Source organism: Streptomyces pseudoechinosporeus, assembly GCF_054783935.1.
Map to the genome: position 1 here is coordinate 52654 of NZ_BAAGPS010000003.1, position 57671 is coordinate 110324.

Sequence of the window (57671 nt, forward strand, 5' to 3'; positions counted from 1 at the left end):
CGGCAATTTCAAGCCCGTCGTGGGGGTCCCCCCGCTCGAGCGAAGCCGAGAGTGGGGGAGTTTGAGGACGAGGCCGCTAGGCCGATACGGGGGTCTGGGGGCGGAGCCCTCAGGTGGCGGACATCCTCACACGAGGTTGACCGACCGAGCCGACGTCGCGCCGATTTCCTCGGCCAGCTCATTGAGCACGTTCTGCGGAACCGTGTCGTCCACCGTCAGGATCGCCAGCGCCTCGCCGCCCAGGTCCGTACGCGCGACCTGCATGCCCGCGATGTTGATGGCGGCCTCGCCGAGGATGCGGCCGAGGGTGCCGACGACGCCCGGGCGGTCGACGTACTTGAAGACCACCATGTGGTCCGCGAGGGCGAGATCCACGTCGTACTCACCCACCGCGACGATCTTCTGGTGGTGCTTCGGCCCGGCCAGCGTGCCGGAGACCGACACCTCCTCGCCGTCGCCGAGCGTGCCGCGCACGGTCACCACATTGCGGTGGTCCGGCGACTCCGAGCTGGTGGTCAGCCGCACCTCGACGCCCCGCTCCTGCGCGAACAGCGGAGCGTTGACGTACGACACGGTCTCGTCGACGACGTCCTCGAACACGCCCTTCAGAGCGGAGAGTTCGAGCACCTTGACGTCGTGCTGGGTGATCTCGCCGTACACCTCGACGTCGAGGCGGGCCGCGACCTCGCCCGCGAGCGCGGTGAAAATGCGGCCGAGGTTCTCGGCGAGCGGCAGACCCGGCTTGACGTCCTCGGCGATGACGCCGCCCTGGACGTTCACCGCGTCCGGGACGAGCTCACCGGCGAGCGCGAGCCGCACCGACCTGGCGACGGCGATACCGGCCTTCTCCTGCGCCTCGTCCGTGGACGCCCCGAGGTGCGGGGTGCAGACGACCTGGTCGAACTGGAAGAGCGGGGAGTCCGTGCAGGGCTCCTTCGCGTACACGTCGAGGCCCGCGCCCGCGACGCGGCCCTCCTTGAGCGCGGAGTGCAGCGCCTCCTCGTCGACGATCCCGCCACGCGCGGCGTTCACGATCCGCACCGACGGCTTGACCTTGTGCAGCGCGTCGTGGCCGATGAGGCCGAGGGTCTCGGGGGTCTTGGGCAGGTGCACCGTGATGAAGTCCGAGACCTCGAGCAGCTCGTCGAGGGAGAGGACCTTCACACCCATCTGCGCGGCCCGCGCGGGCTGCACATACGGGTCGTACGCCACGACCTTCATGCCGAAGGCCGACATACGCTGCGCGACGAGCGCGCCGATGCGGCCGAGGCCGACGACACCGAGGGTCTTCTCGGCGAGCTCGACGCCCGTGTACTTGGAGCGCTTCCACTCGCCGTTCTTGAGCGCCGTGTTGGCCTGCGGAATGTGGCGCGCGGTGGCCAGGAGCAGGCCGCAGGCGAGTTCGGCGGCCGTGACGATGTTGGAGGTCGGTGCGTTGACGACCATCACGCCGGCCTTGGTGGCGGACGAGACGTCGACGTTGTCCAGGCCGACGCCGGCTCGTGCGACGACCTTGAGCTTGCCGGCGGCCGCGATGGCCTCGGCGTCGACCTTGGTGGCGGAGCGGATCAGGATCGCGTCGACCTCGGCGATGGCGGGGAGCAGTTCGGCTCGGTCCGCTCCGTTGCAGTGCCGGATCTCGAAGTCCGGGCCCAAGGCGTCGACGGTCGCGGGCGACAGCTCTTCAGCGATGAGTACGACCGGTTTGCCGTTGGCAGCAGTGCTCACGTGAGTCCTCACAAGTCCAATGCGGACGGCCGTCCCGACGGCCGCATGCGGTGGAGGGATTGCCGCGTGGAAGACGCACGACGCTGTGGGCCCGACGCGTATGTAGTGCAGCAGTCTAGTGCCGCGCGGGAGGACGTCCTGCGCCTCCGCGGAAGGATCACCCGTCCGTGGCTGCATGCCGTGGACGAGCGGTTACCGGAGGTTCGGCGAAGGGGCCGCAGCAAGTCGCTGCGGCCCCCGTGCCTACGGCTTACGCCTCGTCGTCATTGACCCAGCTCATCAGCTTGCGCAGCTCTTTGCCAGTGGTCTCCAGGAGGTGGTTCTGGTCCTGGGTCTTGTACTCGTTGTACTTCTTCAGACCGCCGTGGTACTCGGCCATCCACTCGCGGGCGAAGGAGCCGTCCTGGATCTCGGCGAGGACCTTCTTCATCTCGGCCTTGGTGGCGTCCGTGATGATCCGCGGACCGGTGACGTAGTCGCCCCACTCGGCGGTCTCGGAGATCGACCAGCGCATCTTCTCCAGGCCGCCCTCGTACATGAGGTCCACGATCAGCTTCAGCTCGTGCAAGCACTCGAAGTACGCGATCTCCGGCTGGTAACCGGCCTCGGTCAGCGTCTCGAAGCCCGCCTTGACCAGCGCGGCCGTACCACCGCAGAGGACGACCTGCTCACCGAACAGGTCGGTCTCGGTCTCCTCGGTGAAGGTCGTCTTGATGACGCCGGCGCGGGTGCCGCCGATGCCCTTGGCGTACGAGAGGGCCAGCGCGAAGGCGCTGCCCGTCGCGTCCTGCTCGACGGCCGCGATACACGGAACGCCGCGGCCCTCCTCGTACTGACGGCGCACGAGGTGGCCCGGGCCCTTGGGGGCGACCATGCAGACGTCGATGTTCGCCGGGGGCTTGATGAAGTCGAAGCGGATGTTCAGGCCGTGTCCGAAGAACAGCGCGTCGCCGTCCTTGAGGTTGTCCTTGATGGACTCCTCGTAGACCTGCGCCTGGATCGGGTCCGGCACCAAAATCATGATGACGTCGGCCTCGGCGGCGGCCTCCGACGGGGTCACCACGCGCAGCCCCTGCTCCTCGGCCTTCGCCTTGGACTTGGAGCCCTCGTGCAGACCGACGCGGACGTCGACACCCGAGTCGCGCAGCGACAGCGCATGGGCGTGGCCCTGGCTGCCGTAGCCGATGACCGCGACCTTGCGGCCCTGGATGATGGACAGGTCGGCGTCAGCGTCGTAGAACAGCTCGGCCACTTTGGGTTCTCTCCTCGGGAGTGCAGGTGTTGCGTCCCACCGTATGACGGGGGGCGGAAGGGAAGTTTCGGGGTCTCGGAATACGGGCGGCCGACGCCCCCTTTTTGGGGCTCGGTTCGCCTCCGGGGCGCGTCGGTGTCGAGAGTACGACCGTGCTCGGCCCTCCTTCGTCGGGCACTCCGCGCGCTCGCACTCTCGACACCGACGCGCCCCTTCGGCTCACTCGCCAGGTCGGCTTTCCGTATCAAGACTTACGCGGAACGGTCCAGCGCGCGCAGCGACCGGTCCGTGATCGAACGCGCGCCGCGGCCGATCGCGATGGTGCCGGACTGGACGAGTTCCTTGATGCCGAAGGGTTCCAGCATCTTGAGCATGGCCTCCAGCTTGTCGCTGGAGCCGGTGGCCTCGATGGTGACGGCCTCCGGGGAGACGTCCACGGTCTTGGCGCGGAACAGCTGGACGATCTCGACGATCTGGGAGCGGGTCTCGTTGTCGGCGCGCACCTTCACCAGAACGAGTTCCCGCTGAACGGCCGAGCCCTGCTCGAGTTCGACGATCTTCAGGACGTTGACGAGCTTGTTGAGCTGCTTGGTGACCTGTTCGAGCGGCAGGTCCTCGACATTCACCACGATGGTGATGCGGGAGATGTCGGGGTGCTCGGTGACACCGACGGCGAGGGAGTCGATGTTGAAGCCGCGGCGGGAGAACAGGGCGGTGATCCGGGCGAGGACACCTGGCTTGTTCTCGACCAGGACGGAGAGCGTGTGCTTGGACATTTCTGTGTGGTCTCTCTCGCTCAGTCGTCTTCGTTGTCGCCGAAGTCGGGGCGGACATCCCGGGCGGCCATGATCGTGTCGTTCGAGGTGCCGGCGGCGACCATCGGCCAGACCATCGCGTCCTCGTGGACGATGAAGTCGACGACGACCGGGCGGTCGTTGATGGAGTTCGCCTCTTCGATGACCTTGTCCAGGTCGTCCAGGGACTCGCAGCGGATGGCGTGGCAGCCCATGGCCTCCGACAGCTTCACGAAGTCGGGGACGCGGGTGCCTGCGCTCGGCGCCGCAGGGGAGCCGCTGTTGGATCCCACACTGTCCGCCTCGGGGCCGGAGTGCAGCACGGTGTTGGAGTAGCGCTGGTTGTAGAAGAGGGTCTGCCACTGGCGGACCATCCCGAGGGCGCCGTTGTTGATGATGGCGACCTTGATCGGGATGTTGTTCAGGGCGCAGGTGGTGAGCTCCTGATTGGTCATCTGGAAGCAGCCGTCACCGTCGACCGCCCAGACCGTACGGTCCGGCTGCCCCGCCTTGGCTCCCATGGCGGCCGGGACCGCGTAGCCCATGGTTCCGGCGCCGCCGGAGTTGAGCCAGGTCGCGGGCTTCTCGTACTGGATGAAGTGCGCGGCCCACATCTGGTGCTGGCCGACGCCCGCCGCGAAGATCGTGCCCTCCGGGGCGAGTTGACCGATGCGCTCGATGACCTGCTGCGGCGAGAGCGAGCCGTCGTCGGGCTGGTCGTAGCCGAGCGGGTAGTTGTCCCGCCAGCGGCTCAGATCCTTCCACCAGGCGCTGTAGTCGCCGGTGTTGCCCTCGCTGTGCTCTTTCTGCACGGCCTGGATCAGGTCGGCGATGACCTCGCGGGCATCCCCGACGATCGGCACGTCGGCGGCGCGGTTCTTGCCGATCTCGGCCGGGTCGATATCGGCGTGGACGATCTTGGCGTACGGGGCGAAGCTGTCCAGCTTGCCGGTGACGCGGTCGTCGAAGCGGGCTCCGAGGGCGACGATCAGGTCGGCCTTCTGCAGCGCGGTGACGGCGGTGACCGAACCGTGCATGCCCGGCATTCCCACGTGCAGCGGGTGGCTGTCGGGGAATGCGCCGAGCGCCATCAGGGTGGTGGTGACGGGCGCTTCGGTGAGTTCTGCGAGGACCCTCAGCTCGGCGGTCGCGCCGGCCTTGATGACGCCGCCGCCGACATACAGCACGGGCCGCTTGGCGGCGGTGATCAGCTTGGCGGCCTCGCGGATCTGCTTGGCGTGCGGCTTGGTGACGGGCCGGTAGCCGGGCAGGTCCATGGTGGGCGGCCAGGAGAAGGTGGTCTTCGCCTGGAGAATGTCCTTGGGGATGTCGACCAGGACTGGTCCCGGGCGGCCGGTGGCGGCGATGTGGAACGCCTGCGCGATCGCCTGGGGGATGTCCTCCGCCTTGGTGACCAGGAAGCTGTGCTTGGTGATCGGCATGGTGATGCCGACGATGTCCGCCTCCTGGAAGGCGTCCGTACCGATCGCCTTCGACACGACCTGCCCGGTGATCGCGACCAGCGGCACGGAGTCCATGTGCGCGTCCGCGATGGGGGTGACCAGGTTGGTGGCACCCGGCCCGGACGTCGCCATGCACACTCCGACCTTGCCGGTGGCCTGCGCGTAACCGGTGGCCGCATGGCCGGCGCCCTGCTCGTGACGGACCAGGACGTGACGGACCTTCTTGGAGTCCATCATCGGGTCGTACGCGGGAAGGATGGTGCCGCCGGGAATGCCGAATACCGTCTCGGCCCCGACCTCCTCGAGAGAACGGATGAGGGACTGCGCACCCGTGACGTGCTCGGGCGCGGACGGCTGCCCTGAGGAACGGGGCCGCGGCTGCGGATGGTGGGCCCCGGTGGCCTGCTCGGTCATCGGCATTCTCTTCTCGATGCTGAGGGTTTTTGCGAAGTTTGTACGAAGTTCGACTGGTGTTGGTGCAACAAAAAACCCCTCGTGCCGTGAGGCAAGCGAGGGGAGCGCGTCGGGTGCGGTCGCTGGGAGTTCCGGTTCATCGATCCGGTCGTTCCCAGCTCAGCCGACGCGCTTTCCAAGTACGAGAATTCGGGTGCGCATGGCACAGACCCTCTCCCCGGCATACTGTGCCTGTCAAGTGGGTGGGACGGGAGTCTCATTATGTGAGCGCAGAGCCGTCCCTCTGACGTACGCCCCCGAAGAGCCGCCGACCGTATACGCACCGGAGCCTCCACCTGCGTAAACCCCGGCCACCGAGCCGCTGACGAGGACCGGCTCGGCCGGGCGGCCGGGCACGGGGTAGCGACCGGAGGCCAGCGCGCGGCGCAGCCGGACCTCGTCGAGCGGTTCGGAGAACGCCATGCCCTGGCCATGGGTGCAGCCCATGTCGCGCAGCGCGGCGACCTGCTCGGGCCTGTCCACGCCGTCGGCCACCGACTGCAGCCCGAGATCATGGGCGATACGGAGCAGCCCACTGGTGATCTTGTGCAGCCGGGCCGACTCGACGACGCCCTCGACCAGAGAGCGGTCGAGCTTCAGTACGTCGACGGGGAGGCGCCGTAGCGCGGTGATCGCCGCGTAGCCGCTGCCGAAGCCGTCCAGGGCGATCCGGACGCCGAGGCGCCTGAGCGCGCTCAGGCGGCGCTCCAACTCGTCGAAGGAGACCCGGGGATCCGTTTCGGTCAGTTCGATGACCAAGGCGCCGGAGGCCACGCCGTGCCGGGTCAGCAGGGCCTCGACGGAGCTGAGGGGCATCGACCGGTCGAGGAGCCGGCTGGCGCTCATCCTGACGGCGACGGGCACACCGAGCCCCGTGGCACCGCGCTCGGCGGCCTGCTCGATGGCCTCCTCCAGCATCCAGCGGCCGAGCTCGGCGGTGCGGTCGCTGTCCTCGGAGACGCGCAGGAAGTCGGCGGGCGTGAGCAGCGCGCCCTGGGCCGAGCGCCAGCGCGCCTGCGCGACGACCGTCGCGATCCGGCCGGTGTCGAGACAGACCACGGGCTGGTGCAGCAGCGCGAACTCGCCGTCGTGCAGGGCGGCCCGCAGCCGGGTCGCGAGCTCTGCCTTGCGTACGACGTCCTGCTGCATCTGTGGCGCGTACAGCTCGACGCGGCCCTTGCCCGCCGCCTTGGCGCGGTACATCGCCAGGTCGGCGTTGCGCAGCAACTCGCCTGCGCCCAGGCCCGGTTCGGCGAAGGCGACGCCGATGGAGGCGGCCACCCGGACGTCGTTGCCGTCGATGGAGTACGGCTGGGAGAGGGTGACGCGGAGCCGGTCGGCGAGCTCGACGATATGGCGCTCGCGCGCGGTGCGGTCGCGGGTGCCGTCGCCGACGATGAGGGCCGCGAACTCGTCGCCGCCGAGCCGGGCGGCGGTGTCCCCCTGCCGTACCGCGTCCTGGAGTCTGCGGGCGGCCTGGACGAGCAGCTCATCGCCGGCCTGGTGCCCGATCGTGTCGTTCACGGCCTTGAAGCCGTCGAGGTCGATGAAGAGTACGGCGGTGCCGCGGTCGGAGGAGCGGCGGCCGGAGAGCGCCTGCTGGACGCGCTGGGTGAACAGGGCGCGGTTGGGCAGGTCGGTGAGCGGGTCGTGCTCGGCGTTGTGCTGCAACTGGGCCTGCAGGCGCACCCGTTCGGTCACGTCACGGCTGTTGAGGATGAGGCCGCCGTGGTGACGGTTGACGGTCGACTCGACGTTGAGCCAGCCGCCGTCGCCGGACCTGAAGCGGCACTCGATGCGGGTGGTGGGTTCTTCGCCGGGGCCGGCGGCGAGGAAGCGGCGCACTTCGTGCACCACGCAGCCCAGGTCCTCCGGGTGGATGAGCGAGGCGAGTTCGGTCCCGACGAGCTCCTCCGCGGGCCGGCCGTAGACTCCGGCGGCGGCCGGGCTGACGTACCGGAGGATGCCGTTCGGCGCGGCGATCATGATGACGTCGCTGGAGCCCTGGACCAGGGAGCGGAAGTGGTTCTCCTTCTGGGCCAGTTCCTGGGCGAGGGTGATGTTGTCGAGCAGCATGATGCCCTGGCGTACGACGAGGGCGAGTACGACCGTGCCGCCGGTGATGAGCACCACACGGTCGACGCTGCGGCCGTTGAGCACGTTGTAGAGAATGCCCAACGTGCAGACGGCCGCGGCCAGATAGGGCGTGAGTGCCGCGAGCGAACCGGCGGTGGGCCGGCCTGCCGGATGCCGACTGGGACCTCCTTCCTGGAGGGGCACCTGGGCCGGTTGTTCCGGCAGGGGTGCCGCTTGTCCCGGTCGGGGCCCGGGCACATAGCCGACCACCACGCGCGTGTGCCCCTCTTCTTCCGTTTCCGCCTGGCCGTTTCGGTGCCCCACCCAGGGGGCGTAGGCGAGCAGCAGCGAACCGGCGAACCAGCCGGCGTCGAGCAACTGGCCCGAGCGGTAGTCGTTGTGCAGCAGTGGCGAGGTGAACAGCGCGTCGCACATCACCGTCAGGGCGAGGGCGCCGATCGCGGTGTTCACCGCCGACCTGTGTACGGGCGATCGCCTGAAGTGCAGCACCAGCACCATGCTGATCATGGCGATGTCCAGCAGGGGGTACCCCAGCGACAGTGCGGTGTGCGCGACACTCGGTCCCCCGGCCTTGGCCGCCTGGGCGAGCGCGAGGCTCCAGGAGAGCGTCAGCAGCGAGCCGCCTATGAGCCAGGCGTCCAGGGCCAGGCAGATCCAGCCGGACTTGGTCACGGGCCGTTTGGCGAACACGAGCAGTCCCACGATGGCCGACGGTGCGAAGCACAGGAAGAAAAGGTCGGCGTAGCTGGGGCTGGGTATCGGGCGGGCCAGGACGACCTCGTACCAGCCCCAGACGAAGTTGCCCGCCGCCGTCATCGCGGAGGAGAGGGCGAACAGCAGCCAGGCGGGTCGAAAGCGGCTGCGGCCGGGCCGGGCGCCGAGGAAGCAGGAGACGGCCGCGGCGGCGGCTGCCGCGCTCAGCCCGAAGTCACCCATGATCAACGCGAGCGTCTGCGAGCCCCAGCCGAACGCGCAGCCGATGGTGTATGCCGCGCACGCCAGGGCCAGCACCACTTGCGGGACCAGGCTTGTGCCGACGCCGGTGAGCGGGCGGCGGGCCAGCAGCGCCCCCTGGGAACTCACTGTGTCCCTCCGGTCCGTGCCGCCCCCGAGTCCCTCTGGTCCCGGCTTGCCGAAGGGGGTCCTCCCGCCCGAGCCGTGCGAAGCCGGTTCGAGGGTGGGGGCGCGTGCCGCCTGCGACCGCTGGGCCTGTGGTGGTGAAGGTGGCCGTGGCCGCTTTTGCGTGGTGCGTGCGGGGTTCGCCGCCGGCGGCCCCGCCGCGTCGGATCGTTGGTCCATAGGCCGTACATCGCCCGTCGCCCCCCTCACAGTCCACGTCTCGTCCCCGGCGCCGTCCGGTGTGCGGCGCATCCCCTGTCCGGACGATACACCAGTCTCGTCACTCAGGGACATAGTCCCTCTACTCTCCGTGACGACCAGCGGTGATACGTGAACCCACCGCAGTCGGGGGACTGCGGAGGGTGGCCGCAGAGGCTACGCGCCCGTCGTAAGGACCACGTTTCGCATCGGCTCCCGGTTCACAAATCGATGGAACTGGTCCACCAGGAGCCGCTTGGCGCGCGGAAGGAACGCGGATGTCGGGCCCCCCACATGCGGACTGATGAGCACGCCCGGCGCATGCCACAACGGGTGCCCCTTGGGCAGCGGTTCGGGATCGGTGACGTCAAGAGCCGCTCGGATCCGGCCACTTTCCAGCTCGGCGAGCAGCGCCTTCGTGTCGACGACACCGCCGCGGGCGACGTTCACCAGCAGTGCGCCGTCCTTCATCCGCGCCAGGAAGCCGGCGCCCGCCAGGCCCTTCGTCTGCTCGGTGAGGGGCGTGATGAGCACCACGACATCGGCGTCCGGGAGGAGTTCGGGCAGTGCGGTGATCGGATGCACGGGACCGCGCTCCGTCTCACGTGCGGAGCGCGCGACGCGCGCCACCCGCGCGACCTCGAAGGGCGCGAGCCGGTCCTCGATCGCGGCGCCGACCGAGCCGTATCCGACGATCAGAACGGCCTTGTCGGCAAGCGCCGGCCGGAACCCGGACCGCCACTCCTCGCGCTCCTGTCCGCGTACGAAGTCGGGGATGCCCCGCAGCGAGGAAAGGATCAGCGTCAGCGTGAGCTCGGCCGTACTGGCGTCGTGCACCCCACGCGCGTTGCACAACTGCACGCCCTTGGGGAGCAGTCCGAGGCCCGGCTGGACGTGGTCGATTCCGGCCGACATCGTCTGCACGACCCGTACGGACGTCATTTCGGCCATCGGGCGCACCGAGACCTCGCTGCTCTTCATGTAGGGCACGACATACAACGCGCAGTTGGCGGGATCGGCGGGAAAGTCCTGCTCACCGTCCCAGAAGCGGTAGTCGAGGCCTTCGGGGAGGCCATCGATGTCGGCTGGGTCGAAGGGGAGCCACACTTCGGAAGTCATGCTCAGGAGGCTAGGCGAAGCGTTGTCAGACCCAGAGGTTAGTTTGGGGGTCGCGAAAGGGAGGGCACGGCCAGGTGGAGCGCAGGACGATCGGGGTTGCGGCGCTCGAAGTGGGTGCTGTCGGGCTCGGGTGCATGCCGATGAGCTGGGCGTACTCGGCTTCGCGGCAGCGGGGCGATGAATCGCTGCGGACCCTGCACACAGCCCTCGACCGGGGCTCGAGCCTCCTCGACACCGCCGACATGTACGGGCCGTTCACCAATGAGCTGCTGGTGGGCCGGGTGCTGAAGGAGCGGCGCCCGGAGGCCTTCGTCTCCACCAAGTGCGGGCTGCTGGTGGGTGAGCAGCACATCGTGGCCAACGGCCGTCCCGGCTATGTGAAGCGGGCCTGCGACGCCTCGCTGCGGCGGCTCCAGACGGACGTCATCGACTTGTACCAGCTGCATCGCGCCGACCCCGAGGTGCCGGTCGAGGAGACCTGGGGCGCGATGGCGGACCTGGTGACGGCGGGGAAGGTACGGGCGCTCGGGCTGTGCGCGGTGGGCGCCCGCTCCGGCCGCCGCTCCGGGGCACATCTGCACGACGGAACGATCCGGCAGCTGGAGCGGGTGCAGCAGGTCTTCCCGGTGAGCGCGGTGGAGGCCGAGCTGTCGGTCTGGTCGCCGGAGGCGCTGGACGGGCTGCTGCCGTGGTGCGAGGCGCGCGGCGTCGGTTTCCTGGCCGCGATGCCGCTCGGCAACGGCTTCCTGACCGGCACGCTCACGCCCGGCGAGGGCTTCGAACCCGATGACGTACGCGCCCGGCATCCCCGCTTCACCGCCGAGATGATGGCCGCGAACCAGCCGATCGTGGCCGGTCTGCGCCGTATCGCGCGGCGGCACGGGGAGGAGAGCGGCGAGGAGGTCACTCCGGCGCAGGTGGCGCTCGCGTGGGTGCTCGCGCAGGGGCGGCATGTGGTGCCGGTGCCGGGGGCCAAGCGGGAGCGGTGGGCGGCCGAGAACGCGGGGGCGGCCGGGCTGCGCCTGTCGGCGCGGGATCTCGCGGAGGTGGCGGAGCTGCCTCCGGCTCAGGGGTCGTGGGAGTGAGCGGGATGCAGCAGGGGCTCAGACGCACCACCGGCTCAAATGTGCCACAGGCTCACAGCTCGATGAGCGAGGGTGGTTCGAGGGCCGCGTAAGGGTCTCGCCGTAACGCGCGTCCGGATCTCGTCGCACTTCGCTAGCGGAGATCGGGAACCTGTGAGGCGGTTGCGGTGTATGAACAGTAGAACCTGCCGCGTCGAAGGGATCCAGATCGTGCAACGTCGAGCTGTGACGGCCGTGTTGGCCGCTGCCGCGCTCCTGCTGACGGCCGGCTGTTCTTCCGGCGACGAGGAGGGGTCGGACGGCGGAGCGAACGCCTCCCCGAGCCGTACGGAATCGGGGTCCTCGCCCGGGGGGCAGGCGACCGAGTCGGCGCCGCCCGCGAAGGGCTCCGTGGAGGTCGTGCGGACCGTCGCCGAGGGTCTGAACACGCCGTGGGGCCTCGCGCCGCTGCCCGAAGGCGGCCTGCTGGTGTCCTCGCGGGACGAGGGGACGATCACCCGGGTCGACACGGAGAGCGGCAAGAAGACCGAGGTGGGCACGGTGCCGGGCGTCGCCGCCGCAGGCGAGGGCGGCCTGATGGGCCTCGCGCTCTCACCGGAGTACGCCTCGGACCACATGGTCTACGCGTACTTCACCTCGGCGTCGGACAACCGCATCGTGCGCATGCTGTACGACGCGGAGAAGCCGGCGGGTGAGCAACTGGGCGCGCCCGACACGGTGTTCAGGGGCATCCCGAAGGGCACGAATCACAACGGCGGGCGGATCGCCTTCGGCCCCGACAAGATGCTCTACGCCGGCACGGGCGAGCGGTACGAGGCCGAGCTGGCCCAGGACAAGAACTCCACGGGCGGCAAGATCCTCCGGCTGACCCCGGACGGCGAGCCGGCTCCGGGCAACCCCTTCGACTCCGCCGTCTACTCCTACGGCCACCGCAATGTGCAGGGCCTGGCCTGGGACTCCGAAAAGCGCCTGTGGGCCGCTGAGTTCGGCCAGAACACCTGGGACGAGCTGAACCACATCGAGGCGGGCGACAACTACGGCTGGCCGGACGCCGAAGGCAAGTCCGACGACTCCCAGTACCACGACCCAGTGGCCCAGTGGGGCGTGGCCGAGGCCTCCCCCAGCGGGATCGCCTACGCGGAGGGCTCCATCTGGATGGCGGGCCTGCGGGGCCAGCGCCTGTGGCGCATCCCCCTGAGCGGCACGGAGACGGCGGCCGACCCCCAGGCCTTCCTGGAGGGCGAGCACGGCCGCCTGCGCACGGTGGTCTCGGCGGGCGACAACAAGCTGTGGCTGGTCACCAGCGAGACGGACGGCCGGGGGTCCCCGGAGGACGGGGACGACAAGATTCTTGAGCTGGAGGTGACGTAGCGGGGGTGAAGTAGCCGGGGCGTCGCCCAGGCGATGAACCCGAGCAGAGCGACCCGACGGCGGGCTTTCAGTCCTCGTCGGGGCCTGGTTCCCCAGGCGTCTGGGCAGGCAGCCGTACGACGACCTTCCCGGACGTGAGATCTATCGGGCCTCGCCCCGGGTCGCTGTCCCCAGCGTCCTCACGGGTCATCTCCAGACGGTTGCGCTCGTCCTGGGTGTGCTTGCGGCCGGGTGCGAACAGTTCCTCGAACATGTTGAACACGGCGCCTCCCTCGGCCCGGGGTCCTTTACAGCGTAAGCCTCACCCTGCCGCTTCAGCAGCGGGTGTCTCGGACGGGAAGAGCCGTAGCCGGTGGGCCAGTGCCGCTGCCTCGCCGCGGCCGGAGACGTTCAGCTTGGCGAGGATGTTGGAGACGTGGACGCTGGCGGTCTTCGGGGAGATGAAGAGTTCCTCGGCTATCCGGCGGTTGCTGCGGCCGGCGGCGACCAGGCGCAGGACGTCGCGCTCGCGGCTGGTGAGGCCGAGCGCCTCGGCCGGGTCGGCGGGGGTGAGGGCCGGCCGCTCCGGGGTCTGCGGGGTGCGCGTCAGGGTGAGGCGGGCGCGTTGGGCGAGCAGGGCTATGGACTCGGTGAGCGGGCGGGCGCGGAGGTGGTCGGCGACGGCTCCGGCCAGGCGCAGGAGTTCGGTGGCGCGGTCGCGGGCGTCGTCGTCGCCAGGGCCGGAGGCCAGCAGGGACTCGGCGAGGCGGTGGCGGACGCGGGCCAGGTCGTAGGGACGCTCCAGCGGCTCGAAGGCGGTCACGGCGGCGGACCAGTCGTCCGGGGTGTCCCGGTTCTCGGCGCGCAGCAGTTCGGCGCGCACCCAGCGCTCGTACGCCTGCCAGAGGGGCACGTTCGTGGCGAGCGGCTTGGCGTTCTCGCGGATGCGCTCGACGTACTCGGTGCGGCCCCGCTCGGCGGCGGGCAGACCGCGGGCGTCGGCCTCCGCGGTGGCGGCGGCGAGCAGCAGCGGCCAGCCGTAGCGGTGGGTGCCGGGTGGGAGGCCGGCCTCCAGGGCGCGGTCGAGTTCGGCGCGGGCGTCGGGGAGGCGGCCCTCGGCCGCGGCGAGACTGAGGGTGAGCCGGGCCAGCGGCAGGGAGTTCTGCGGCATGGGGTCGTGGGTGCCGTACGCGTCGCGGGCGGCGGCCAGGTGGCGGCCCGCCCCGGCGAGATTTCCCCGGGCGAGCGCGATGTCGACGAAGCGCAGGAAGGCGCCGCCGCGCGGCTTGGCGCTCGGGACGGCGTGCTGAGCGTTCGTCGCGGCCTGGCCGGCCTCCTCCCACTGGCCCAGGGAGTAGAGCGACTCGGCGAGGCTGTCCCACACCCAGGACTCCGACTCCAACAGGCCCATTCTCCGGGTGAGTTCAAGGCCCTCCCGCAGAATGCCGACGGCCTCCTTGGAGCGGCCGATGCCCTCCAGAACGGATGGCAGGTTCACATAACTGCGGCCCACTTCCCGAGCGGCCCCGAGGTCGACCGACTGGCCCCGGACCTCGTACATCTCGGCGAGACCCGCCTCGATGTCCCCCGCTTCGACCATGAGTCCGCCGAGGGTGAGCCGCGCGTTCAGCTCGATCTCGCGGGCGCCCACCATGCGCGCGTACTCCACGGCGCGCTCGGCGTCCGTCAGGGCCTCGGGCCCTGGTGTGTGGAGCATGGACCAGCTGGCGACCGTCGCCAGGACCTCGGCGTGCACCTCCGAGGGCGGCAGTCCCCGCACCAGTTCCTCGGCGGTGCCGAGTTCCTTCCAGCCGTCGCCGCGGCCCAGGGCCTGCACCAGTCGGGAGCGCTGGGTCCAGAACCAGGCGGCGCGCAGGGGCTCGTCATCGCCCTCCAGGAGATGAAGGGCCCGCTTCGTGATCTTCACGGCGCGCTCGCGCTCCCCGCAGTACCGGCCCGCGACGGCCGCCTCGGCCATCAGGTCGAGATAGGTCAGCGGCTTGGTGGCCGGATCGCAGCCACGGGGAGGGTAAGCCTCGGTGTAGTCGACAGGGCGCAGCTCGGCCCGTACGGCGTCGGGGGCGCTGTCCCACAGCTCCATCGCCCGCTCCAGGAGCCGTAGTTGCTCCGAGTAGGCGTGCCGGCGGCGGGCCTCCACGGAGGCGTCGAGGACGGCGGGCAGGGCCTTGGCCGCGTCGTGCGCGTGATACCAGTAGCTGGCCAGGCGCGCGGCGCGCTCATCGGCCCGTACGAGCGTCGGGTCGGCCTCCAGCGCTTCGGCGTACCGCCGGTTGAGGCGGGAGCGCTCGCCCGGCAGCAGGTCGTCGGCCACGGCCTCGCGCACCAGGGAGTGCCGGAAGCGGTAGCCGTCCCCGTCGGGTGTCGCGAGCAGAATGTTGGCGCCCACGGCGGCCCGCAGCGCCTCGATGAGATCGTCCTCGGAGAGCCGCGCCACGGCGGCGAGCAGTGCGTACTCGACGGTGGAGCCGCCCTCCGCGACGATCCGGGCGACCCGCTGGGAACTCTCGGGCAGGCTCTCGACCCGCACCAGGAGCAGGTCACGGAGGGAGTCGGTGAGGCCGGTGCGGCAGCCCTCGTTCGCCGCCACGGCGAGCTCCTCGACGAAGAACGCGTTCCCGTCGGAGCGTTCGAAGATGTCGTCGACCTGGGCCGGGTCGGGCTCGGAGGCGAGGATTCCGGCGATCTGGCGGCCGACTTCCGCGCGGCTGAAGCGGCCGAGTTCGATACGGCGGACCGTGCGCAACCGGTCCAGCTCGGCCAGCAGCGGGCGCAGCGGATGGCGGCGGTGGACGTCGTCGGCGCGATAGGTGGCGACGACGACGAGGCGGCCGCTGCGCAGCGTACGGAAGAGGTAGGCGAGGAGGTGGCGGGTCGAGGCGTCGGCCCAGTGCAGGTCCTCCAGGAGGACGACCACCGTGCGCTCGGCGGCGACGCGCTCCAGGAGGCGCACGGTGAGCTCGAAGAGGCGGGCCATGCCCTCCTCGTCGTGCCGCCCCCGCGAGGTGTCGCCCAGCTCGGGCAGCAGCCGGGCCAGCTCCTCCTCCTGCCCGGCCGCCGCGGCGGCCAGCTCGTCGGGCAGTTGGCGGCGCAGGGCGCGCAGGGCGGTGGAGAAGGGGGCGAACGGCAGCCCGTCGGCGCCGATCTCGACACAGCCGCCGAGCGCCACGACAGCGCCCGCACGGCCGGCCGCGGTGGCGAACTCCTCGATGAGCCGCGTCTTCCCGACGCCCGCCTCACCGCCGACCAGCAACGCCTGTGGCCCTCCCCCAGCGCTGACCACCTGGGAGGTACCCCCAGCGGCAGCGCGGGCGAGCGCGTCGTTCAGCACGTCCAGCTCGTCGGCGCGGCCGACGAAAACCGGACTCACAGACCTGGTCTCCACAACGCCGAGCATCGCACAGGGGTCTGACAAGGCGGCAGCGATTATCGGCGCCCCGCCCATCCCGGGGAGCCCTGCACGGCGCGGCGCCGGGGATGCCGGGAATCCCCCCGGACCCCCGGCACCCCCGGTGCTCGGGGCACTCCCGGCGCTCTCTCCGCCGGGCATCACGCCGCGCGTGCGAAGCGATGGCGGCGCGGATGCGGGCGGCGATTCACCCGCCCTTCGGTGTCGTCCTTCGCGGAGCGGCGGGCGGCACGGCGGGCGCGGATGGCCTCGCGCGCCAGACGGTAGTTGTCGGCCTCGCGGATCATCTCGGCGGAACGGATCTGCTGGAGCTCGTACGCGAACATCTCGTACCCCTCATGAAGAAGTCGGTTTCGGGCCTCGCTTGGTGCGATGCCTCAACCTTCGTCTCCCAGGGGGGTGCGTCACATCGGGAGAGTTCCGCATCTTGCGCACAGGAGGGGCCTTAGATCTGCCGTAAGTAACTCGCGGCGGACCTAAGGCCCCTCAGGACGTGCGGTTTCCCGGTCGGCGGTTCAGCCGGCGGAAGGCAAGGAGAGCAGGACGTCGGAGTACTTGAGGGCGGCCAGCAACAGGCCGACGACGGCGAGCGAGACGCCCGCCCAGGCGACCGACTTGACCCACGGGGCCTGCACCCGGTCGGGGTTCCCGAACGCGGGCCTGACGAGCACCACGACGCCGACGATCAGTGCGGCCAGCGCGAAGAACCCGGCGACCAGCGCGTTGGCGTTCCAGGAGTCGCCGTACAACTGCTTGAGCTGGGTGCTCACGTCCGACTGCTGCGCCGTCTCCAGCTGCCCGTACAGCGAGTCGCGGGCCTGGGCCACCGTGCCGACCCAGCTGCCGGTCAGCGAGACGATGCCGAGCCCGGCGGAGACGACGGCGGCGGCCCCCTGGCCCACGCCGGGACCGCCGGAGCCCGCGTCGGAGCTGTCACCGGAGTCCGGGTACGCCTGCTCGTCGTCCTCGTACGCCTCGGCGTCGGCCTGGTCCGTGGCCGTGTCGCCGTCCTTCGTGAGCTGCACGTCCTCCTCGTCGCGCTTCGCCTCGGTGCCGGTGTCGGTGCCGGCCTCGTCAACTGTCTTGGATCCCATGCTCCGCACCGTACGGACGCTCTCTGAGAGGTTTCTTAATGATCGTTGTGGGCTGCACGCGCGCGTGCGTCACGCCATTCCGGCGCGAGTACGGACCACACTTCGAGGTCCTGGCGCACGCCCCGGTACGGGTAGGTCTCCCGGAGCACACCCTCGCGGCTCATGCCCAGCCGCCGCGCCACGTTGATGCTCGGTTCGTTGGCGGTCGACGCCTGCCACTCCACCCGGTGGATGCCGCGCTGGTCGACCGCCCAGTCGATGAGGATCCGCATGGCGCGGGTGACCAGCCCGCGTCCCGCGCCGGCCGGCTCCAGCCAGCAGCCGACCTCGCAGGTGCCCCGCTCGGCGTCGAAGTGCAGGAACAGCACACCGCCGACGAGCTTCCCGTCCAGCCACAGCCCGTGCAGGCTGCCGGTGTCGGCGGCGCGCTTGTCGGCGTACGACTGGAGGAGCTCGCGTGCGGAGTCGGCATCCGTGGCGTTCGCCCCGAAGGGGATGTGCTGCCCGATGAACTCACGTCCCCGGTCCAGGTGCGCCAGGAACTCCTCGGCGTGCCAGGGCTCCAGGGGTCGCAGTTCGGCGCCGTCCTCACCCAGGGATATCGCGTACATCCTGCTGCCGCTCCTTCACGAGTACGTCCCTCAGCGCGTCGTCGCGCGCAGCGGGAATCGTCGCATGGGAGGGGCTGGCGGGGACGGCAGGGCTGGACTCGGACGGTTCGATGCTGATGCGGGGCAGGCGGCGGTCGAGCCAGCGGGGCAGCCACCAGTTGGCGCCGCCCAGCATGTGCATCAGGGCGGGCACCAGGAGCGTACGCAGGACGAAGGCGTCGAGCGCGACCGCGGCGGCGAGCGCGATGCCGAACATCGCGATGACGCGGTCGCCGCTGAGCACGAAGGCCAGGAAGACCGAGATCATGATCACGGCGGCGGAGTTGATCACCCGGCTGGTCTCGGCGAGGCCGACGCGGACGGCCCGCCGGTTGTCGCCGGTCTCCAGCCATTCCTCGTACATCCGGCTGACCAGGAAGACCTGGTAGTCCATGGAGAGTCCGAAGAGCACGGACACCATGATCACGGGCAGGAATGGTTCGATCGGGCCCGCGCTGCCCAGGCCGAGCAGTTCGCTGCCCCAGCCCCACTGGAAGATCGCGACGACGACGCCGAAGGCGGCGGCGACGGCCGCGACGTTCATCGCGGCGGCCTTCAGGGGTATGCCGATGGAGCGGAAGGCGAGCAGCAGCAGAAGGCAGCCGAGCCCGATCACGACGCCCACGAACAGCGGCAGCTTGCCGATGATGACCTCGGCGAAGTCGTCGTAGCCGGCCGTGACCCCGCCGACGTGCACGTCCAGCGAGGTGTCCGTCTCGGCACGCGGGAGCACGTCGGTGCGCAGCCGGTCGACGAGGTCGCTGGTCTTCTGGGACTGCGGTGAGGACTCCGGCACGACGGTGAGGTACGCGGTGTCGCGATCCGTGTCGTACGTCACCGGGGTCACCGAGGCGACACCCTCGGTCGACCGGAGCATGGCGTCGAGGTTCTCGAGGGCGAGCCGGTCCTGGGCGCCGTCGACCTCGGTGACGAGGGTCAGCGGGCCGTTGACGCCGGGGCCGAAGCCGTCGGCCAGCAGGTCGTACGCCTGACGGGTGGTGGCGGTCTCCGGGTTGTTGCCCTGGTCCGAGGTGCCGAGGTGCAGGCCGAGCGTGGGCAGCGCCAGCACGGTCATGACGGCGAGGGCGACGACTCCGAGCAGCTTGGGGTGCCGCTCGACGAAGGCGGACCAGCGGGCGGCGAGCCCGGTGGGGATCTCCGGCGCGGGACCGTGCTCGTCCAGGTGGCGGCGCTCGCGACGGCTGAGGGCGCGCATGCCGATGAAGGAGAGCAGCGAGGGCAGCAGGGTCACGGAGGCCGCGACGGTGAGGATCACGGTCAGGGACGCGGCGATCGCGACGCCGTTGAGGAAGCTGAGCCGCAGGATGAGCATGCCGAGCAGGGCTATGCACACCGTTGCGCCCGCGAAGACGACGGCGCGTCCGGTGGTGGCCACGGCGTTCCGCGCGGCCTCCTCGACCGGCAGCCCGCGCTTCAGTCCGCGGCGGTGTCTGGTGACGATGAAGAGTGCGTAGTCGATGCCGACGCCGAGGCCGATCAGCATGCCGAGCATCGGCGCGAAGTCGGCGACGGTCATGAAGTGGCCGAGCAGCACGATCCCGGCGTACGCCGTGCCGACGCTCACCAGAGCCGTGGCGATCGGCAGCATGGAGGCGGCGAGCGAGCCGAAGGCGAGGAAGAGAACCACGGCGGCGACGATCACGCCGACGATCTCGGCGACATGGCCGCCCGACGACTCGGTGAGCCCGATGGCGTTACCGCCCAGCTCGACCTGGAGCCCGTCCGTCTCCGCGTCCTTGGCGGTGTCCACGACGGCCTGTACATCGGCCTGGTCGACGTCCTTGGACTGCTCGTCGAAGGTGACCGTGGCGTAGGCGGTACGCCCGTCGGCGCTGATCCGACCGGCGCTCTGGCTGTCGTACGGGTCGGTCACGGAGGCCACACCGGGCAGGTCCTCGATCTTGTCGAGGGTGACCGTCATCGTCTGCTCGACATCGGCGGCCCGTACGAAACCCCTGTCGGATCCGGTGTGCCAGACGATCGTGTCGCTGTCCCCGCCGAGGTCCGGGAAGCTCTTCTGCAGCAGCTGGGCGGCACGGCCGGATTCCGTGCCTGGCACCTTGTAGTCGTTCGAGTACGCGGATCCGGCGACCGCTGCGACGACGGTCGTACCGCCGAGCGCGAGGATCCAGAGCAGAACGACCAGAAGGCGGTGCCGGACACACCAGCGTGCGAGTGCTGCCACGAACGAGCTCCCGTGGGGGGGGATTGTGGATCTTTACCGGGAACCGCCCGCAAAGAACACATGAGCAATACGTGGACAACTCTTGCAGGCCGTAGAGATCGTTAGCCGTTTTCGTGGACTTACTCACAGAAATGCGAGGGACTTCACAGCACGCTTATGTGAATCCCCTCGCATTTCCCGGCGTCCGCCGCGCCCGGCGAATTGCCGCCGGATACGCTCGCGCGTTTCAGCCGGACACGCTCGCGCGCCCGTTCTCGATGTGCCCCATCAGACGCCGGCGGAAGGCGGCATCCCCGGCGGCCGTCACCTCCACGTCGTACCAGCCGTGGGCGTCTCGTGTGGCGTGCGCGAAGGCGACCGCGCGACCCGGCTGCACGGTGAACTTCCGGTCGCCGGCACCCGAGTAACCGAGCTGCCGGACGGTGAAGGTCAGCTGCCTGCTTCCGGTGTTGCGGAACGTGAGGCGCAGGGCGCGCGCGCCTGCGTCGACGGTGGAGGCGAGCTCGGCACGCGCGCGTGTGTCTCCCATGAACTCGCGCCGGAAGCCGTTCGGTCCGGTCACCGTGAAGTCGTACGACGTCCCCCGCACCGGCACGTCCCAGACGCCCTCCCGCTCGACGTCCTGGTGCTGCGGGTTCTTGAACTCGCCGGCGTACGGATAGAGCGCGAAGTGCGCGCTGGAAGTGCCGGCGTTGACGAGCCGTACACGTACCTTTGCGTCCTCCACGCGCGCGTGGGCGTCGGGCTGGTACGGCAGCGGGCGCGCCGGGCGGGTGCCGGGCTCCTGCTGGGGCATCGACTGCCGCGCGGGCGGCTGCGGGTTCCAGCGGCCGGTGAACGGCGGAATGGCACCGGGCTGCTCGACCTCCGGCTGCGGGTGCCCGCTCCGGAAGTCGAAGGCGCCGGTGAGATCGCCGGTGACGGCGCGCCGCCAGGTGCCGATACTGGGTTCGCGCACGCCGGTCCACTTCTCCAGGAAGCGGATCACGGAGGTGTGGTCGAAGACCTCGGAGCAGACATGGCCGCCGACGGTCCAGGGTGAGACGACCAGCGTCGGGACGCGCGGCCCGAGTCCGGTGGGCAGGCCCTTGAAGTACTCCTCCTCGTTCCCGGCGGCCGGAACAGGCGGGGGAACGTGATCGAAGAAGCCGTCGTTCTCGTCGTAGTTGATGAACACGGCGGTGGACCGCCAGACCTCGGGATGCGAGGCGAGCGCGTCAAGCACCTTGTAGACGATCGTCGCGCTGTGGACGGGCGAGGACACGGAGGGGTGCTCGGAGTCGACGGCCGAGGGCACCAGGTACGTCACCTTGGCGAGCTTCCCGTCCGCCACATCCTTGGCGAACGCCTCCGCCAGCTTGCCGGTGGGCACCCGGCGCAGCCCGCGCTCGAACAGCGAGCGCTCCTCGGCGCCGAGCGTGGCGACACCCTCCTCCAGGACGGCCAGCAGCCGCTCGCGCTCGGCCTCGTCAGCGGTGTCCCGGACCTTCGCGTAGAAGGCCTCCAGGTAGGTGAACTCGGTCTTGGCCAGGACCTTGCGGGCGATCGCCTTGAAGGTGGTGAAGAACTCGACCTGGTTGTCGGTGAAGTTCTCCCACTCGGTGTACGTCTGCCAGCTCACGCCCGCCTTCTCCAGGCGCTCGGGGTACGTGCCCCAGTCGTAGCCGGGGTGGGTGCCCTCGTCGTACGCGTCGTTGTCGACGGCCCGGTCGCCGTTCGCCTCGTAGCCCGTCCTACCGCTCCACAGGTGGTTGCGGTTGGGGCTGGTGGAGGTGTGGATCGAGGAGTGGTAGGCGTCGCAGACGGTGAAGGTGTCGGCGAGCTCGTAGTGCAGCGGGAGGTCCTCGCGGGTGTAGTACGCCATGGTCGCGGGCGTCTTGGCCTTGATCCAGCCGTTCATCCACCCGTCGTTCCAGGCCGTGCCGCCGCCGGTCCAGGAATGGTCGAGCGCCCCGATGTACTGGAGGTCCTTCTGCTGGGCCTCGGCGGCCTCGCGCACGGAGAACGGCAGGACGGTGCGCGAGGCGTCCGGCTGCTCGAAGACCGACGTCCCCTCGGGCAGGCGGATCGCGTTGCGGTCGGAGAAGCCGCGGACGCCGCGCAGGGCGCCGAAGTAGTGGTCGAAGGATCGGTTCTCCTGCATCAGGATCACCACATGCTCGACGGCCTCGAGACCGCCGCTCGGCGGTTCCTGGGCGAGCGCCTCCTGGAGGGAGGGCGGCAGGAACGAGCCGATGGCGGCGGCGCCGAGCGCGCCGCCGCCGAGGGCCATGAGCCGTCTGCGGGTGATCTCCGATGATGATGCCGAGGGTGACAAAGCCGACCTCCCAGTCGAGACCAATGGTTCGTGAGTGACCCATTGACAGTCCGGCTGGGAACGTAGTGACGGCAGATGACGGAGGGAAGTACCGGAACGGGCCGAGAGGCGAACGTCCAAGGGTTCGCCCCAAAGGTCCGGCTCACACCCCTCCGGACGACTTCTCCCCGTGCGGCAGATAGCCGTGCAGAAACGCCCGCACCCCCGAGACGATCAGCTCGTCCTGCTCCTCGTCCGGCATCGGGATCACCCCTCCGTACGTGCGATCGCTGATCTCGGACCCGGTCAGCAGGATGAAGTGGGTCGCGGCCCGCTCCGGGTCCGGGGCGTCCAGCAGCCCCTCCTCGGCCAGCTCCCGGAAGCGGGCGGCCACCTCCTTGAGAGCGCGGTCGGGCCCGGACGCCCGCCAAGCGTCCACGAACTCCTGCGGAATATGGCCGATTTCGGCTCGCATCTGCCGTACGACGGCGAAGTGGTCGCCGTACTGGTACATCGGACGCATCCAGGCGTGCGCGAAGTCGACGAGGTCCGCCTCCAGGTCCGTGACCTTGTACAGCCGCCGGTCGATGGCGTCGACATGGGCCCGTACGACTTCCTCGGAACCCTCCACGATGACGACGCGGAAGAGCTGCGCCTTGCCCTCGGGGAAGTGGTTGTAGATCGTGCGGGTGGAGACCCCCGCCTCCTTGGCGATGGAGTCGATTCCGGCGCGGGTGTAGCCGTCGCGCCCGAAGACCCGACGCGCCCCCCGCACGATCGCCTGCCGCTTCTCGGCGAGCCCCTGTCTCACGCGTCCTGCCCCTTCCTGTCGTCTGTCACGGTAGCCGGACCTGGAAAGTTACAACGAACGTTGCATTAACTGCCATGACAGTTGTACTTTCCTGGCATGACGAACTCATTCACCGCACCGACCCTGTCCAAGGCCCCGCTCCGGGTCGCCGTCCTGACCGGCTCCACCCGCGAGGGCCGCTTCGGACCCGTGATCGCCGACTGGTTCCTGAAGTTCGCCGCCGAGCGCGGCGGCGGTCTCGAAATCGACCCCATCGACCTGGCCGAACACCCACTGCCCGATGTCGTCTCTCCGGAGCCGCATCCCGAGGCCGCCCCGGTCACGGCACGCCTGGCGGCGGCGGACGCCTTCGTGGTGATCACGCCCGAGTACAACCACAGCTTCCCGGCTCCCCTCAAGAACGCCATCGACCTGCACTACACCCAGTGGCAGGCCAAGCCGGTCGGCTTCGTCTCGTACGGCGGCATGGGCGGCGGTCTGCGCGCGGTCGAGCACCTGCGGCTGGTCTTCGCCGAGTTGCACGCCGTGACGATGCGGGACACGGTCAGCTTCCACATGGCGTGGGAGGACTTCGCCGAGGACGGCTCGCTGCTGCGGCCCGAGATCCCCGAGGGCGCCGCCAAGGCATTGCTGGACCAACTGACCTGGTGGGGGCGGACGTTGCGAGCGGGTCGCGCCGTTTCCGCGTACGCGGCCGCATGAGCGCCACTCTGCCGAAGGGGACCGGGAGCGCACCGGTCCCCGCCATTCCCCGGCACGCCCTGGCCGTCGCGGGCGTCGTGGTCCTCGGCTCGTTCATGACGGTCCTCGACATGACCATCGTCAATGTCGCCCTGGACCAGCTGTCGCGCGCCTTCGACGCACCGCTGTCGGTGGTCCAGTGGACGGTGACCGGCTACTCGCTCGCGCTGGCCACCGTCATCCCGGTCACCGCGTGGGCGGTGGGCCGGTACGGCGCGAAGCGGGTCTTCCTCACCGCCGTCACGCTGTTCACGCTCGGCTCGGCGCTCACGGGCCTCGCCTGGAACGCCGGTTCGCTGATCACCTTCCGGGTGCTTCAGGGGCTCGGCGGCGGCATGATCGTGCCGGTCGCGATGACCGTGGTCCTGCGCGCGGCCCCGCCTGAGCGCAAGGGCACGATGATGGGCATCCTCGGCATCCCCGTCCTCATCGGCCCGATGGCGGGGCCGATCCTCGGCGGCGTCTTCACCGACGCGCTCTCCTGGCGCTGGATCTTCTTCGTCAACGTCCCGGTCGGCGCCCTGACCCTGCTGCTGGGCGCGCGCGTCCTGCGCGGCGACGACGAACGGCTCCACCGCCCACTGGACCTGCCCGGCCTGCTCACGCTCTCCCCCGGTCTCGCGGCCCTCCTCTACGGCCTGACGCTGGGCGGCGAGCGCGGCACCTTCGCCGACGCCGGCGTCGTGGTCCCACTCGTCGCCGGTACGGGGCTGGTGGCGGCCTTCGCGATACGGGCGCTGCGAGCCGCCCATCCCCTGCTCGATCTGCGGTTACTGCGCAGGGCGTCGTTCGGGCGGGCGGTGGCGACGATGGTGCCGTTCTCGGCTGCGTACTTCGGCTCGATGATCCTCGTACCGCTGTACTGGCAGCAGGGGCGCGGCCTGAGCGCCACGGCGGCCGGGTTGCTGATGGCGCCTCAGTTCCTGTTCAGCGGAACGGTGATGCAGTTCTCCAGCCGGATCTCGGACCGCGTCGCGACCCGCACGATCGTCGTGCCCGGCATCCTGGTCGCCGCCGCGGGCTTCTGCGCCTTCGCCCTCCAGGCCGGGTCCGACACCCCGTACTGGCGCCTGGTCGCCTCGCTCGCCGTCATGGGCACCGGCGTCGGCATGACCAACATGCCGGTCATGGCCTCGGCCACGCGCGGCCTCGCGGACGGTGAAGTCGCCGCCGGCAGTACGGCGTTGAACATCATCCTGCAGATGGCCGCGTCCGTCGGCACGGCCCTGACGGCGCTGCTGCTCACGGCAACGGACGGGTTCCGTACGACATTGCTGTGCGGGGTGGGGTTGATGGCGCTGGCGTTGCCGGTGGCGGTGCGGTTGCCGAATCGCCGGCCCTGAATGCCAGAAAACGCCGGTCGGGCTGGAGTGCTCCAGCCCGACCGGCGTTCAGACGTGCTCGCGAGGGCTAGCCCTCGACGCCCAGCTTCTCCAGGATCAGTTCCTTGACGCGCGCCGCGTCGGCCTGACCCCGCGTGGCCTTCATGACCGCGCCCACGAGGGCGCCCGCCGCGGCCACCTTGCCGCCGCGGATCTTGTCCGCGATGGCCGGGTTACCGGCGATGGCCTCGTCGACGGCGGCCGTGAGAGCGCCCTCGTCCGAGACGACCTTCAGGCCACGCTTCTCGACGACCTCGTCCGGGGTGCCTTCGCCCGCGAGAACGCCTTCGATGACCTGACGGGCCAGCTTGTCGTTGAGGGAGCCGTCCTTGACCAGCGTGGTCACACGGGCCACCTGCTCGGGCGTGATCGGCAACGCGTCGATCGGGCGCCCCGACTCATTGGCGTTCCGGGCCAGTTCGCCCATCCACCACTTGCGGGCCGAGGCCGAGTCGGCACCCGCCTCGATCGTGGCGGCGATCAGGTCGACCGCGCCCGCGTTCAGGATCGACTGCATGTCGTGCGCGGAGATGCCCCACTCCTCGCGCAGCCGGTTGCGGCGTACCCGCGGCAGTTCGGGCAGGCCCGCCCGCAGCTCCTCGACCCACTCGCGGGTCGGGGCGACGGGGACGAGGTCCGGCTCGGGGAAGTAGCGGTAGTCCTCCGCCTCTTCCTTCACGCGCCCGGAGGTCGTGGAGCCCGTGTCCTCGTGGAAGTGGCGGGTCTCCTGGATGATCGTGCCACCGCTGCTCAGGACGGCGGCGTGCCGCTGGATCTCGTACCGGCAGGCACGCTCCACCGACCGCAGCGAGTTGACGTTCTTCGTCTCGGAGCGCGTGCCGAACTTGTCGGTGCCGTTCGGGCGCAGCGAGAGGTTCACGTCGCAGCGCATCTGCCCCATCTCCATGCGGGCTTCCGACACACCGAGCGCCTTGATGAGCTCGCGCAGCTCGGCGACGTACGCCTTGGCGACCTCGGGCGCGCGCTCCCCCGCTCCCTCGATCGGCTTGGTGACGATCTCGATGAGCGGGATGCCGGCGCGGTTGTAGTCGAGGAGGGAGTGCGAGGCGCCGTGGATACGGCCCGTCGCGCCGCCCACGTGCGTGGACTTGCCGGTGTCCTCCTCCATGTGGGCGCGCTCGATCTCCACACGGAAGATCTCGCCGTCCTCCAGCTGGACGTCCAGATAGCCGTTGAAGGCGATCGGCTCGTCGTACTGGGAGGTCTGGAAGTTCTTCGGCATGTCCGGATAGAAGTAGTTCTTCCGGGCGAAACGGCACCACTCGGCGATCTCGCAGTTCAGCGCGAGACCGATCTTGATCGCGGACTCGACACCGGTCGCGTTCATGACCGGGAGCGAGCCGGGCATGCCGAGGCAGGTCGGGCAGGTCTGCGAGTTGGGCTCGGCGCCCAGCTCCGTCGAACAGCCGCAGAACATCTTGGTCTTGGTGCCGAGTTCGACATGGACCTCGAGGCCCATGACGGGGTCGTACGACGCCAGCGCGTCCTCGTACGACACCAGGTCGGTCATGGTGGTGGTCACGGTGAAACTTCCCTCTCAGCCCAGCAGGACGTCGTCGTCGCCCAGCCGCTTCAGCTCGCGGTAGAGCAGTGCGAGACCGGTGACGACGCCGGCGGCGGTCACCACGGCGTCGACGAGCCGCAGTGTGTCGTTCTCGACGCGGGCCTTCTTGATCTGCTTGGCGACACCGATCGCGCCGAACGCGGTCGTGGCGATGGACAGGTACGTGCCGGACTTCGACTTCTTGAAGCCCTTGGCCTTCGACAGTGCCTTGCTCACAGCGACGGAGCCTCCTCGATCAGCGGGTGGCCCCAGCGTTCCACGAAGGCGGCCTCGACCGCGGCGCCCACCTTGTAGAGGCGGTCGTCCTGCATCGCGGGGGCGATGATCTGCAGACCGACCGGGAGGTTGTCCTCCGGCGCGAGGCCGCAGGGCAGCGACATGGCGGCGTTGCCCGCCAGGTTGGTCGGGATGGTGCACAGGTCGGCGAGATACATCGCCATCGGGTCGTCGGCGCGCTCGCCGATCGGGAAGGCGGTGGTCGGCGTCGTCGGGGAGACAATCACGTCGACCTGCTCGAAGGCCTTCTCGAAGTCGCGGGTGATGAGCGTACGGACCTTCTGGGCGCTGCCGTAGTACGCGTCGTAGTAGCCGCTCGACAGGGCGTACGTGCCGAGCATGACGCGGCGCTTGACCTCGTCTCCGAAGCCCGCCTGGCGGGTGAGGGAGGTGACGTCCTCGGCGGAGCGGCTGCCGTCGTCGCCGGTGCGCAGGCCGTAGCGCAGGCCGTCGAAGCGGGCGAGGTTGGAGGAGCACTCGGACGGCGCGATCAGGTAGTACGCGGACAGCGCCAGGTCGAAGGACGGGCAGTCCAGCTCGACGATCTCGGCGCCCAGCTCCTTGAGGAGCGCGACCGACTCGTCGAAGCGCTGGACAACACCGGCCTGGTAGCCCTCGCCGCTGAACTGCCTGACGACGCCTACGCGCATGCCCGCCACGCTGCCGTTGCGGGCGGCCTCGACGACGGGCGGTACGGGCGCGGCGATGGAGGTCGAGTCGAGGGGGTCGTGACCGGCGATGACCTCGTGGAGGAGGGCCGCGTCCAGGACCGTACGGGCGCAGGGCCCGCCCTGGTCGAGGGAGGACGAGAACGCCACCATGCCGTACCGGGACACGCCGCCGTACGTCGGCTTCACCCCGACCGTGCCGGTGACGGCGGCGGGCTGGCGGATGGAGCCGCCGGTGTCGGTGCCGATGGCAAGGGGGGACTGGAAGGAGGCGAGGGCGGCGGAGGACCCACCGCCGGAGCCGCCGGGGATACGCGTCAGGTCCCACGGGTTGCCGGTCGGCCCGAACGCGCTGTTCTCGGTGCTGGACCCCATGGCGAACTCGTCCATGTTGGTCTTGCCGAGGATGACGACGTCGGCGGCCTTCAACTTCTTGGTGACGGTCGCGTCGTACGGAGGAATCCAGCCCTCGAGGATCTTGGAACCGACGGTGGTCGGGATCCCCTCGGTGGTGAAGATGTCCTTGAGCGCGAGGGGCACACCGGCGAGGGGCCCGAGCTTCTCCCCTCGCTCCCGCTTCTCGTCGACGGCACGGGCCTGGGCGAGCGCGCCCTCCCGGTCGATGTGCAGGAAGGCGTGCACCTTCTCGTCGACGGCCTCGATACGGGCGAGGTGGGCCTCGGTGACCTGCACGGCCGTGAGCTCGCCGGCGGCGATCTTCTGGGCGATCTCGGCGGCGGTGAGCTTGATGATGGTGACGTTGCTGTCCGTCATGTCGGGTTACTCCTCCCCCAGGATCTGCGGCACCTTGAAACGCTGCTGCTCCTGGGCCGGGGCCCCGGACAGCGCCTGCTCGGAGGTGAGCGACGGACGGACCTCGTCCGCGCGCATGACGTTCGTCAGCGGCAGCGGGTGGGAGGTCGGCGGTACGTCTTGGTCGGCGACCTCGCTGACGCGGGCGACCGCGCCGATGATGTCGTCGAGCTGACCGGCGAAGTGATCGAGCTCTTCGTCCTTCAGCTCCAGACGCGCCAGCCGTGCGAGGTGGGCGACCTCCTCGCGCGTGATGCCAGGCATGCAGCGATCCTCAGGGGTGAGTGTGTGTGCTTTGCGCCAATCCTATGGCGCCGGTGCGGGTGGCTGCGCCCGGGTTTCCTTTCTGCTCCCGCCCTCTGGGGTGCTGTGCCCCTAAACGACCCGCCCCGGATCATCGGCCGCAGCCGCGGGCAGCGCGGCCCGAGGCCGCTGCCACCCCCTGGACCCGCGGGCCCGAAGCCACGCGGTGGTCTCCTCCGCGGGCATCGCCGCGGCGACCAGCCACCCTTGAACCGCGTCGCATCCGAGATCCCGGAGCCGCTCCCACGTCTCGTCGTCCTCCACCCCTTCGGCAACGACAAGCAGCCCCAGCGAATGCGCGAGATCGACGGTGCAGCGAACGATCTCGGCATCCTCCGTGTCAACGGCCAGCCGAGCCACAAAGGACCGGTCGATCTTCAACTCGCTCACGGGCAGCCGACGCAGATGCACCAGCGAGGAGTACCCGGTCCCGAAGTCGTCCAGCGACATCTTCACCCCGTGCCCGGTCAGCGCGGCCAGCGTGGCCGCGGCCCGGTGCGGGTCCTCGAGCAGCACATGCTCGGTTATCTCCAGCTGCAACGCCCCCGCCGGAACCCCGTGCCGCGCAAGCCGCGCGGCAACCCCTCCGGCGAACCCCGGCGTGTGCACATCCCGCGGCGACACATTGACGGCCACGGGCACATAAAGCCCCTGAGCCCGCCACCGGGCCACCTGCCCGAGCGCCGTCTCCAGCACATACTCCGTGAGATGCGGCATCAGCCCGGACGACTCGGCAATCGCTATGAACTCGTCCGGCGGCACCTTCCCCCGCTCGGGATGCACCCACCGTACGAGCGCCTCGAGCCCGGCCACCTGCCCGTCGAAGCGGACCTTCGGCTGGTAGTGCAACTCGACGTCCCCGGTATCCAGAGCCCGGCGCAGATCCCCCAACAGCCCCAGCCGGTCAGGGGTGTTGGAGTCCCGCTTGGACTCGTACACCTCCACTCCCGTACGGTCCCGCTTCGCCTGGTACATCGCGACATCCGCCCGCCGCAGCAAGCCCTCCGCGTCCAGCGCGTGATCGGGGAAGACGGCGAGCCCGGCACTGGCCTCCAGCACGAGCGTCAGCCCGTCGAGATCCAGCGGCGAACCGAGCGCCGCGACGAGGTTACGAGCCACCCGCGTCGCAGACGTCGTCGAGTCGGCGACGGGCAGCAGTACGGCGAACTCGTCACCACCGAGCCGCGCGGCCTCCGCCCCGCGCGGCAACGCCAGCCGCAGCCGATCCGCTATCTGCAACAGCAGCCGGTCCCCCGCAAGATGCCCCAGCGTGTCATTCACGGACCGGAATCGATCCAGGTCGATCAGCATCAGTGCGGAACGCGCACCGATCCGCTCGGCGTCATCCAGCGCCGTCCAGGTGCGTTCGAGGAGCCACTGGCGGTTGGGCAGCCCGGTGAGCGGGTCGCGCAGTTGTTCCTCGGCCCGGGCGCGGGCTATCCACAGGCTGAAGTCGAGCGCGATGAGGGGGATCGAGAAGAGCGGCAGCAGTACGGGGAGGGACATCGCGACGACGCAGATCAGCGGGGCGATACCGAGCAGCGCCACGGCCACGAGCCCATGTCTGACCAGGGCCGTACGAGCGACGGTCGGCACACCGGCACGGGGCGCATGGAGGTACCACAGGAGCGCGCGAGTCACAGCGAGATAGGCGACTGCCACCAACACCACCTCGGGCGCGGTGTAGACGGTCCAGCTCTCCGGGTTCCAGGGCTTCTCCACGGACGGGACCCGGCCGAAGATGGCCAGCACCAGCGCACCGCCGCCGATACCGAGAATGTCCACCGCCCCTTGCAGCACACCCTGCCGCCAGCGGTGTCGGCGGGCTATGCCGACGAGTACGACGACGGTGAGGCTGACCATTCCCGCCGGCACCCAGCCGTACAGCAGCAGGACGGCGAGCGTGAGGGCGGCGCCGGAGCCCGTGCCGCCCCACCAGCGGGCGCGGCCGAGCGCCACCAGATGGCCGACGATGATGCCGACCAGCACGGCAAGGGACCAGCCGACGGAACCGGACGGAAAGAGCGCCTGGTGTCCGGTGAACCCCCGGAAGAAGCCCGCGCCCAGCACGAACCCGGCCGCCGCGACGACCGCCGTGGGCAGTGTGGGCCAGTACGTCTGCCGCTCGGGTTCATGGCCCGGCAGCCCGTGCCCGGCGCCGCTGTTCACCCGGCCGGGCATTCCGAGCCCGGAGCCGGCGTTCCCCCGGCCCGGTCCGCGCGTGTCCGCGCCCGGCCCGTGCCCGTCCACCACGGTGCGCTGTCCGGCGGCACCCAGGGACGCCCCCCATCGCCGCATGCCGGCCACCCAGCGCGGGCGCAGCCGTGAATCAGGGGCGGCGCTCTCGGTCGGTTCCATTCCCGTCCCTCTCACAGCCGGCGGTGCCCACGCCACGCGGCCCGATGCCCGACACCCTCAACGGCACCGCGTCTGAAAACTCTTCCCCCGCTCTTGACGAGCGGGGGATGCCCCGACCGCAGCTGGGCACGGCAGGCGCACATCTCAACAGTAGGCCGCAGAAGGCTTCTACGGGCACCGGTCGTCTACGGTTGCCCGAATGCGACCAGGCCACCCGCATGCATCTGGTATGCGCCGAACGGGTGACCTTCAATCCCTACTCCTCCATCGGAAGCGCGACTTCAGCGGCTGCTTCCGGACCTTGTTCGAGCAGAACGGCAAAGCCGTCCTCGTTCAGAACAGGCACTTTGAGCTGCATCGCCTTGTCGTATTTCGATCCAGGATTGTCACCTACGACCACGAAAGACGTCTTCTTCGAAACCGACCCGGTCACTTTCGCGCCCCGGCTCTGGAGTTTCTCCTTGGCGCCGTCCCGGGTGTGGTGCTCGAGCGTTCCGGTGACGACGACGGTGAGTCCTTCGAGCGGGCGCGGTCCTTCGTCCTCGCCCGAACTCTCTTCCGCCATCCGGACACCGGCGTCCCGCCACTTGCGCAGGATCTCCTGGTGCCAGTCCACCGCGAACCACTCTTTCAGGGAGGCCGCGATGATCGGGCCGACTCCCTCGGTGGCGGCCAGCTCCTCCTCCGTGGCCTGCTCGATTCTGTCGATCGAGCGGAACTCGCGCGCCAGTGCCTCGGCCGCGACCGGCCCGACATGACGGATCGACAGCCCGGTGAGCACCCGGGCGAGCGGGCGGCTCTTGGCGGCGGCGATGTTCTCCAGCATGGCCAGCGCGTTCTTCTTGGGCTCGCCCTGCTGGTTGGCGAAGACCGTGGCGATCTTCTCCTCGCCGGTCTTCGGGTCCCGCTTCGGCAAGCCGCTGTCCTGGTCGAGGACGTACGCCTTGATGGGCAGCAACTGCTCGATGGTGAGGTCGAAGAGATCGCCCTCGTCCTTGAGGGGCGGCTCGGCGGGCTCCAGGGGTTTGGTGAGCGCGGCGGCGGCGACGTATCCGAAGTTCTCGATGTCCAGGCTCTTGCGGCCCGCGAGGTAGAAGAGGCGCTCGCGCAACTGGGCCGGGCAGGTGCGGCCGTTGGGGCAGCGCAGGTCGATGTCGCCCTCCTTGGCGGGCGCCAGCGGTGTGCCGCACTCGGGGCACTCGGCGGGCATCACGAACTCCTGCTCGCTGCCGTCGCGCAGGTCGACGACCGGGCCGAGGATCTCCGGGATGACGTCACCGGCCTTGCGCAGCACCACCGTGTCGCCGATGAGGATGCCCTTGGCCTTGACCACGTCCTGGTTGTGCAGCGTCGCGAACTCGACCTCGGAGCCCGCCACCGTGACCGGCTCCACCTGCGCGTACGGCGTGACGCGGCCGGTGCGGCCCACGCCCACCCGGATGTTGACCAGTTTGGTGTTGACCTCCTCCGGCGCGTACTTCCACGCGATCGCCCAGCGCGGGGCGCGCGAGGTGGAGCCGAGGCGGCCCTGGAGGGGGATCTCGTCGAGCTTCACGACGACGCCGTCGATCTCGTGCTGCACGGAGTGGCGGTTTTCTCCGTAGTACGCGATGAACTCCCGTACGCCGTCGAGGTCGTCGACCACCTTGCTGTACGGGGTCGTCGGCAGGCCCCATTCGCGCAGCAGGTCGTAGGCCTGTGAGAGCCGGTCGAGTCCGTCGAAGCCCTCTCGGGCACCGATGCCGTGCACAACCATGTGCAGCGGGCGGGTGGCGCTGACGCGGGGGTCCTTCTGGCGCAGTGAACCCGCTGCGGCGTTGCGCGGGTTGGCGAAGGGCTTGTCGCCGGCCTCCACCAGGCGGGCGTTGAGCTCCTCGAACTTCTCCATCGGGAAATAGACCTCGCCGCGGATCTCCACGAGGTCGGGGATGCGGTCACCCCTCAGACGGTCGGGGACCTCGGCGATCGTGCGAACGTTCGGCGTGATGTCCTCGCCCATGCGGCCGTCGCCGCGGGTCGCCGCGCGCGTGAGGCGGCCGTGCTCATAGGTGAGGTTGACCGCGAGGCCGTCGACCTTCAGCTCGCACAGGAAGTGGTGGTCGGACGTGCCGACCTCCTTGGCGACGCGGTCGGCCCAGGCCGCCAGCTCCGCTTCGTCGAAGGCGTTGTCCAGCGACAGCATGCGCTCGCGGTGCTGGACGGCCGTGAACTCCGTCTCGTACGCCCCCGCCACCTTCTGGGTCGGCGAGTCGGGCGTACGCAGCTCGGGATACTCCTCCTCCAGGGCCTCCAGGGCGCGCAGGAGCTGGTCGAACTCCGCGTCGCTGACGACCGGCGCGTCCTTCACGTAGTACCGGAAGCGGTGCTCCTCGATCTGCTCCGCCAGCTGCGCGTGCTTCTCCCGTGCCTCGGCGGGCACGGGCCCCGCAGTCGAGCCAGTCTGTGCGTCCTTGTCGCCGGCCACCGTGTTGTCCTCCCGTTACTCTGGGTTGTCCGCGAGGGATCTCGCCGCCTGGACGCAGTGGGCGAGCGCCCGGCGCGCGTACTCGGGCGAAGCACCCGCGAGTCCGCACGTCGGAGTGACCGTGACCGACTCCGCGAGAAGCCCCGGATTCAGCCCCAGCCTGCGCCACAGCGACCTGACACCCATGACGCTACCGGCAGGGTCTGACAATGGGCCGTCCGTGCCCGGCACGATGCCCGCGAACAGCTTCGTACCCCCTTCGACTGCTTCCCCGATCGCGTCGTCGTCACGCTCGGTGAGGAGCCCGAAATCGAAGGAGATCGCGGTGGCTCCGGCCCGGCGCAACAGGGCGAACGGGACATCGGGGGCGCAGGTGTGCACGACGAGGGACCCTGTTTCCTGCACACCCGCCACGTCCCGCAGGGTGGCCTCGACAACCTGGCGGTCCACGGCCCGGTGGGTGCGGTAGCCGCTCGCCGTCTTCACCTGGCCGCGCAGGACGGCGACGAGCGAGGGCTCGTCGAGTTGCAGCACGATCTGGGCGCCGGGCACCCGCCGTCGTACGTCGTCGAGGTGGGCGCGCAGTCCCTCGGCAAGCGATCCGGCGAGGTCACGGCAGGCGCCGGCATCGGACAGCGCCACCTGACCATTCTTCAGCTCCAGCGCCGCCGCGAGCGTCCAGGGCCCCACCGCCTGCACCTTCAGCGGCCCCTCGTACCCCTGCGTGAACTCCTCCAGCGCGTCGAGATCCTGGCGGAGCCAGGCCCTGGCCCGCCGGGTGTCCCGCCCCGGCCGGTCCCCGATCCGCCATCCACTGGGCTCCACGCGCGCGTACAGCTCGACCAGCATCCCGGCCGTCCGCCCGATCATGTCGGCCCCTGGCCCCCGGGCAGGCAGCTCCGCCAGATACGGCATCCCCGTCTCCGGCCCCTCAAAGGTCCCGGTCACGGTCTTGGCGGCCTCCCGGGCGTCCTCGCCCGGCATCGACCCGATCCCGGTCGCGGGACCAGGCCTGAACTCGCTGTTTTCGCTCACGCGGGAAGTGTCGCTCACGCCGGCAGCGTACGGAATCGTGAGGGCGCGGTCAGCGCCCCGGCCGCACCGTCAGGTCGTTGACCTCCGCGTCCCTCGGCAGGTCCAGGGCCATCAGGATCGTCGTCGCCACCGACTCGGGGTCGATCCACTTCGAGGGGTCGTACTCCTTGCCCTCCTGCTGATGGACCTTGGCCTGCATGGGGCTGGCGGTACGGCCCGGGTAGACCGAGGTGACGCGCACGCCGTTCGCGTGCTCTTCGTGGCGCAGGGAGTCGGCGAGGGCCTTCAGACCGTGCTTGGAGGCGGCGTACGCGGACCATTCGCGGCCGGCGTTGAGTCCCGAACCGGAGTTGACGAAGATCACATGCCCCTGGGCGACGCGGAGTTGGGGCAGGAAGTGCCGGGTCAGCTCGGCGGGCGCGATCAGGTTGACGTTCAGCTGGTGGCGCCAGGTCTTGGGGGTCAGCTCGCCGACCGGGCCGAGGTCGATGACGCCCGCGATGTGCATGAGCGAGTCGATCCGGTCGGGCAACGTCTGGTGCGAGAACGCCCAGGACAGCCGGTCCGGGTCCGCGAGATCGCCGACCAGGGTCTTCGACCCCGGGAACTCGGCGGCCAGCTCCTTGGCGCGGCCCGCGTCGCGCGCGTGCAGCACAAGCTCGTCCCCGCGCGCGTGAAGACGACGGGCGACGGCCGCGCCGATGCCGGAACCGGCCCCGGTGATCACATGTGTAGCCATGCCGCCATGCTCGCATCACTGCATCACTGCTTGCCGAGCGACTCCTCCAGGTACGCCAGCGCCCCCACCGGCTCCTCCGCGAAGAACACCAGGTCGGTCAGCGGCACCGGCAGGAAGCCCTCGTCCTCCATACGCCGGAACTGCTCCTTGAGGCCGTCGTAGAAGCCCGCCGTGTTGAGCAGCACCACCGGCTTGGTGGTGTGGCCGTGCTTCTTCAGCTCCAGGATGTCCGTCGCCTCGTCCAGCGTGCCGGTCCCGCCGACCATGACCACCACGGCGTCGGCCTTCTCCAGAAGCAGCGCCTTGCGCTCGGCAAGGTCCCGCGCCACGACCATCTCATCGGCGTCCGGCCGCGCCTTGGCCACCAGGAACTCCACGGAGACCCCGAGCAGCCGCCCACCCGCCTCCTGCACCCCATCGGCGACGACCTTCATGAGCCCGACGTCCGAACCACCCCACACCAGGGTGTGCCCACCCTTGCCGAGCAGTTCGGCGAACTCGCGGGCGGGGCGCGTGTAGCGCTCGTCGAGATCGGCGGCCGAGAGAAAGACGCAGACGTTCACTCAAGTGGGCCTTTCGTCGTGCTCGGCATCTTCGGCTGAGCGGCTTTTTCGGCTGGGGGTCCGGGGGCCCGCGGCAGAGCCGCTGATGTCAGCAGCCCCCGGGAAAACGCAGTATGGCTTATACGCTACGGGCCGCCTCTGACATCGCGGTCACCCGGAGCTTCGACTGACCATGCGGCAGCTTCTCCCAGTCGTCCATGAACCGGGCCGAAAGGCTGTGTTTCGCGGCCAGTTCGACGAGCGTGTCAGTGCGGTAGTAGAAGTCCTCGTGCAGCACCTGGTGTTCTCTGCCCTCGGTCCGGTCGAAGGTGAAGTCGAAGAACCCGCCGGGCGCCAGTACGCGGCCCACATGGGCGAGACACTGCTCGATGACGTCCGGCGGCGAATGCGAGAACACACTGTGGGCGTGCACCACGTCGAAGTACGCGTCGGGCAGGAAGGCGAAGGTCAGATCGTCCGTGAGCGTCAGGTGGGGCAATTTGCCCTGGAGGCCCTCCCGTACGAGGGTGTCCTGGGCCGCGATCAGGATGTCCGGCGAGATGTCGATCCCGTAGTAGTGGCCGCTCTCCAGGTAGTCGATGAACAGCCGCCCGGCGCGCAGGTTCCCGCAGCCGATCTCCAGCATCCTGTGCTCCGGCTTCAGCCCGTGCCGCACCAGGTAGTCGAACTGCATCCGCCCGATCTGTGCCCACCGGTCGCGTGACGGATTGTGGCCCACCGCCGCCTCCGTACTGCGCGCGGCGTCGGAGGCCATCACGGCCCGGTAGTACGCGATGTGGTCGCGGTGTTTGAGCCGCAGCCAGGCGTCACGCGCGGCCCTGCGGGCGTACGGGGGCACCTTCTCGGGGTGCCGCAGCGCGTAAGTCACCTGATGGGCAAGGCTTTTGCGGTAGCGGGTCAGTCGCGTGGCTACCAAGAGGACCTCCATCGGGAAGAAACCAGGGAAGGAATCAGGGAAGAACCCGACAGCAGCCTGCGCTGTTTCAGGTGAGACCGCTACCCGAGGAGGCGGAAAAGCCATGACCGCAGGCCACCGCATCACCATCGAGCAGGGCACCGAGCACGTACGCGTGGTGCACGACGGGCAGGTGCTCGCGGAGAGCACACGCCCGCTGCTGCTGCGCGAAACGGGCTTGCCCGTACGCTACTACCTGCCCATTGAGGACGTACGCACCGAATTGCTGACACCCTCGGACACTCACACCCACTGCCCCTTCAAGGGCGACGCATCCTACTGGTCGCTGCCCGGCGCCCCCGACCTTGTCTGGACATACCCCGACCCAAAGCCGGAGGTCGCGGAGATCAAGGACCACCTTTGCTTCTACGAAGTGGAAGTCATCTGACCGTTGCGCCGATGAGTTCCGGGCCGTCCGGCAGTCCACACAGGCATGGACAAGAAGACAATCTCGCGCGACGAGACCCCCGTCGCGTACGAAGTCAGCGGTAAGGGCCCGACGGTCATCCTGGTGACCGGGGCCATGGCCACGGGCGCCATGGACGCGCCCCTGGCAGCTCTCCTCGCGGACCGCTTCAGTGCGGTCGCGTACGACCGCAGGGGCCGTGGCGCCAGCGGTGACACCCTTCCCTTCGCGGCGGCCCGGGAAGTCGAGGACATCGCGGCGCTCATCGACTACGACATTTTCCATATGGCTACCAACTGCGCCGGAACGTGCAGCTCACCGCCGACCACGAGATAATGATGTCGGGAAGACCATCGAGATCGCGGCCCTCCAGCAACGTGATGCCTTCGCTGGTTCCGCGACCCATGTAAGCGCCGTGCTCCTTGAGCCCCTCGCTGCACCGTCCGGGTCGTGGGCATCACCTGCGCCACTGCACGCCAATACCGCCCCGGCGCATCGAGCAGTCCCCGGCTTGGCGTAGGCAGGGCTGGTATCCGTTCGGTTGACAGTGCTCGTTGGCGCCTTCAACAGGATTCACGCGCGAAGAGCTGCCCTGCAGTGGCGCGAGGCGGGGCGACCAGAGAGGTGGATGCTGATCATGAGCGTGGGCGGGTCGGGCGGCCCCAGTGGCGCACCTGCCTGGAAGTGCGTGCCGTCGTGGTATCTCGTCGCCACCGCCGACAACGTCATCCCGCCGGCCCTGCAGCGCTTCATGACCAAGCGGGCCGGCAGCACGACCGTCGAGGTCAAGGGCGCCTCGCACGTCGTGATGATGTCCCGCCCGGACGCCGTGGTCCGCCAGATCGAGGCCGCGTACCGCGCTACCCGCTGATCCGACGGAGCCTCCGGAAGGAGCAGTAATGAGCACTCCGGACACCATCGTCCTGATCCACGGCTTCTGGGTCACACCCCGGAGCTGGGAGCACTGGATCCCCCACTACGAAAAGCGCGGCTACCGCGTTCTCGCGCCCGCCTACCCGGGCTTCGAGGTGGAGGTCGAGTCGCTCAACGCCGACCCGACACCTATCGAACAGGTCACCGTCGCGCAGATCATCGAGAGCCTGGAGACCCTGGTCCGCAGCCTGGACAAGCCGCCGATCCTGATCGGCCACTCCGCCGGCGGCGTCTTCGTGTAGCTCCTGCTCGACGACGGTCTGGGCGCGGCGGGCGTGGCGATCAACTCCGCACCCACCGAGGGGGTCGCCGTGGTGCCACTGACCCAGATCAAGTCGGCCTTCCCAGTGCTGAAGAACCCGGCCAACCGGCACAGAGCGGTCGGCCTGAACGCCGAGCAGTGGCACTACGCCTTCACCAACACGCTCTCCGAGGAGGAGTCCCGGGCGCTGTACGAGCGCTATGCCGTTCCGGCCTCCGGCGGCATCTTCTGGGACAGCGCCCTGGCCACCCTGCGCCCCGGCCACCAGAGCACATACGTCGACTACCACAATGACGATCGCGCGCCGCTGCTGTTCGTCTCCGGCGAGAATGACCATCTGATGCCGCCGAAGGTGCAGCAGTCCAACGCCCGGCACTACAAATCGGACACAGTCACCGAGATCAAGGAGTTCCCGGGCCGCCCGCACCTGATGCCCGCAGCACCCGGCTGGGAAGAGGTCGCCGACTACGCCCTCGACTGGGCCGCCTCGCACGCCCGGTAGGTCACAGGTCCGGGGCGGCGGGCCCACTTGGTCCGCCCCCGGACGTCCGGAAGGGACCACCGTATGACCGAGGTCCGCTTCACCCATATCGGCAGCCCGACCACGCTCATCGAGGCAGCGGGCCGACGGCTCCTTACGGATCCGACCTTCGACCGTAAGACCTCGGTGGCCGCAACATCTAGGCCTGGCCGGTTCCGAGGGCGTTGCGCAGGAACGCCGTGGCCTGATCGATGGCTCCGCGAGCGGCTTTGGTCTGACTCAGCGAGTTGAGCAGCATGAAGTCGTGGACCGTGCCGTCGTAGCGCACCGTGGTTACCTCGACGCCGGCTGCTCGGAGCTTGGCGGCGTAGGCCTCGCCCTCGTCGCGCAGCACGTCGGCCTCGTCGACGATCAGCAGGGCGGGCGGCAGGCCGGAGAGCTGCTCGATGGCGGCGCGGTTGGGAGACGCGGTGATCTCCGCGCGCTGGTTCGGGTCGGTCGTGTAGGCGTCCCAGAACCACTCCATCAGCTTGCGGCTCAGGTAGTAGCCGGTGGCGAACTGGTCGTAGGAATCGGTGTTCATGTCCGCGTCCGTGACCGGGTAGTACATCGACTGCTGTACGAACTTGACGTCACCGCGCTCCTTGGCCATGAGGGCGAGTGCAGCGGTCATGTTCCCGCCGACCGATTCCCCGGCCACTGCCATGCGCTCTGCATCCAGCCCCTTGGACGCCCCCTCGCGGACGATCCACTGCGCGGTGGCGTAGCCCTGCTCGATGGCCACGGGGTAGTGCGCCTCGGGCGACGGCGTGTACTCCACGAAGGCCACTGCCGCACGGGCACCGACCGCCAACTCGCGCACCAGCCGGTCGTGAGTACCGGCGTTGCCCAGCACCCAGCCGCCGCCGTGCATGTACAACACGACGGGCAGCGTCCCGGTGGCGCCCTGCGGCTTGACGATGCGTACCCGTACATCGCCCACGGCAGCCGGTACGGTGACCCACTCCTCGTCGACCGGCAGCTTGTCGACCGGTGCGGCCTGGAGGTCGTCGAGGACCTTGCGCGCTGCGGTCGGATCCAGCTCGTACAGGAACGGATGGTGCGAGGTTGCGTCGGCGAGCTCCTGTGCCGCGGGCTCAAGGACGACCGGGCCAGCAGAAGTCATGACAGTACTCCTCACGCGAAGGCTCAGACATGGACTTGGCCAAGAGCGCGCGGCACATATCGGCACAACTGGTCACGCACCGGATCTTCCCGTTGACCAGGCAATCGCGGCCTGGTGACTGCTCGCCGTTGCGGCACGTCTCCACGTTCGCGACGCTTCCTATCTAACACCCACAAAAGGGGCATTTCTAGTCCGGGTTGATCGCCGTCAGCTGCACAGCCCGCGTCTCCGCGCGCTCGGCTCCTTGCCGAACCCGCACTTGCGGCGGAGGTTGGCCAGGTGCCGGCCCACCGGTACGAGCGCCTCGCCCTCGCCCCAGACGCGTCCTGCCGCGGGGTGAGGTGTCCGGTGGCCCATCGGTAGGACCGCAGCGCGGCGGGCTTGTTCTCCCCGGGCGTGATCATGGACGGTGACGACATCGGCGATTGCTCGACCTCACCCTGCTGGATCTGAGCCAGGGTGGTCTGGGAGGTGCAGGAGGCGCGGTTGTGGTGCTGCCACCCGTCCGGATACGCGCCACAGACAGCAACTGCTCCCCGTTTGACATGGTTCGGACCGGTGGCATGGTGGTAGGCGGGGGTGAGGGTTGGGAGGCTCGGCGTGGCATCCGATTCGGCATGGCGTTCCGCAGCGCGGCAACTGCCACTCAGGCTCACCGTCGGTGCGTTCTTCCTCAACTCCGGACTGTCAAAACGCGACGCCGACCAGGACACCGCTCAGAAACTCCAGCAGTTCGCCACCGCCACCTACCCCTTCCTGGGCAAGCTCGACGCCCAGAAGTTCACCCGGCTGCTCTCCACCGGGGAGATCGCCGTTGCCACCGCGCTGCTCCTGCCGGTCATCCCTGCCACTGTCGCCGGGGCTGCGCTCACCGCATTCTCTTGCGGCACTCTCGGGCTTTACCTGCATACGCCGGGCATGCGTCAGGAAGGCAGTCTGCGCCCCACTGAGCAGGGAACCGCGCTGGCCAAGGACGTCTGGATGCTGGGCATCGGCATCTCCCTCATCGCCCAGGGCAGGACCGAACACCGGGGACCCGCGACCACTGCCCTCAGCCCTTGGCGCCGCATGCTGCGACGCTGAACAGGCCACCGTCCCAGGGGAATGGCGCCGGTGGAGCGGCAACAACTGCGTCGAAGTTGCCGCCGTCGACAACAGCGTGGCACTCCGAGAAAGCGACATCCCGGATGAGGTCCTGACGACAGGCCCCACCGCGCTGCTCTCACTGATACGCAGCGTGAAGGCGGGCACGTTGGGCCACGGCCGACCCTGATGACCGCTCAGACGGACGTGGCTGCCGCCCGCCTGGTCGTCGCGATCGTCGCCGAGCCCACCACCCGCGTGCCGTCGTACAGCACGATCGCCTGGCCGGGGGCGACGCCGCGGACGGGCTCGGCGAAGGTGACCTCCAAGGAGTCGTCGACGAGTTCGGCCGTGACCGTCGTCTCGCCTCCGTGGGCGCGGAGTTGGGCCGTGTAGGTGCCGGGGCCGGTCGGGGCCGCGCCGCACCAGCGGGGCTTGATGGCCGTCAGGGCAGAGACCTCCAGAGACGCCGCCGGGCCGACCGTCACCGTGTTGTTCACCGGCGAGATGTCGAGGACGTAGCGCGGCTTGCCGTCGGGGGCGGGCGTCCCGATGCGGAGCCCCTTGCGCTGGCCGATCGTGAAGCCGTACGCGCCCTCGTGCGTGCCCAGCTTGTCACCGGACTCGTCGACGATGTCGCCCTCCGACTTGCCCAACCGGTTCGCCAAGAAGCCCTGGGTGTCGCCGTCGGCGATGAAGCAGATGTCGTGCGAGTCCGGCTTCTTGGCGACGGCCAGGCCCCGGCGCTCGGCCTCCGCGCGGATCTCGTCCTTCGTCGTGACCGTGTCGCCGAGCGGGAAGAGGGCGTGCGCGAGCTGGCGGTCGTCGAGAACTCCGAGGACGTACGACTGGTCCTTGGCCATGTCGGAGGCGCGGTGCAGCTCGCGCGTGCCGTCGCCGTTCACGATCACCTTGGCGTAGTGGCCGGTGCAGACGGCGTCGAAGCCCAGGGCGAGTGCCTTGTCGAGCAGGGCCGCGAACTTGATCTTCTCGTTGCAGCGCAGGCAGGGGTTCGGGGTGCGCCCGGCCTCGTACTCGGCGACGAAGTCCTCGACCACGTCCTCACGGAAGCGCTCGGCGAGGTCCCATACGTAGAACGGGATGCCGATCACGTCCGCGGCGCGGCGGGCGTCGCGCGAGTCCTCGATGGTGCAACAGCCTCGCGCGCCCGTGCGAAACGATTGCGGGTTCGCCGAGAGGGCGAGGTGGACACCGGTCACGTCGTGCCCGGCTTCCGCGGCGCGGGCGGCGGCGACGGCGGAGTCCACACCGCCGGACATGGCGGCGAGTACGCGGAGGGGGCGCTGTGAGATCTCAGTCATAACGCTTCCAGGGTACGGGTCCACGGGAACCGGAGCCCGCGGGTATCCGTTGGCCCTTTCATGGGAGAGGACTGGACGAATCAGTGGTCAGGTCTGCGGGCGACGGACTCCCCTCAGGAGCCCCCTCGCAGACACCGCCGGGACAAGGAGGCGGGGCGACCCATCGGCCGGCGGGCGCTGATCGTCGGTGGGGCCGCGGCTGCCGTGGGCGGGGCCGTGCTGGGCTGGGACCAACTGGCGCAGGACGGCGCCATGCGCGAGGAGATGGCCCGGGACATGTGGAAGGTCCCCGGCATGCGCAAGCCGCGGAAAGAAGGAGAGGTCGACTTCTCGGGCGCCCAGTGGGTCGCCGCGTCGTCGGCAAACTGGCGGATGGCGGACCGGCCCGCCGACTACACGATCGACATGGTCATCATTCATGTCACGCAGGGCAGTTTCGACTCGGCAGTGAAGGTCTTCCAGAATCCGGCCCATGGCGCGGCAGCGCACTACGTCTTCCGCAAGGACGGGCACGTCGCCCAGATGATCCGCGAGCTGGACGTGGCGTACCACGCGGGGAACAGGGCGTACAACGAGCGGAGCATAGGCATCGAACACGAGGGCTTCGTGGACCGTCCGGAAGACTTCACGGACGCGATGTACCGCGCGTCGGCACAGCTGACCGCCCGGGTCTGCGCCCGCCACAAGATACCCGTGGACCGGAAGCACATCATCGGCCACGTCGAGGTCCCGGAGGCGACCCACACGGACCCCGGGGACGGCTGGGACTGGGACCGGTACATGCGGCTGGTACGAGAGGCGCGCAGCGCAAGCGCGTGAGCGCTCCGCTGGGTGTGCGGTTCGGAGAGCTCGGTTGGTTCTGTGGTTTGACGGCTGCGGGTTCGTCGTGGCTGGTCGCGCCCCGCGGCGGAGCCGCAAATGTCACAGCCCCGCGCCCCTGAAGAGGCCTGCGGCCTGTTCAGGGGCGCGTACCGCACCGGACTTCGGCAAGCCCGCTTAACTCAGCCCCGCCGTCCGTGCCCTCTCCACCGCCGGGCCGATCGCCTGGGCCACCGCTTCGACGTCCGCCTCCGTGGAAGTGTGGCCGAGGGAGAAGCGGAGGGTGCCGCGGGCCAGGTCGGGGTCGGTGCCCGTGGCGAGGAGGACATGGCTGGGCTGGGCCACGCCCGCCGTGCACGCCGAGCCCGTGGAGCACTCGATGCCCTGGGCGTCCAGGAGCAGCAGCAGCGAGTCGCCCTCGCAGCCGGGGAACGTGAAGTGGGCGTTCGCGGGCAGTCGGCCCTCACCGGAGGGGTCGCCGCCGAGGATGGCGTCGGGGACGGCCTTGCGCACGGCGTCGACCAGGTCGTCCCGCAGCGCGCCGATCTCGCGGGCGAACCACTCGCGCTGCTCGGCGGCAGTCCGGCCGGCGACGGCGAACGCGGCGACGGCGGGCACATCCAGGGTGCCGGAGCGGACGTGGCGCTCCTGACCACCGCCGTGCAGGACGGGTACGGGGCTGTACTCGCGGCCGAGGAGCAGCGCGCCGATGCCGTACGGGCCGCCGATCTTGTGGCCGGAGACGGACATCGCGGCGAGCCCGGAGTCGGCGAAGTCGACGGGGATCTGGCCGAAGGCCTGGACGGCGTCGGCGTGCAGGGGGATGTCGAACTCGGCGGCGACGTCGGCCAGTTCACGGACCGGCAGCACCGTGCCGATCTCGTTGTTCGCCCACATGATCGTGGCGAGCGCCACATCGTCGGGGTTGCGGGCGATGGCCTCGCGCAGGGCTTCGGGGTGGACGCGGCCGTACGGGTCGACCGGGAGGTACTCGACTGTGGCGCCCTCGTGTTCGCCGAGCCAGTGCACGGCGTCCAGGACGGCGTGGTGCTCCACGGGGCTGGCCAGGACCCGGGTGCGGGCCGGGTCGGCGTCTCGGCGGGACCAGTACAGGCCCTTCACGGCGAGGTTGTCGGCCTCGGTGCCGCCGGAGGTGAAGACCACCTCGCTGGGGCGTGCGCCGAGGGCTGCCGCCAGGGTTTCGCGGGCTTCCTCGACGGTTCGCCGCGCGCGGCGGCCTGCTGCGTGCAGGGAGGAGGCGTTGCCGGTTGCGCTCAGCTGGGCGGTCATTGCCTCGACCGCCTCCGGGAGCATCGGGGTGGTCGCGGCGTGGTCGAGGTATGCCATGGTGGGCCCAATTCTAGAGCCCGCTGTTTTCTGCCTCGGCCAGGCCGAGCGGTAGCGGCACGACTGCCCGCGGCCGACCAGGCTCTGCCCGCAGCCAACCAGGCTCGCGACACCTTCCGTCAGCCGCCGAGGCTCCACGACATGGTGCTGTCAGCCGACATGAAGGCCGCGAGGACCAGGAGGTCGGCGATGCCGAGACCCAGGCCCAAGTAGGCGCGACCGCGGCGCGTGGTGTCGCGGTGGAGGGCTACCGACGCCAGGACGATGGCGATGGGGCCGAGAAAGATGTTGAAGACCAGGAGGCCCACGAGGCCGAGGATGAAGGACGCCACGGCCATGCCGTCGGCGTCGCGACGGACGGTGCCTCGGCGCTGGGGCGCGGCGGTGGTCAGTTGCATGGGTCTGCTCCCAACAGGCGTAGGGGCGTGGTCAGTTGGTGGTCTCGCGGCGGCGTGAGTGGCGCTCGCGGGCCGCGAAGACGGCCAGCCAGACGCCGATGACCGCGGCGGCGACGAGGGTGAAGGAGAGCGGCGCGTGGGCCACGGTGCCCAGAACGACGCCCAGCAGCAGGAGTGCCGCGACGAGGAACAGCATGGGATGCCTCTCGTGGTGTCGTGGGTACTGATCGATGATCGGTGAACGCTTGTAGTTACAGTTGTTCACTGACTTGTCAGTCTAGCGTGTTCCTGACTTTCCAAATCACAGAGAACAGTTGTTAACTGCATGGCATGAGTCACACCCTCGGCGTCCGGCAGGCCCAGAAACAGAAGACGAGGCAGGCGTTCCTGGACGCCGCGCTGGCCCTGCTGGAGGAGCAGAGCCTCAGCAGTCTGGGCCTGCGTGAGGTCACCAGGGCCGTGGGCGTCGCCCCAACCGCCTTCTACCGGCACTTCCCCTCGACGGCGGATCTCGGTGTGGCCCTGGTCGAGGAGGCGCTGGGCAGCCTGCACGCGATGATCGCCGGCACGGTGTCAGCGGCCGGCGACGGCGACGAACGTATCGAGCGCGCCATCGCGCTGATCGCCCGTCATGTGCGCGAGTACCCAGCACACATCCGCTTTATCGCCCGCGAACGGAACGGCGGGGTCCAGAAGGTCCGGGCCGCGATCGCGGAGCAACTGGCCCGGTTCACCGACGAGGTGAAGACCGCGCTCGCCCAGCACCCGGAGTCGGCGGGCTGGAGCGACGACGACCTGCTGATGCTCGCGGGCCTGTACGTCGACCAGATGCTGATGACCGCCTCCAACCTCCTGGACGCGTCCCCCGAGGAACAGGAACAGGTCATCCGGGTGGCGACCCGCCGCATGCGCCTGATCAGCATCGGCCGCCGGCACTGGCTGGGGTGACCTCCCCGCACAAGGACGCGCACGAAGGGCGCGTACGAAGCTCTCGTACACGCCCTTCCGTCGCCCTACCTGCTCAGTCGGAGCCGGTCAGAGTCTGACCCGAGCGAGCTGTCGCGACTGCGCCACCAGCCGGTCCGCGCTGTCCCAGACCTCGGCGTCCTCCTCCAGGAAACCGCCGGCGAGGTTGCGCGTGGTGATCGAGATCCGCAGCGGACCCGGCGCCGGACGGCAGCGTATGTGCACGGTCAGTTCGACGGTCGGGACCCAGCCGGACAGGCCCAGCTCGAAGGCGGTCGGCGGCAGTGCGTCGACCGCGAGGAGCAGCGAGAAGGGGTCGGCGTCCCGGCCGTCGGCGAGCCCGAACCAGGCCCGCATCTCGCCCTTGCCGGACGGCGATCCGAGGGCCCAGCCCAGGGTGGAGGGGTCGAGCTTGAGCATCAGCCGGTCGGTGATGGCGGAGCTGCCGGGGACGGGAGCGGGAGCGTCGGCGGGGCCGGAGCACTGGTCCAGCGGCGGAATCGCGGGCGGTTTCGCCGACGTCCGTACGTCGTCGGGGAGTTGGTCCAAGTCCCCGTAGGAGGCGAGGACGCGGATCCGTTCGATCTCCCGGCCTTCGTCGTCGTGCTGGAAGAGGGACGCCTGGCCCGTGGACAGGGTGCGGCCGGTGCGTACGACGTCCGTGCGGACGACTGCCGGACCCGGCTCGGATGCCGTCAGGTAGTGCGCGGAGACGGTGAACGGGTCGCCGTGCGGCAGGGCGTCCGCGAGTGCGCGGCCCAGAACGGCCAGCAAGTAACCGCCGTTGACGGCGTTGATGATCGTCCATCCGGCGGACAGGTCGATGTCGTAGACGCCGGGTGTGCGCGGCGTGACCGCGGTGTCGCGGTCGAATTCGCTGTCGCCGATCGCTGCCTGTACGAGAGTCGCTTCTGACATGCCTGAACGGTACAACAGGAAATTACTAAGCAGTAGCTTTTGAGATTTCAGCCACGTGACATCTCCCGACTCACCACATCTGCCCACTGACACGGAAACGGGAGAGCGCACACGCGCTCTCCCGTTTCCCCGTGCGTGGGCTACTACTTGGCGTCCTTGGGCGCCTCGACCGACGCCTCCGCCCGAGCCTTCTGCGCCGCGTCCGCCGACACCACCGAGTCCGGCACCAGTTCGACCGCCTCCTTGGCCGCCGACAGCAGCACGGTGTCCTGCGGTGCCTGGTCCGCCGCGTTCTCCGGGTGGTGGCAGGCCACCTGCTGACCGGGCTTCAGCTCAAGGAGCGGCGGCTCCTTGGTGGTGCAGATCTCCGTGGCCTTCCAGCACCGGGTGTGGAAGCGGCAGCCGCTCGGCGGCGAGATCGGCGAGGGTACATCGCCTTTGAGCAGGATGCGCTCGCTCTTCGCCGCCCGGCGCCGGGGGTCCGGGATCGGCACGGCCGACATCAGCGCCTTGGTGTACGGGTGCATCGGCGCCTTGTAGAGCGAGTCGCGGTCCGCGAGCTCGACGATCTTGCCGAGGTACATCACCGCGATACGGTCCGAGACATGGCGTACGACGGACAGGTCGTGCGCGATGATCACGTATGTCAGGCCCAGCTCCTGCTGGAGGTCGTCCAGCAGGTTCACGACCTGCGCCTGGATCGACACGTCCAGCGCGGAGACCGGCTCGTCCGCCACGACCAGCTTCGGGTTGAGCGCGAGCGCGCGGGCGATGCCGATGCGCTGGCGCTGGCCGCCGGAGAACTCGTGCGGATAGCGGTTGTAGTGCTCGGGGTTGAGGCCGACGACCTCCAGCAGCCGCTGGACCTCCTTCTTGATGCCGCCCTCGGGCGTGACGCCCTGGAGCTTGAAGGGGGCCCCGATGATGGTGCCGATCGTGTGGCGCGGGTTCAGCGACGAGTACGGGTCCTGGAAGATCATCTGGACGTCACGGCGCATCGGGCGCATACCGCTGACCCCGAGGTGCGTGATGTCCCTGCCCTCGAACTCCACGGTGCCCGCGGTCGGTTCGAGCAGCCGCGTGATCAGTCGGCCCATCGTCGACTTGCCGCAGCCCGACTCGCCGACGACGCCCAGGGTCTCGCCCGACTTGACCTCGAAGTCGAGGCCGTCGACCGCCCGCACCGCGCCGACCTGCCGCTGGAGCAGGCCCTTGCGGATCGGGAAGTGCTTCTGGAGCCCGGTCACCTTCAGCAGGGTCTCGCCGGGGGCGGCGTCCTTGGTGAGGGTCGCGCCCGGGGCCGTCTTCGGGCCCGCGCCGTCGCTCTGTGCGGATGTGGTCACTGCCGCGTCCTCGGGTTTCTCACTCACAGCTTGGGCGCAATCTCTTCGGTCCAGATACGCTCCCGCTGCTCCTGCGTCATATGGCAGGCGGCCCAGTGCTGGCTGCCGACCTCGGCCAGCTCGGGGCGGACCGTGCGGGTGACGTTGTCCTTGGGGACGTCCGCGTACGGGCAGCGCGGGTTGAAGGCGCAGCCCGACGGGATGTTGATCAGCGAGGGCGGGGAGCCCTTGACCGGGATGAGCCGCTCCTGCTGGTCGCGGTCCAGGCGCGGCATCGAGCCCAGCAGGCCCCAGGTGTAGGGGTGCCGGGGCTCGTAGAAGACCTTCTCGGCCGGGCCCCGCTCGACACAGCGGCCGCCGTACATCACCAGGATGTCGTCGGAGAGCTCGGCGACGACGCCCAGGTCGTGGGTGATGATGATGACCGCGGAGCCGAACTCCTTCTGCAGATCCCGGATCAGGTCGAGGATCTGCGCCTGGACGGTCACGTCCAGGGCGGTCGTCGGCTCGTCCGCGATGAGCAGCTCGGGGTTGTTGACCAGCGACATCGCGATCATCGCGCGCTGGCGCATACCGCCGGAGAACTCGTGCGGGTAGCCGTCGACGCGCTTGTCCGGCTGCGGAATGCCCACCCGGTCGAGCATCTCGATCGCGCGCCGCCGCGCGGTCTTCTTGTCGACGTCGTGGTGGATGCGGTACGCCTCCACGATCTGGTGGCCGATCGTGTAGTACGGGTGCAGCGCCGACAGCGGGTCCTGGAAGATCATCGACATCTCGCGGCCGCGCAGCTTGCGTACGTGGTCGGGGTCGGCGGTGAGCAGTTCCGTGCCGTTCAGCCAGATCTCGCCGGAGATCTGCGCCTTGCGCTTGCCGTACTGGCCGGTGGTGTGCAGGCCCATGATGCCCAGCGAGGTCACCGACTTGCCGGAGCCGGACTCGCCCACGATGCCGAGGGTCTTGCCCTTCTCCAGCGTGAAGCTGAGCCCGTCGACGGACTTGACCAGGCCGTCGTCGGTCGGGAAGTGCACCTTCAGGTCGCGGACTTCGAGGAAGGCGGACGGGGCGGGCGAATCCTTCACGGGTTCGCTCAGCGCCGCCCCGGTCTTGCTGAGTTCGGTCATGCGAGCCTCACTCGGGGGTCGATCACGGCGTACAGAATGTCCACGACGAGGTTGGCGACGATCACCGCGAGCGAGGTGATCAGTGTGACGCCCAGGATGACGGGCAGGTCCTTGTCGCTGATCGCCTTGAGGACCGCCTGTCCGAGGCCGGGAAGGCTGAAGGTGGTCTCGGTGAGGATCGCGCCGCCGATCAGGGCGCCGAGGTCCATGCCGAGCATGGTGAGGATCGGCGTCATGGTGGAGCGCATGGCGTGCTTGCCGATCACGACCGGCTCGCGCAGGCCCTTGGCGCGGGCGGTGCGGATGTAGTCCTCGCCCATGACCTCCAGCATCGTGGCTCTGGTGATCCGGGCGTACATCGCCGCGTAAAGGAAGGCGAGCGTGATCCAGGGCAGGAGCATGCCGCCGAACCAGCCGCCGACGCTCTCTTCGATGGGGACGTACTGGGCGTCGAGCCAGCCGAGTCCGTAGCTGAAGATCGCCAGCGACAGCAGGCCGGTGAAGTAGATGGGGAGCGAGACACCGGCGAGGGCGACGACCATCGCGCCGCGGTCCCACAGGGAGCCGCGCTTGAGCGCGGAGAGCACGCCCGCCGCGACACCGAACAGCAGCCACAGAACGGCGGCGCCGAGCGCGAGGGCCAGGGTGACCGGGAAGCGGTCGGTGAGCACCGGCCAGATGGCCTGCTCGTTGCGGAAGGAGTAGCCGAAGCACGGCGCCGAGCACTGCGTGACGTCGCCGCCACCGACGTACGTACGTCCGGCGAAGAGGCCTTTGAAGAACTCCCAGACCTGGGCGAGGATCGGGTCGCCGAGGCCCAGCTTCTGGCGGACCGCCTCGATGGCCCCGGGGTCGGCCTGCTTGCCCACGAACATCGTGGCCGGGTCCACGCCCGCCCAGCGGGGGACGAGGAAGAAGATGCAGAAGACCACCAGGATGATGACCACCAGCATCACTGCGGCGGCGAAGAGCCGCCTGGTGAGGTAAGCGAGCACTGCTCTCGGCCCGGCGGCGGACCGTGGGCCACCGGAGGTCTTCCGGTGGCCCACGGGTCACGCCGCGCCGGCCTTCACCTGCCTTTCGTGCCGTATGGCGGGTGCGCCGGTCGGATTCAGTTCTTCAGACCCAGGTTCACGAAGTCGTACTGACCGCTGTAGTTGTCGGTCGTGTAGACGTTCGCCAGCCGGCTCGAGCGCCAGTTGATGAACTTCTCGAAGACGAAGGGCAGGTAGTAGCCGCCCTCCATGACCTTGTGGTTGATCTCCGTGGCGATCTTTTCCTTGCCCGCGTCGTCCAGCGTGGTGACGTAGTCGTCGAACAGGCCGTCGATCGTCTTGTCCTTGATCATCGCGAAGTTGTTGTTGCCGCTCTCAAGGATGTACTTGCTGCTCCACAGGGGCAGACCGAAGCCCTGGACGGTCGGGAAGTCCGGGCCCCAGCCCATGATGATGATGCCGTAGCCCTTCTTCACCACGTTCGAGGGGCTGCCGATGATGCCGCTGGTCTGCGCACCGTCGTACTGGTCGATCTCGACGTCAATGCCGACCTTCTTCAGCGAGGCCTGGAGAGACTCGGCGGTGGCCACCTCGACCGGCTTGTTGTTGCGGACCGCGATGGTGGTCTTGAAGCCGTTCGGCTGACCGCAGGCCTTCAGCTCTTCCTTGGCCTTGGCGACGTTGCCCTTCTTGTTCGCCGTGGCCGACTCGTACGGGTCGTACTTCTGGCCCTCGGCACCAGGGACGGACGGCGGCAGCATGTTGGTGCCGATGTCGCCACCGGCGATCGGGCCGCCGCGCGCGGTCTGCAGCGACTCGTGGTCGGCGCCGTAGATCACGGCCTTGCGGCAGTGGATGTTGTCGAACGGCTTGACCGTCTGCGGGAAGACCGCGTACCGGACGTAGCCGGAGACCGGGTTGTCCAGGTTGCCCTTGTGCTCCTTCAGGGCCGTGGTGCGGCCCTGCGGGGACAGACCGGTCTGGTTGATGTCCAGGTCGTAGTCGCCGTTGATCAGACGCTGGTCCATGTCGTTGGCGTTGGTGAACAGCGTCAGCGAGATCTTGTCCGGGTACGCCTTGCGGATCGGGTCCGAGGCCGGCTTCCAGTTCTCGTTGCGGACCAGGACCAGCTTCTTGTTCGGCGTGTACGACTGGAACTTGTACGGGCCGGACGAGAACGGCTTCAGACCGTACTTCGACTTGGTGTCCTTGTCCTGGCGGACCGGGGACGCCGAGGCCAGCCCGAGCATGTCAACGAAGTCCGAGTTGGGCGCGGGCAGCTTGAAGATGATGGTCTTGTCGTCCGGGGTCTCGATCGACTTCAGACCCAGCTTGTCCGGGGACGGGTCCTTGTAGGGCCCCGGGTACTCGCCCTTGGGGTCAAGGACGTCCTTCAGGTAGACGGGACCGCCGGACAGCACATCCTGCGCCCACTGGCGCTCGATGCCGTACTTGACGTCCTTGGAGGTGATCGGCTTGCCGTCCTCCCAGGTCACCCCGTCACGCAGCGTGAACGTGTACGTCTTGCCGTCGTCGGAGATCTTCCCCGTGTCGGTGGCGAGGTCGGGGGTGACCTCGGCGCCCTTCGCTCCGGGCTCCGCCTTGCCGGTCACCAGCGTGCGGCTGTAGTACCGCATGAAGTTCCACGCCATGCCGTAGTAACCGCGCGTGGTGTCCCACGAGTCGGCGTCCTGGACGCCGGCGAACTTCAGCTCGCCGCCCTTCTTGACCTCGGATGCCTGGGCGACCTTGTTGTTCGCGGCGTTGAAGCCGGCCGCGCCGCCTTCGCCACCGTCGTCGGTGCCGCCGCCGCCGCACGCCGCCGTGGCCAGCAGCGCGGCAACCACGCCGGCGGCGGCCACGGCCTGCTTGCGCCGCCCTGTGGTGCGTTGGGTAGTCACTCGGATCCTCCGTGTGTGTAGCGGCCCGCCGACAGATGACGGGCCCTGGGGGTACGGCAGTTCAGCGGGAACCCTTCGGATCCAGCGCATCGCGCACGCCGTCGCCGAAGAGATTGAAGGCAAGCACGGTGATGAAGATCGCTACGCCCGGGATCACCATGTACATGGGATCCGAGTCGTAGTAGTCGATCGCGGAGGCAAGCATCTGCCCCCAGGAGGCCGTGGGCGGCTTGACGCCCACGCCCAGGAAGCTGAGTGCCGCTTCGGTGAGGATGTTGGTCGGGATCATCATCGTCGTGTACACGATGATGGGCGCGACGAGGTTGGGCAGCAGCTCCTTGAACAGGATGTAGAACCGCCCGGCCCCGAGACTGCGGGCCGCCTCGATGTACTCGCGCTCACGCAGCGAGAGCGTCTGGCCGCGCACCACGCGTCCGACATAGGGCCAGCCGAAGAAGCCGATCACCAGGATCATCACGAAGATGCGGACGCCTGTGCCGGTGAGGCCCAGCATCTCGTTCGGCATGACCGACACCAGCGCGATGATGAAGAGCAGCTGCGGGAAGGCCAGCAGACCGTCCATCACCCGGCTGATGACCGCGTCCAGCCAGCCGCCGAAGTAGCCGGCGAGGACACCCAGAACCGTGCCGAGCACGACCGCGACGAGGGCGGACAGGAAGCCGACCAGGAGCGAGATCCGGGCGCCGTAGACGATCCGGGCGAACACGTCACGCCCGTTGACCGGTTCGACGCCGAGGAGGTGGTCCGCGCTGATGCCGCCCCAGGAGCCCTTGGGGGTGGAGAAGAGAGGGTCGATCAGGTCCTCGTGGTGCGTCTCGGGGTCCTGCCCGACCAGGTTGGTGATCACCGGTGCGAGCAGTGCGATCGCGATCAGTGCGAGCACGACGATGCCGCCCGTGAGGGCCAGCTTGTCGCGTTTGAGGCGCTCCCAGGCGATCCGGCCGAGGGAACGCCCCTGTACCGCCTTGCCCTCGGCGGAGCCGGCGAGCACCGCCTCCTCGGCAGCGCTCGGGGCCGCTTCCGCGGTCGGCTCGTGCAATGGTGCCGTCATTGTGGCAGCGACCCCTCTCAACCGGCTGTAGCCGGCCCCCACTTGCCGCTGTAGCGGCGTGACCAGTCCGTCGTACACAGGGGCGAACACCCCTGGAGCCGGAGTCTTCAACGGTTCAGCGATCTGTCGAAAGACCTGGCGGTGAATGGATGCCTAAACGTGATGCTGTCTGGGACGTTCCGTTATCCGAACGGTACGTAACGAGGTGCGGACGCGGGACAGTTGATACCCAAGGGCCACACGCCGCGTTTACCCGCGTAGATCGGGACAATAAACTCGAACCAGATCCGAAGTCGAATCGAGGTCGAACGGAAGTCGAACGGAGGTGGATCAGACGGATCGGACGGAGTCCCAAGGGTCCGACGGAGCGTCAGTACGAGTCCGGGTAGCCGTATCCGCCCGCCACCGGTGCCTGCGCGGGGGCCGCGTGGGCCTCGCGGTCGTAGAACGGGCGCGTCATGGCCCGCATCCACATGGCCACCGGGTCGTACTCGTCGGACATCGCGACGGTCGACACCGGCAGCCCCTCCGGCACGACGCCGATCGACTGCTGCATCATCGCCCGTACCGAGTCCACGGCGGGCGGACTCGTGTCGTACACATCGAGGCCGATGGCCAGATACGGCGCGCCCAGCGCGGGCTGCACCCAGGCGCGGCGCAGCGAGCGCACGGCGGCGGTGCGGTGCGCGTTCTGCGTGAGGAGGGCGTAGAACTGCGGGAGTTCGATGCTCGGCTCGGCCATCCGGAGCGGTCCTGCGGGCTGCCGCTCCAGACCGGTGGCGATACGGCGCAGGTCGAGCCAGGGGATGCCGACGCCGCCGCCGGGCGCGTGCGGGTTCAGCCACAGGCCGTAGTGGTCGGGGTAGAGGGTGCGGGCCACGTCGAGGCCGTCGACGACTTCGTACGAACGGTTCCAGCCGCTGGCCGAGAGCTCCTGGGCGGAGGTGACGCAGGGCGCGTAACTGAAGCCCTCCACCTCCATGTTCCCGTACTGGGCGTCCGGTGAGCCGGCCTGGCCGTGCCAGAGCAGCATCCAGATCTGGCCCGCCGAGGGGGTCGCGAGCGCCCGCAGGAGCGCCTCGTAGGCGTCGTAACGCCCGGGCGTCACCTGGCGCAGCATGTGCTCGACCTGCCCGGCCGCGATGCCGCTGGCGCTCACCTGTACCGCCCCTTCGTGAAGTTGACTCGGATATGAAACCAGCTTATGCGCTGCGCTGGCTGAACCGATTGGAGCTGGCCTCCGCTGTAAGTGCCGATTCGAGTTCGGGGCTCCATGTCGATTGCGGGCTGCAGGCTCGTTGTGGCTGGTCGCGCCCACGCGGCGGAGCCGCAAATCGACACAGCCCCGCGCCCCTTACAGGGGCGCTGCAGCGGGCCCCTGGTAGAAGGGGCGGACCCTTTCTCGTAGCCAGGTGGTTACCGGGTCCACGGCTGCTTCCAGGAAGACCAGGTTGACCGGCCAGGGGGCTGGGGCTCGGGTCAGGGCTCTGCCCAGGGCGTCCAGGGGGAGGGTGCGGGCTTCGGGGTCCCAGGAGGTCAGTTCTACGCCTATGAAGAGGACCGGGTCGGCGGTTTCGATGGCGGCGAGGCAGCGGCGGGCGGTTCGTACGGCGCCGGTGGCTTCGAACTCGGTCGAGGCGGCCGTCAGGAAGTCCACCGGGTCCTGCTGCCAGTCGGGCTCGAACAGGCGGACCCGGCCGCCGCTCGCGGGGCCGTCCAGCTCGGTGCGTCCGGCGCGGCACAGTTCGGCGACGGCGGGCGGGGGCAGCGGGATACCGACCGTGCCCTCCGGGTTCACCGCGATGCCCACCTGCGGCGGCAGTCCGCGCGCGAACTCGACGGCGGGCGCGATCGTATACGGCATGTGGTCGCCGACGATCTGCCGGAACTGCTGCTCCGAGCTGAAGACCGGGACGTACGCCTGTCCGTCGAGCTCCATCGCGGGCAGGTTCAGCGGACCGCTGTGCGGGCCGCCGCCGCTCGGCAGCGGCACCCAGAGGAAGCTGCGGCCGAGGACCTCCACGATCCGGGCTCCCGCCGAGGGCCCCGCCGGAGCGCCTAGGGACGCGGCGAGCACCTCCTCCAACTCGTTGCCGGGCCAGCCGACGTGCGGATGGGGGTGCGCCTGTGCCGGGATGTCCATCTGCCTCTACCACCTGCTCGAAAACCACTGCCGGGACCAGTGCCGGATACCACTGCCGGGGCAGCAACCGCTGCGCCTGAAACCCTAGGGTCTGTCCGGCGGATCATGCCGGAGACGCGGGGGCTGGCACGCACTCCCCCACTGCCTTGAGGGCGTGGGGGGACCCCCAGCCGCGTTGTCGTCAATCGCCGACTCCCCCACGCTCGAATCGAGCTCGCGCGGGGGGACCCCCATCGCGTCGACTCAATCCTCCGCCTTGCAGCTGCACGCACCAGACCCCGCTCACCTCTGCTCGCCAGGCACCGTAGCTCTCCTCCGACCTGATCCGCCGGACAGACCCTAGCGCCCGCCGACGCCGGCCGTTTCAGTCGCCGAAGTCGATCCGCCGCAGCACGTCCGCCGCGGCCCGGTCGATGAGGACGGCCGAACCGCAGCCCTCCGGCAGGTCGCCCTTCTCGACGGAGCGCAGCAGCCGGGCGACCGCGGCGCGGTGCCGGGCGAAGGCGTACCGCGAGACGCCTCGGCCCCGCTCACGCTGGCCGTCCAGGGCCGTGTCCGGCGGGACGTCAAGGAGCAGCAGATGCAGCGTGCCGCCGCGGCGTTTGGCCTCGCGCGCGATCCAGCTGCGCACCCAGGCCTGGGTGCCGCAGTCGTGCACGACGACTCCCTCGCCGGAGCGCAGGGCGCGGCGCAGGCCCGCGTAGTGCGCGGCCCGTACGAGGGGGCGGTAGACCGCGTACGGCAGAAACCGGGACACGCGGCGGTCCCAGCGGTCGCGGGTGTCCTGCGAGTCGATGCGGACGCCCGTCACCGCGCGGCGCATCAGGGTCGACTTGCCGCTGCCCGGGAGGCCCGTGACCACGACGAGATCGGCCGCGCCGAAGCGCAGGCCGTGCGGACTGTGTCCCGCGCGCTCCCGTAGATCACGGACGACGGGCGCCGGGAGCGGGCCGCACGCCTCCCTGGCCGGGACTGCCGGGACAGCGGGCTGCTTGGGCAGTGCGACGGCGGCACCCGTCGCGTACGCCGTGGTCCTGTTCACGCTGTTCGTCCTCCCCATGGGGTCGGGAGACCCATCCCCGTCGAGTGTAAAGAGAAGGTAATGCGTGCACCCTGTCGTTTTCGTTCTCGCCATGCCACAGACCCGTCACAGATCACTGTGACGGGTCTGTGACCCCTGTGAAAGGCCTCCCACGCCTGTGAAAGGCCCCCCTGCCATGCCGCACCGATGCGTGCGATGATGTGCGCGCCAACTGCATACCGGCCGCTTGAATCCGCGCGGGAGAGTTCCGGGTACATGTACACGCAGGTGTACGGGTGTCCGGGCGCCGAAGGAGCAAGTCCCTCCCTTGAATCTCTCAGGCCCCGTTACCGCGCGGGCGAGGCACATCTGAAAAGCGGGCCGCTGACCAGCGGCTCCACCCAAGGTGCAAACCATGACCACCGCCTGTCGGCGGTCACGGCGAACCTCTCAGGTTCCGATGACAGATGGGGAGGAACGACCTCGCCGTCATGCCTTGGGAGCCCTGTCCGATGAGCAGCACCACCACTCCACGCCGCACAGCACTCGATGCCCTGCATCGCTCGCTCGGCGCCACGATGACCGACTTCGCCGGCTGGGACATGCCGCTGCGGTACGGCTCCGAGCGCGACGAGCACATGGCCGTACGTACGAAGGCGGGTCTCTTCGACCTCTCCCACATGGGCGAGATCACGGTCACCGGAACGGGGGCCGCCGCACTGCTCGACTACGCGCTGGTCGGGAACATCGGCGGCGTCAAGGTCGGCCGCGCCCGCTACACCATGATCTGCCGCGAGGACGGCGGCATCCTCGACGACCTGATCGTGTACCGGCTCCAGGAGACCGAATACATGGTCGTGGCCAACGCCTCCAACTCCCAGGTGGTCCTGGACGCCCTGACCGAGCGCGCTGCGGCTCACGGGGGTTTCGATGCCGCCGTACGCGACGACC

51 protein-coding genes, 1 pseudogene and 2 riboswitches (1 of these 54 running past the window's edge) are annotated in these 57671 nt (G+C 69.4%); of the genes and pseudogenes, 14 read left to right on the forward strand and 38 right to left on the reverse strand.

Annotation, left to right across the window (positions count from 1 at the left end):
• Positions 1-126 precede the first annotated feature (126 nt).
• The 6 genes from serA to ACYVO6_RS03670 all read right to left on the reverse strand — a co-directional run bounded on the left by serA (position 127) and on the right by ACYVO6_RS03670 (position 10223).
• Positions 127-1728 (reverse strand): phosphoglycerate dehydrogenase, encoded by a 1602-nt coding sequence (gene serA / locus ACYVO6_RS03645; RefSeq protein ID WP_461057131.1) that lies wholly within the window; start codon positions 1726-1728, stop codon positions 127-129.
• 250 nt (positions 1729-1978) lie between these two features.
• Complete coding sequence (gene ilvC, locus ACYVO6_RS03650) at positions 1979-2980, reverse strand: ketol-acid reductoisomerase (RefSeq protein ID WP_461057133.1); 1002 nt, start codon at positions 2978-2980, stop codon at positions 1979-1981.
• A gap of 251 nt (positions 2981-3231) precedes the next feature.
• A complete protein-coding gene (gene ilvN / locus ACYVO6_RS03655; RefSeq protein ID WP_461057135.1) occupies positions 3232-3756 on the reverse strand; it encodes an acetolactate synthase small subunit in 525 nt (174 codons plus the stop codon).
• 20 nt (positions 3757-3776) lie between these two features.
• Entirely contained in the window at positions 3777-5657 is a 1881-nt protein-coding gene (locus ACYVO6_RS03660; RefSeq protein ID WP_461057137.1) for an acetolactate synthase large subunit, read from the reverse strand.
• Between the two features lie 228 nt (positions 5658-5885).
• Positions 5886-9086, reverse strand: a complete 3201-nt coding sequence (locus ACYVO6_RS03665) for a putative bifunctional diguanylate cyclase/phosphodiesterase (RefSeq protein WP_461057139.1) — start codon at positions 9084-9086, stop codon at positions 5886-5888.
• A 195-nt stretch (positions 9087-9281) separates the two neighbouring features.
• Positions 9282-10223, reverse strand: a complete 942-nt coding sequence (locus ACYVO6_RS03670) for a 2-hydroxyacid dehydrogenase (protein WP_461057141.1) — start codon at positions 10221-10223, stop codon at positions 9282-9284.
• A gap of 74 nt (positions 10224-10297) precedes the next feature.
• Between ACYVO6_RS03670 and ACYVO6_RS03675 the strand changes: the two genes are divergently transcribed.
• Complete coding sequence (locus ACYVO6_RS03675) at positions 10298-11308, forward strand: aldo/keto reductase (RefSeq protein WP_461057143.1); 1011 nt, start codon at positions 10298-10300, stop codon at positions 11306-11308.
• 171 nt (positions 11309-11479) lie between these two features.
• The gene (locus tag ACYVO6_RS03680) at positions 11480-12679 is read left to right on the forward strand and encodes a PQQ-dependent sugar dehydrogenase (protein WP_461057145.1); all 1200 of its coding nucleotides are present in this window, start codon (positions 11480-11482) and stop codon (positions 12677-12679) included.
• A 67-nt stretch (positions 12680-12746) separates the two neighbouring features.
• On the opposite strand, the gene ACYVO6_RS03685 is transcribed toward ACYVO6_RS03680, so the two are convergent.
• The 8 genes from ACYVO6_RS03685 to ACYVO6_RS03720 form a co-directional block, all read right to left on the reverse strand.
• Positions 12747-12941: a DUF6191 domain-containing protein gene (locus ACYVO6_RS03685; RefSeq protein WP_461057147.1), complete on the reverse strand. Its 195-nt coding sequence runs from the start codon at positions 12939-12941 to the stop codon at positions 12747-12749.
• Between the two features lie 39 nt (positions 12942-12980).
• Positions 12981-16073 carry a helix-turn-helix transcriptional regulator gene (locus ACYVO6_RS03690; protein WP_461057149.1) on the reverse strand — a complete coding sequence of 1031 codons (3093 nt, stop codon included), beginning with the start codon at positions 16071-16073 and terminating at the stop codon, positions 12981-12983.
• Between the two features lie 152 nt (positions 16074-16225).
• Entirely contained in the window at positions 16226-16411 is a 186-nt protein-coding gene (locus ACYVO6_RS03695; RefSeq protein ID WP_461057151.1) for a hypothetical protein, read from the reverse strand.
• Between the two features lie 189 nt (positions 16412-16600).
• Positions 16601-17179 carry a hypothetical protein gene (locus tag ACYVO6_RS03700; protein ID WP_461057153.1) on the reverse strand — a complete coding sequence of 193 codons (579 nt, stop codon included), beginning with the start codon at positions 17177-17179 and terminating at the stop codon, positions 16601-16603.
• A gap of 35 nt (positions 17180-17214) precedes the next feature.
• Positions 17215-17790, reverse strand: a complete 576-nt coding sequence (locus ACYVO6_RS03705; protein WP_461057155.1) for a GNAT family N-acetyltransferase — start codon at positions 17788-17790, stop codon at positions 17215-17217.
• Positions 17768-20035, reverse strand: coding sequence for an MMPL family transporter (locus ACYVO6_RS03710; protein WP_461057157.1), 2268 nt, complete (start codon positions 20033-20035; stop codon positions 17768-17770). The genes ACYVO6_RS03705 and ACYVO6_RS03710 overlap by 23 nt, the downstream gene beginning before the upstream one ends.
• Positions 20036-20261: 226 nt before the next feature.
• Positions 20262-22307 carry a phosphocholine-specific phospholipase C gene (locus ACYVO6_RS03715; protein WP_461057479.1) on the reverse strand — a complete coding sequence of 682 codons (2046 nt, stop codon included), beginning with the start codon at positions 22305-22307 and terminating at the stop codon, positions 20262-20264.
• Between the two features lie 187 nt (positions 22308-22494).
• Positions 22495-23142 (reverse strand): TetR/AcrR family transcriptional regulator, encoded by a 648-nt coding sequence (locus ACYVO6_RS03720; RefSeq protein WP_461057159.1) that lies wholly within the window; start codon positions 23140-23142, stop codon positions 22495-22497.
• A gap of 96 nt (positions 23143-23238) precedes the next feature.
• Here ACYVO6_RS03720 and ACYVO6_RS03725 point away from each other — a divergent pair, with 96 nt between their 5' ends.
• Together ACYVO6_RS03725 and ACYVO6_RS03730 are read left to right on the forward strand one after the other, a co-directional pair.
• The gene (locus ACYVO6_RS03725; RefSeq protein ID WP_461057161.1) at positions 23239-23844 is read left to right on the forward strand and encodes an NADPH-dependent FMN reductase; all 606 of its coding nucleotides are present in this window, start codon (positions 23239-23241) and stop codon (positions 23842-23844) included.
• On the forward strand, positions 23841-25226 hold the full coding sequence (locus tag ACYVO6_RS03730; RefSeq protein ID WP_461057163.1) for a DHA2 family efflux MFS transporter permease subunit: 1386 nt from the start codon (positions 23841-23843) through the stop codon (positions 25224-25226). Before ACYVO6_RS03725 ends, ACYVO6_RS03730 begins: the two co-directional genes overlap by 4 nt.
• Before the next feature lie 67 nt (positions 25227-25293).
• Here ACYVO6_RS03730 and gatB read toward each other — a convergent pair whose 3' ends face one another.
• The 10 genes from gatB to ACYVO6_RS03780 form a co-directional block, all read right to left on the reverse strand.
• Positions 25294-26808 carry an Asp-tRNA(Asn)/Glu-tRNA(Gln) amidotransferase subunit GatB gene (gatB, locus tag ACYVO6_RS03735; protein ID WP_461057165.1) on the reverse strand — a complete coding sequence of 505 codons (1515 nt, stop codon included), beginning with the start codon at positions 26806-26808 and terminating at the stop codon, positions 25294-25296.
• A gap of 15 nt (positions 26809-26823) precedes the next feature.
• Positions 26824-27066, reverse strand: coding sequence for a hypothetical protein (locus ACYVO6_RS03740; protein ID WP_165256369.1), 243 nt, complete (start codon positions 27064-27066; stop codon positions 26824-26826).
• On the reverse strand, positions 27063-28568 hold the full coding sequence (gene gatA, locus ACYVO6_RS03745) for an Asp-tRNA(Asn)/Glu-tRNA(Gln) amidotransferase subunit GatA (RefSeq protein WP_461057167.1): 1506 nt from the start codon (positions 28566-28568) through the stop codon (positions 27063-27065). Before gatA ends, ACYVO6_RS03740 begins: the two co-directional genes overlap by 4 nt.
• A 6-nt stretch (positions 28569-28574) precedes the next feature.
• A complete protein-coding gene (gene gatC, locus ACYVO6_RS03750; RefSeq protein ID WP_381680996.1) occupies positions 28575-28871 on the reverse strand; it encodes an Asp-tRNA(Asn)/Glu-tRNA(Gln) amidotransferase subunit GatC in 297 nt (98 codons plus the stop codon).
• A 111-nt stretch (positions 28872-28982) separates the two neighbouring features.
• Complete coding sequence (locus ACYVO6_RS03755; RefSeq protein WP_461057170.1) at positions 28983-31268, reverse strand: putative bifunctional diguanylate cyclase/phosphodiesterase; 2286 nt, start codon at positions 31266-31268, stop codon at positions 28983-28985.
• A gap of 256 nt (positions 31269-31524) precedes the next feature.
• Entirely contained in the window at positions 31525-33732 is a 2208-nt protein-coding gene (gene ligA, locus ACYVO6_RS03760; protein WP_461057172.1) for an NAD-dependent DNA ligase LigA, read from the reverse strand.
• A gap of 15 nt (positions 33733-33747) precedes the next feature.
• Positions 33748-34767 (reverse strand): methionine synthase, encoded by a 1020-nt coding sequence (locus tag ACYVO6_RS03765; RefSeq protein WP_461057480.1) that lies wholly within the window; start codon positions 34765-34767, stop codon positions 33748-33750.
• 49 nt (positions 34768-34816) lie between these two features.
• Positions 34817-35506, reverse strand: coding sequence for an SDR family oxidoreductase (locus tag ACYVO6_RS03770; RefSeq protein ID WP_461057174.1), 690 nt, complete (start codon positions 35504-35506; stop codon positions 34817-34819).
• A gap of 23 nt (positions 35507-35529) precedes the next feature.
• Positions 35530-36069, reverse strand: coding sequence for an LOG family protein (locus ACYVO6_RS03775; RefSeq protein ID WP_461057176.1), 540 nt, complete (start codon positions 36067-36069; stop codon positions 35530-35532).
• Between the two features lie 118 nt (positions 36070-36187).
• Entirely contained in the window at positions 36188-36985 is a 798-nt protein-coding gene (locus ACYVO6_RS03780) for a class I SAM-dependent methyltransferase (protein ID WP_461057179.1), read from the reverse strand.
• Positions 36986-37088: 103 nt separating this feature from the next.
• Here ACYVO6_RS03780 and ACYVO6_RS03785 point away from each other — a divergent pair, with 103 nt between their 5' ends.
• The 5 genes and pseudogenes from ACYVO6_RS03785 (at position 37089) to ACYVO6_RS03805 (ending at position 39127) form a co-directional block, all read left to right on the forward strand.
• Positions 37089-37412 carry a DUF427 domain-containing protein gene (locus ACYVO6_RS03785; RefSeq protein ID WP_461057181.1) on the forward strand — a complete coding sequence of 108 codons (324 nt, stop codon included), beginning with the start codon at positions 37089-37091 and terminating at the stop codon, positions 37410-37412.
• Positions 37413-37457: 45 nt separating this feature from the next.
• Positions 37458-37700 (forward strand): annotated as a pseudogene (locus ACYVO6_RS03790) (alpha/beta fold hydrolase); the annotation flags it as partial.
• A 277-nt stretch (positions 37701-37977) separates the two neighbouring features.
• Complete coding sequence (locus tag ACYVO6_RS03795; RefSeq protein ID WP_461057482.1) at positions 37978-38301, forward strand: alpha/beta fold hydrolase; 324 nt, start codon at positions 37978-37980, stop codon at positions 38299-38301.
• Between the two features lie 28 nt (positions 38302-38329).
• Positions 38330-38605 (forward strand): alpha/beta hydrolase, encoded by a 276-nt coding sequence (locus ACYVO6_RS03800; RefSeq protein WP_461057183.1) that lies wholly within the window; start codon positions 38330-38332, stop codon positions 38603-38605.
• Between the two features lie 33 nt (positions 38606-38638).
• Positions 38639-39127 carry a hypothetical protein gene (locus ACYVO6_RS03805; protein ID WP_461057185.1) on the forward strand — a complete coding sequence of 163 codons (489 nt, stop codon included), beginning with the start codon at positions 38639-38641 and terminating at the stop codon, positions 39125-39127.
• A 178-nt stretch (positions 39128-39305) separates the two neighbouring features.
• On the opposite strand, the gene ACYVO6_RS03810 is transcribed toward ACYVO6_RS03805, so the two are convergent.
• Complete coding sequence (locus ACYVO6_RS03810) at positions 39306-40271, reverse strand: alpha/beta hydrolase (RefSeq protein WP_461057187.1); 966 nt, start codon at positions 40269-40271, stop codon at positions 39306-39308.
• Positions 40272-40871: 600 nt separating this feature from the next.
• Between ACYVO6_RS03810 and ACYVO6_RS03815 the strand changes: the two genes are divergently transcribed.
• Both ACYVO6_RS03815 and ACYVO6_RS03820 read left to right on the forward strand, forming a co-directional pair.
• The gene (locus ACYVO6_RS03815; protein WP_461057189.1) at positions 40872-41354 is read left to right on the forward strand and encodes a hypothetical protein; all 483 of its coding nucleotides are present in this window, start codon (positions 40872-40874) and stop codon (positions 41352-41354) included.
• 76 nt (positions 41355-41430) lie between these two features.
• Positions 41431-41544, forward strand: coding sequence for a hypothetical protein (locus ACYVO6_RS03820; RefSeq protein WP_461057191.1), 114 nt, complete (start codon positions 41431-41433; stop codon positions 41542-41544).
• 7 nt (positions 41545-41551) lie between these two features.
• Here ACYVO6_RS03820 and mnmA read toward each other — a convergent pair whose 3' ends face one another.
• Entirely contained in the window at positions 41552-42676 is a 1125-nt protein-coding gene (gene mnmA / locus ACYVO6_RS03825; protein ID WP_461057193.1) for a tRNA 2-thiouridine(34) synthase MnmA, read from the reverse strand.
• 60 nt (positions 42677-42736) lie between these two features.
• Here mnmA and ACYVO6_RS03830 point away from each other — a divergent pair, with 60 nt between their 5' ends.
• Positions 42737-43495, forward strand: coding sequence for an N-acetylmuramoyl-L-alanine amidase (locus ACYVO6_RS03830; protein WP_461057195.1), 759 nt, complete (start codon positions 42737-42739; stop codon positions 43493-43495).
• A gap of 177 nt (positions 43496-43672) precedes the next feature.
• Here ACYVO6_RS03830 and ACYVO6_RS03835 read toward each other — a convergent pair whose 3' ends face one another.
• The 3 genes from ACYVO6_RS03835 to ACYVO6_RS03845 all read right to left on the reverse strand — a co-directional run bounded on the left by ACYVO6_RS03835 (position 43673) and on the right by ACYVO6_RS03845 (position 45436).
• Positions 43673-44842, reverse strand: coding sequence for a cysteine desulfurase family protein (locus tag ACYVO6_RS03835; RefSeq protein WP_461057197.1), 1170 nt, complete (start codon positions 44840-44842; stop codon positions 43673-43675).
• Positions 44843-44961: 119 nt separating this feature from the next.
• On the reverse strand, positions 44962-45240 hold the full coding sequence (locus ACYVO6_RS03840; RefSeq protein ID WP_461057199.1) for a DUF4190 domain-containing protein: 279 nt from the start codon (positions 45238-45240) through the stop codon (positions 44962-44964).
• A 31-nt stretch (positions 45241-45271) separates the two neighbouring features.
• The gene (locus tag ACYVO6_RS03845; RefSeq protein WP_461057201.1) at positions 45272-45436 is read right to left on the reverse strand and encodes a hypothetical protein; all 165 of its coding nucleotides are present in this window, start codon (positions 45434-45436) and stop codon (positions 45272-45274) included.
• A gap of 134 nt (positions 45437-45570) precedes the next feature.
• Between ACYVO6_RS03845 and ACYVO6_RS03850 the strand changes: the two genes are divergently transcribed.
• Positions 45571-46188: a TetR family transcriptional regulator gene (locus tag ACYVO6_RS03850; RefSeq protein ID WP_461057203.1), complete on the forward strand. Its 618-nt coding sequence runs from the start codon at positions 45571-45573 to the stop codon at positions 46186-46188.
• An 87-nt stretch (positions 46189-46275) separates the two neighbouring features.
• Here ACYVO6_RS03850 and ACYVO6_RS03855 read toward each other — a convergent pair whose 3' ends face one another.
• The 9 genes from ACYVO6_RS03855 to ACYVO6_RS03895 all read right to left on the reverse strand — a co-directional run bounded on the left by ACYVO6_RS03855 (position 46276) and on the right by ACYVO6_RS03895 (position 56759).
• Entirely contained in the window at positions 46276-47124 is an 849-nt protein-coding gene (locus ACYVO6_RS03855) for a thioesterase family protein (protein ID WP_461057205.1), read from the reverse strand.
• Positions 47125-47267: 143 nt separating this feature from the next.
• On the reverse strand, positions 47268-48467 hold the full coding sequence (locus tag ACYVO6_RS03860; RefSeq protein ID WP_461057207.1) for an ABC transporter ATP-binding protein: 1200 nt from the start codon (positions 48465-48467) through the stop codon (positions 47268-47270).
• Positions 48468-48490: 23 nt separating this feature from the next.
• On the reverse strand, positions 48491-49588 hold the full coding sequence (locus tag ACYVO6_RS03865) for an ABC transporter ATP-binding protein (protein ID WP_461057209.1): 1098 nt from the start codon (positions 49586-49588) through the stop codon (positions 48491-48493).
• The gene (locus ACYVO6_RS03870) at positions 49585-50583 is read right to left on the reverse strand and encodes an ABC transporter permease (protein ID WP_461057484.1); all 999 of its coding nucleotides are present in this window, start codon (positions 50581-50583) and stop codon (positions 49585-49587) included. The genes ACYVO6_RS03865 and ACYVO6_RS03870 overlap by 4 nt, the downstream gene beginning before the upstream one ends.
• Positions 50584-50699: 116 nt before the next feature.
• A complete protein-coding gene (locus ACYVO6_RS03875) occupies positions 50700-52484 on the reverse strand; it encodes an ABC transporter substrate-binding protein (protein ID WP_461057211.1) in 1785 nt (594 codons plus the stop codon).
• Between the two features lie 61 nt (positions 52485-52545).
• The gene (locus ACYVO6_RS03880; RefSeq protein ID WP_461057213.1) at positions 52546-53556 is read right to left on the reverse strand and encodes an ABC transporter permease; all 1011 of its coding nucleotides are present in this window, start codon (positions 53554-53556) and stop codon (positions 52546-52548) included.
• 370 nt (positions 53557-53926) lie between these two features.
• A complete protein-coding gene (locus ACYVO6_RS03885) occupies positions 53927-54715 on the reverse strand; it encodes an enhanced serine sensitivity protein SseB C-terminal domain-containing protein (RefSeq protein WP_461057215.1) in 789 nt (262 codons plus the stop codon).
• A gap of 195 nt (positions 54716-54910) precedes the next feature.
• The gene (locus tag ACYVO6_RS03890; protein ID WP_461057217.1) at positions 54911-55699 is read right to left on the reverse strand and encodes an enhanced serine sensitivity protein SseB; all 789 of its coding nucleotides are present in this window, start codon (positions 55697-55699) and stop codon (positions 54911-54913) included.
• Between the two features lie 364 nt (positions 55700-56063).
• Entirely contained in the window at positions 56064-56759 is a 696-nt protein-coding gene (locus ACYVO6_RS03895) for an AAA family ATPase (protein WP_461057219.1), read from the reverse strand.
• A 209-nt stretch (positions 56760-56968) separates the two neighbouring features.
• Positions 56969-57083: riboswitch (glycine riboswitch) on the forward strand.
• Positions 57084-57197: riboswitch (glycine riboswitch) on the forward strand.
• A gap of 35 nt (positions 57198-57232) precedes the next feature.
• Here ACYVO6_RS03895 and gcvT point away from each other — a divergent pair.
• Positions 57233-57671, forward strand: the beginning of a protein-coding gene (gene gcvT, locus ACYVO6_RS03900; RefSeq protein ID WP_461057221.1) for a glycine cleavage system aminomethyltransferase GcvT. 692 nt of this gene lie beyond the right edge of the window; the window shows 439 of its 1131 coding nt (coding positions 1-439); the start codon lies at positions 57233-57235; its stop codon lies beyond the right edge, outside the window.

Bases quoted from the DNA above. Each gene is read 5' to 3' on its own strand.
- ACYVO6_RS03725 (WP_461057161.1), top strand. From the start codon at position 23,239: ATGACGAACTCATTCACCGCACCGACCCTGTCCAAGGCCCCGCTCCGG.
- ACYVO6_RS03845 (WP_461057201.1), bottom strand. From the start codon at position 45,436: ATGCTGTTCCTCGTCGCGGCACTCCTGCTGCTGGGCGTCGTTCTGGGC.
- ACYVO6_RS03840 (WP_461057199.1), bottom strand. From the start codon at position 45,240: ATGCAACTGACCACCGCCGCGCCCCAGCGCCGAGGCACCGTCCGTCGC.
- ACYVO6_RS03855 (WP_461057205.1), bottom strand. From the start codon at position 47,124: ATGTCAGAAGCGACTCTCGTACAGGCAGCGATCGGCGACAGCGAATTC.
- gatA (WP_461057167.1), bottom strand. From the start codon at position 28,568: ATGACGGACAGCAACGTCACCATCATCAAGCTCACCGCCGCCGAGATC.
- ACYVO6_RS03865 (WP_461057209.1), bottom strand. From the start codon at position 49,588: ATGACCGAACTCAGCAAGACCGGGGCGGCGCTGAGCGAACCCGTGAAG.
- mnmA (WP_461057193.1), bottom strand. From the start codon at position 42,676: ATGACTGAGATCTCACAGCGCCCCCTCCGCGTACTCGCCGCCATGTCC.
- ACYVO6_RS03890 (WP_461057217.1), bottom strand. From the start codon at position 55,699: ATGGACATCCCGGCACAGGCGCACCCCCATCCGCACGTCGGCTGGCCC.
- ACYVO6_RS03800 (WP_461057183.1), top strand. From the start codon at position 38,330: ATGAGCACTCCGGACACCATCGTCCTGATCCACGGCTTCTGGGTCACA.
- ACYVO6_RS03700 (WP_461057153.1), bottom strand. From the start codon at position 17,179: ATGGGATCCAAGACAGTTGACGAGGCCGGCACCGACACCGGCACCGAG.
- ACYVO6_RS03705 (WP_461057155.1), bottom strand. From the start codon at position 17,790: ATGTACGCGATATCCCTGGGTGAGGACGGCGCCGAACTGCGACCCCTG.
- ACYVO6_RS03850 (WP_461057203.1), top strand. From the start codon at position 45,571: ATGAGTCACACCCTCGGCGTCCGGCAGGCCCAGAAACAGAAGACGAGG.
- ACYVO6_RS03880 (WP_461057213.1), bottom strand. From the start codon at position 53,556: ATGACGGCACCATTGCACGAGCCGACCGCGGAAGCGGCCCCGAGCGCT.
- ACYVO6_RS03785 (WP_461057181.1), top strand. From the start codon at position 37,089: ATGACCGCAGGCCACCGCATCACCATCGAGCAGGGCACCGAGCACGTA.
- ACYVO6_RS03895 (WP_461057219.1), bottom strand. From the start codon at position 56,759: ATGGGGAGGACGAACAGCGTGAACAGGACCACGGCGTACGCGACGGGT.
- ACYVO6_RS03755 (WP_461057170.1), bottom strand. From the start codon at position 31,268: ATGGAACCGACCGAGAGCGCCGCCCCTGATTCACGGCTGCGCCCGCGC.
- ilvN (WP_461057135.1), bottom strand. From the start codon at position 3,756: ATGTCCAAGCACACGCTCTCCGTCCTGGTCGAGAACAAGCCAGGTGTC.
- ACYVO6_RS03715 (WP_461057479.1), bottom strand. From the start codon at position 22,307: ATGGCCCTCGGCGGCGGCGCGCTCGGCGCCGCCGCCATCGGCTCGTTC.
- ACYVO6_RS03830 (WP_461057195.1), top strand. From the start codon at position 42,737: ATGGGAGAGGACTGGACGAATCAGTGGTCAGGTCTGCGGGCGACGGAC.
- ACYVO6_RS03810 (WP_461057187.1), bottom strand. From the start codon at position 40,271: ATGACTTCTGCTGGCCCGGTCGTCCTTGAGCCCGCGGCACAGGAGCTC.
- ACYVO6_RS03665 (WP_461057139.1), bottom strand. From the start codon at position 9,086: ATGGACCAACGATCCGACGCGGCGGGGCCGCCGGCGGCGAACCCCGCA.
- ACYVO6_RS03690 (WP_461057149.1), bottom strand. From the start codon at position 16,073: ATGCTCGGCGTTGTGGAGACCAGGTCTGTGAGTCCGGTTTTCGTCGGC.
- gatC (WP_381680996.1), bottom strand. From the start codon at position 28,871: ATGCCTGGCATCACGCGCGAGGAGGTCGCCCACCTCGCACGGCTGGCG.
- ACYVO6_RS03680 (WP_461057145.1), top strand. From the start codon at position 11,480: ATGAACAGTAGAACCTGCCGCGTCGAAGGGATCCAGATCGTGCAACGT.
- ACYVO6_RS03770 (WP_461057174.1), bottom strand. From the start codon at position 35,506: ATGGCTACACATGTGATCACCGGGGCCGGTTCCGGCATCGGCGCGGCC.
- ACYVO6_RS03695 (WP_461057151.1), bottom strand. From the start codon at position 16,411: ATGTTCGCGTACGAGCTCCAGCAGATCCGTTCCGCCGAGATGATCCGC.
- ACYVO6_RS03670 (WP_461057141.1), bottom strand. From the start codon at position 10,223: ATGACTTCCGAAGTGTGGCTCCCCTTCGACCCAGCCGACATCGATGGC.
- ACYVO6_RS03730 (WP_461057163.1), top strand. From the start codon at position 23,841: ATGAGCGCCACTCTGCCGAAGGGGACCGGGAGCGCACCGGTCCCCGCC.
- ACYVO6_RS03835 (WP_461057197.1), bottom strand. From the start codon at position 44,842: ATGGCATACCTCGACCACGCCGCGACCACCCCGATGCTCCCGGAGGCG.
- ACYVO6_RS03660 (WP_461057137.1), bottom strand. From the start codon at position 5,657: ATGCCGATGACCGAGCAGGCCACCGGGGCCCACCATCCGCAGCCGCGG.